Genomic DNA, 42,923 nt, shown 5'->3' with positions numbered 1-42,923 from the left:
TTTCACAAAAAGCTTTCCTAATTAATAGAAGAGGGCAGATTTTTTTACACCCTAAATTTATTTAGGACAGCTGTGATCTAAATTCAATTAAAGTTGGAATGTTATATTAAAACAAAATCAGGTGGATATTACGTTGGTGCTAAACATGAAACAATTGTTTCTGTTTTAACTGGCTGTACATCTCAAAAGGATCTATTTACGCAATTAAAAAAATTAGATTCAATTATGTCATTAGATGACTTTTATCAACCTGAAATAATTTCTGATTTAAGTCTTTTTACTTCAAAGTCTTATCTGTATAAAGAAATCATTAAAAGGTTTGATAATGCGGTTGTTTCAACTTTACCTATTTATCAGGTTAAGAGTGTAAACGAATCTATTGATAAAAATAGTTTATTGGACATAATAATAGAGCAATGTGAGGAAGGAGTGGGTTTTATTACTATACATCCTACACCAACTTTAAAGTTATTAGAGTTGTCAACTAAAAGATATGTTCCTATAACTTCTAGAGGTGGAGTAATGGTCGTAAAGGATTTAATAAAATCAAAGAAAAAGGAGAATGTCTATATAGAAATTTTAGATGAAATAATTAATATTTGTTATAAATATAATGTTGCAATAAGTATTGGAGCTTCGTTTAGATCATCAAATATTTTCGATAGCTTAGATGTTTGTCAAATTGAAGAGTTCAAAATCCAAAAACAAATAGCAGATTATGTTTATAGTAAAGGTGTTAATATAATAATTGAAGGACCTGGTCATAGTAACTTATCACGTTTAAAAAAAATTTCGGAATATTATAAAAATATGAATTACCCTATAATGCCATTAGGTCCAATTCCTACTGATATATCAATAGGTCAAGACCATATTTCTAGTGCTATAGGAGCTTCTGTTCTAGGTATGTTAGGATGTGTTGATATTATAACATCAGTTACAAGAGAAGAGCATACAGGTAAAATTCCTTCAATAGATTCTTCAATTGAGGCGATAATGGCTTCTAAAATAGCAGCTCATATTATTAATATCGATAAAGTAAATAAAGTGGAAGAAGATATAAAAATTGTAACAAACAGAATGATGAATAAAACCTGTATCTATAATAAGAACTCATCTGGTTGCAGTAGATGTGCTCATGTCTGTCCTTTGAAATTTTCTATATCATAGTTTATTATCTATTAAGGTGAATATTAAGTTTTATAATCAAAATAAATCAGTTTATAAAGGGTCTGTGATCGGTAAATAAAACTACACGATTTTTGGCAAATATTACTACACAATAATTGGCAAGAATGGTGCAGAATAATTGGCAAGAACAAGTGCAGGATTATTGGCAAGAATGAATACATAGTTCATCTTCCGGGGCTATACCCCGAAAGAAAAAACAACCTTTGTGATCAAGAAAAAAAACAAGGGTATTAATGAACTATTATTTAAACAAACTTATGACCTATCATGAAGTTCACAAGCTTTCTCGTGAGGGCTTTTCAGTATCAAAGATCGCAGATTACCTAGGAATGAACTGGCGTACAGCCAAACGTTTGCTCAGTCAGAGTGAGGACGAATTTGAACGCGATCTTTCAACGCCTAAAGGTAGAAAGAAAACGTTGGAAGAGTATACGGAATTTGTACGGAAGAAATTGGAGAGCCATAGCGACACCTCTGCCTCGCAGATGCACGACTGGTTGAAAGGTATTCATCCTATCAAGTACATATTTAATAGATTAACTGTAAATCATAGTTTTGCATGATGAATATGCAAGAAAAAAGAGCGTCGATGTTATCTATGATAGCAGACTGGCAAACGAGCGGAAAAAGCAAAAAAGCTTACTGCTCTGAAAACGGCATCACTGAGGCAACTTTTTATTATTGGTTATCTCGCAGTAAACAAAATGACAAAGTATGCAGTAGTTTTATAACAATCGATAAGGCGCCAGTTAAGTGTAATATCGAGATCATTTATCCCAATGGTGTGCGTGTAAATGTCGAAAATGATCTTGCTCTGCTTTCACAACTGATCCGTCTATACTAGTGTTTGCTCTGAGTTCATCGCATCGTTTTTATCTATACGATGGTTTTTGTGACATGAGAAAATCATTTGATGGGCTTTGCGGATTGATTAGTTCAGTTATGCATCGCCAGGCCACCAATGGTGAAGTTTTCGTATTCCTAAACTACAGAGGTTTACGCGAGGGCAGATTCAAAAGCGAAGCGCATGGCGATTGAGAAAGCTTATACCTCGGTTGTACCTGAAACGGAACCTATCTGGTTGTCAAATGATAATCTAATGGATTGGCTGAAGCACTTTTAATAGATTTATTATGTGAAGTGATGCGACAATGAATACACCTGACAACAGTTGAGAATGCAATTAATTGTCGCGCACTTTACATAATCACCAGCTATGCATAACCCAGCTTATGAAAAGTTTTACATAAGCTGGGACGAAAAAATTACCTCTTCGCAGGAAGCCATGAAGCAGCACAGCGTGCAGCAATGATATACTCTTTTTTTGCGATCTGCAAAAAGCATGAGGTAAACCCATTTCAGTGGTTAAAACATACGCTGGAAAATATTATGTCCATAAACCACAAAAATCTTAAAGAGCTATATCCTCAGAACTTCAAAAAATCAGCGGACCTGTAGTTCATAGGCCGGATACGTCTTAACTATTAAGGTGAGATTATAGGTGAAATTACTACCGATGTAAATTTTGGACAATAGTTGAATATATATTATCCGAACATTTTTCTATTGTACACCTAATGTACATCTTTTGTTTTCTTAACTTATTGAAAATTATAGTTTTAATGTTTAATTTTACTTTTTGTATCGGAAAATAGTTCTCAACATAGAAAATCTCAATGTTTCTTTTCAAAGCAAATTAATTTTGTGTCTCTGAACCAGAATTTATAGTTTTTTTATCATTTAGCAATATAGATAAATTTTAAAAGTGACTACAGCAACCGAAGTAATTCGTCCAGTCATTGTTAGTAATAATCGTGGCATAATCGAAACTAAGAGATTGAATTTACTAAGCTAATATTAAATTCAATTCATCAGCCCATCACTTTAGACATCTCTTTTGTGTAATCATTCATTTAAAGATTTATCAAATTCTTGGAATAATTCAGGTACAGAAATATTTTCAAATGTGCAAAGTTTGTAGATTGTTGACAGTGGGATGTCATATGGGGAGCCATCATTGATTCTCGTCAGTGTTCCTCTTGAAATACCGCTTTTATTAGCATAGTCGTTTCTAGAAACTTCATTACCACTAATTTTATAAGGAGAACAGAATTTTTTCTTAAGAAATTCAATAAAGCTTCTTTGGTATGCTTCTATTTGAACTTTACTAACCATATTATTATCATTTTTAATTATTTAAAAATTAATGGACGAGATGTTGTCCATTTGAATTTTTATTGTTATATTTGTTCTAGTTAATTATTATAGCGACACATATAGCAGTGATGATTCGCTGCTAACAACGGTGTTACTCATGAACGAAACCGTCAAATTCCACATGAGTAAATCGTGAGCTCGCTTTCTATTGAATTTTTTTATCTTTACAGATATAAGTTCAATAGGGCGAAGCTCATGTAAGTCTTCTGTGGAAACATAATCTTGATTATGGGGCTCTTGACGGTGCCTGTTCGGAAGCATTGAGCCTCGCTCTATTGGTATTTACCTACCTATACAGCCTTTCTCTTTTGCTTTTAGAGTTGCAGCGTATTCATAACCATTACATAAAAAAACTATTATGAAAACGAAACCAACTACCATCAAGTCCATGATGTTGATCCATGATCAACAACGGATTTCATTAAATCTTATCTATAAGAACATCAAACGATCACCAGAATAGTTGATGATTTAAAATATACAGCGCATAAAGAAAAAGGGTGCCTATTCTGATTTATGGAATAGGCCTATTTACCTTATGTCTACTGTAGCCGACTTCTGTACTAGATAAAGATATACATAGTAAGATTTAATAATCAATATCGTATTTTATTGTTCGCACTCTAAATATACTACTCCTTATGCAATCTTACAAGTGGTTTGAAGCACATATTGTCTTTCAAATATACTTTTGTGAAGTCGGCATTTTACAATTCCATTTTAATTTTTGTTAGTAAAGGCTGGAGTTATGTATGATATTTATATTGATTTGACTTTAATCATTTAAAAATCCTACACCAGCTTTTTACGATTAACCAAATATATTACACTTGAAAATGAAGAATTTTTATCAAGAGGGAAGAGGTATGCCTTTATTAGAGTACATATCTTCCGCTAAATCACCCGCGATTTTTAAAATATTTAAGGCAAAGAGGCAACATATGGATGAAGAAATTTGTGCAGAAGATTTAGAAGGGTATACTTCATATCTGGCTTCACAAATTTATGAGTATCAATTACGATTGAAGTATTCAAAAGACGCGGAAGGAAAAATGTATTCACAGAAAGAGGGGGCTTCTGATGAAGTTAAAGACTTAGATTTCGTTAAAAATGTTATAAAATATTTTAATAATATTATCCCTACGCACAACATGAATATGTTGACCATCATTTTTCTATTGATCTTTAGTAGTAATGCAGTTTTTGCTGCCGTACGACAGGACACTACATCATTTAAAATTCCATTTACATATTTCCTTTCAGAAAGAATTGACACTGGATTAGAAAATAAGCTTCGTCAGCAGCATTCAGACATTGATTTCAATAAATATCCTGTAAAATCGTATAAGGCGAAAGCAAACTTAATTCAAAGTCTCCCAGTAGAGTCTAAAATTGATGATTATGTTTTAGATATGCGTATTAGGGTTTTTAATGATTCACTGGATCGTGAATTTGTAACACTTCGTGAGTTAAGTGAGAATCGCATAGTTGTATTAGATTTTTGGGCTTATTGGTGTAAACCTTGCTTAGCTTCTGTAGTGCATTGGGAAACAAATCACAAATCACTAAAAGATAATATCAGCGTATTAGCTGTAAATGTGGAATTTGATTTTTGGGCCATACGATATGCTAAAGATCGGAATTGGAAAAATACACAGGTCATCGGTCCGGCATCTTATTTTCTAGCAAATTATTTTCTAAAACAAACACTTGTTGGTCCTAATGTGTGGATTAAAGACGGATATTATTTGGGAGCTTCAAACCCGATACAGGAATCATATGAATTTATTAATCAATTAAAAGATGGTCACATCAACTACATACCAAAAGAAAATCGTTATGAACCAATATATACTTCACCTTTTCAAGACTAACCTAATAATATGATGAAATTAAAATGTTATTTTTTTTTATTGTTCCTAAGCATATTAGCAACAGGAATTAAGGGGCAATCAATAAGAGATGTATCTGGAATTATTCGCTCAGAAGGCACCAATGAGCCTATTGCTGGAGTAACGCTTCAAATACACGGGCGTACAATTTTTTACGTTACTGGTGAACAAGGAAGATTTACGATTCCACAGGTAAGGGACTCAATGATGCTCCATATAAGTCATGTTCAATACAAATCCAAAACTATTATAATCAATAATAAATTGGACGAATTAATTATTCATTTGGAAAGGAATGATGGAGAAATCCAAGAGGTAGCTGTATACGCTACGGGATATACTTTGATACCTAAGGAACGTGCGGCAGGATCTTTTGAGATTTTTGATAAAAAAAAGTTAAATCAATCACTCTCATCGAATATTCTAGATAGATTGGATGGACTTTCTGGATCACTTGCTTTGGATCGGAGAGCAGCAATGCAAACAGAAGGAGGGAAAACGGATGTTTCACTGCGGTTAAGAGGTATGAGTACGTTAATGAGTGATGCTCGACCATTAATTATTGTTAACAATTTTCCCTTTGAAGGCAAATTATCTGACATTAATCCCAATGACATTGAATCGATATCTTTTTTAAAAGATGCTTCCGCATCTGCAATTTGGGGGGCTAAGTCCGCAAATGGTGTTATCGTAATTCAGCTCAAACAATCTAAAATAGGAGAAAGTAAATCAATAAATGCATTATTTACAACTCGTATCAGTAATAAACCTAATTTATATGCTAACAATAGATTTATATCTGCTCCTGAATATATGGGTTTCGAGGAAATTATGTTTAATCGAAATTATTATCGTGATGAAAAAACAATATTGTTATCTCCATATGCACATCTATTGTCCAAAAAGCATAAGGGCCTAATTGATGAAAACGAATTTCAATTTGAAAAATCAAAATTTATGGAACAGGATATAAGAAAGCAAGCAGATCAATACTTATATCAAAATGCCATAGATAAAATAATGAATATTAATATGAGTGGAGGCTCATCCTTACATAGCTACCTGTTCTCTATTGGTTATGATGATGTTAAACCTGTTTTGGTAGGGAATTCTAATTCAAGACTATCACTAAGGGTAGATAATAAGATAAGGATCACATCTAAATTTGAAGCACAGTTTTCGATAGATTATATCCATAGAATGGAACGAAATAATAGTGTATCGTTATTTGATCAGTCAGGAATAGTTCCAGCAGATAAGAATATGATATACCCTTATGCATCTCTGATTGATATTAATGGAGAACCAACTAGAAGCGCAATTGCATTTAACCCATTCTTTTTAGATTCATTTAATCAATCTCATAATAGAGATTGGTTATTTAGTCCCTTGGAAGAACTAGATATTAGAGATAATACTTATAAAAATAATTCCATTCGAATGTTTAGCAATTTAAATTATAAGTTATCAAAAGATTTAACGATCTCAGCTAATTATATATTTAATAGCACAAATGGGGACAGAATTAATCATTTTACTGCAGATTCGTATTATACAAGAAACTTAGTCAACAGGTTTATGCAAGGTCCTGGTTCATTCATTATTCCAAATGGTGCTATAAGACATAAAACTGTTGATGCTTCGCGTAAGTATGGTGGGCGTATGCAACTGGATTTTAATAAAAATATATTTAATAAACTTTCGATAAATTCTTTAGTTGGAGGTGAAATTAGCTCATATATTTCCATATTTGATCCTTTACAGATATTGTATAATTTCAGTGAGGATAATTATATAGGGCAAAATATATTTGATTATAGCAAATACTATACAGTGAATCCTGATGGAGCTCAACGAATCCCTTCATCAAATAGTCAAATCTATGAGCTTACAGATAGGTTTATTTCTTATTATGGCTTAGGAACGCTGATGTGGGATAACAGATATTTATTAACAACTAGTTTGCGCTGGGATGGCTCTAATTTATTTGGCGTAAAAACCAATCAGAAAGGAGTTCCATTATGGTCTTTAGCTTCTGGCTGGCTTTTACACAATGAAAAATTCATGAATAATTCAAAGTTGTCAGAATTAAAATTAAGAGCTACAATAGGGGAGAATGGTAATATCAACAAGAATGCGACAGCTTATCCAACAGCAGTATTTACAACTAATAGTAGTACTGGATTAAGAGAGGCACTTTTAAAAACCGCAGGAAATCCACAACTTAAATGGGAACGTGTACTTTCCTGGAATATTGGTGTAGATTGGGCACTACTTAAACGTTCATTAGGTGGAAGTATAGATTTTTTCAAGAAGGATGCATACGATCTTATGGGCTTAAAAGAAGCAGATCCTACTACAGGAATCAATCCAGTTTTATCGGGAGTTAAACAAATGATCAATTATGGCAAATTTGAAAGTTCAGGTTTTGATGTAAGATTGTTTAGCAAAAATAACATAGGGAATAAGCTCATAATTGATACTGATTTTAGTATTAGTAAAAATTGGAATAAAGTAGTCGATTATAACGTTGTACCATTGGGTATACAAGACTATTTTCAATATATCGTTCCTGCCGTTGCAGGCAAGTCACGTGATATATTTTATGCATTTCCTTGGTATGGGCTTGATAGCCAAACTGGAGCCCCATTAATTATGGAAGAAGGTAATCTGACTACTAATTATACTAATGTTCCCAAGTTTCTTCCTGAAAACCTTATGAATATAGGAAGCAGTTTTCCAATATGGAATGGTTCATTTCGAGCTGGATTGAGTTACAAACAGCTATCCTTAAGTGCATTGATTCTTTGGAAAGGTAAGTACAATTTTAGGAGAAGCTCTATAAATTACCAAGAACTTTTAGATAGTTGGAATATGCATAACGATTATTATTTACGTTGGCAGCAACCAGGGGATGAAGATAAAACATATATACCTGCAATTCCTACTACAGTTGATCGTAATAGAGAACTATATTATATGAATTCTGATGTATTAGTTGAGAGAGGAGATTATATTAGGTTACAAAGTATTCAGATAAATTATAGTTTGCCCTTAAAGAATAACTTATTTAAGTTAGATGTAATAGGGGTAATGGAAAATCTTGGTTTGATTTGGACAAAAAATAAACAAGGTTTAGATCCAGAATATCATCTTTACTACTATAATCCTCCCAAACAGTTTTCATTAGGATTAAGAGCTAACTTTTAAATTATATGATTATGATTAAGAAAATATTATATATGTTCATAACTAGTATTTTGACCCTAAGTTGCTCACAAGGTTTCTTAGATGTAAAACCTGCTAAAAATCTGGTTATATTATCAACTATAGAAGATTTTGAAGCTTTACTTGATCGTGTAGCGATATTTAATGAGAAGGGTTCACAGTCTCTCGCACTAATTTCAAGTGATGATTATTTTTTAACCAAAAGCTCGTGGGAAACGATTGTTACACCCTTTCAACGTAATGTATATATATGGGATAAGGAGATTTTCGAAGGAACTCAATCAGCAGATTGGGATAATGGGTATGAGCGGATATTTTATTCTAACATTGCGATTGAAGGTTTGAATAAGATTGTGCCATCAGAAAATGATCAAAAGAAATGGAACGATGTGATGGCAAGAGCGTTATTTCATCGTGCATGGAACCACTTTAATATTTTAGTTTTGTTTGGTGAGTATGGTTCCGAATCACAGGATTTAAGTAACAAAATTGGAATACCTCTAAGAAAAGAATCAGATATTACTATACCAGTAACACGTGAAAACGTAAAAGCAGCTTATGATTTTATAATTGAAGATTTAAATAATGCTCAAACTTTATTTGATGACTCTAAATATAATATTGAAAGACCATCAAAACAAAGTGTATTGGCACTTTTGGCAAGAGTATATTTGTATTTTCAAGATTATGAGAAAGCTTTTCATAATGCAGATCTTTGCTTAAAAATGAATGCTGAATTAATTGATTATAATGAATTAGATGCATCTAGATCTTATCCATTTCCTGCATATGGTTTAAATAATAAAGAAATTCTATTAAATTCATGGCAACCATCTATCTCAGCATTAGCTCAAAGTAGATTATGTATTGATACAAATTTATTAGTAACATACTCTAATGATGATCTTAGATTGGGAATGTTTTTTAGAGATAATGGACTCGGAAATAAGACTTTCAAAGGTAGTTATGTAGGTAATTTGTTTATGTTCTCTGGAATATCACTTAATGAAGTTTATGTAATTGGAATGGAAGCAGCCGCAAGAATTGATAAATTAGATGTAGCATTATCATTGTATAATAATCTGAAAATTAAACGAATAAATAAATTAAGTTATGTTCCTCAATATGAAGTTTCTAAAGATCAATTGATGGAATTGATATTGAAAGAAAAGCGTAAAGAAATGGTCTTGCGATCAAATAGATGGGAAGACTTGAAAAGATTTAATAACACCTCTGGTGCAAAAATGATATTAACAAGGAAATTAGATAATCAAATTTATACACTTCCTCCATTTGATAATAGGTATACTATGCCAATTCCTGAATATGTCATTAAATTTTCTGGAGTGCAACAAAATATAAGATAATTAAAGGAAGAGCTCCAAATTTTATTGGAGCTCTCTTTTAATTTTTACTCAACTAATCGGCTATATGCTTCATCGGTTACATTATGATCGGTTTGAGCTTGAGTAACAGATGTTGGGAAGGGATTTGCTGGGTTCAATTCAATTTCTATCGCGCACATATCGGTGTTTTTAGCAGTACTACATGGATCATCAGGGCTATTACTTGGCGGGGAAGATAGTGGAGTTGATGAAATGATACCAGAAGTATTCACAGGATACCAGTTCGAAGATTGTTCCTTTTTAACAAATGACATAAGCGTCAGACTTGTAGCAGCAATGACTAAGGCTACCAAAGCCATTGCATAGTTTTTAATGTTTTTCATAGTGTTTGATTTACATTGTTAGTAAAATTTTATTTGCTTATTTGGGCTATCTAATAGGATAGTCCATTTTTGTTATCCAACAACTCTCATTTTTTGTTCGATGCCTGAAAGTTCACATTTGGATATTCTGAAAACCATTTGGCTGGCGATGCCCTTTACCTAAATTAACCTAGAATCTAGATTCCGAAGTTTTATTATCATTGAATATTTTATAATTTATTAGAGGAATCTTTTGAAGTGAGAACTGTATAGACCAAGCAGTGGCACTGAGAATTAAAAAGATTGAGTTGAACCATAAATGTTCATGCCAATTCATACTAGAAATTATAAGACCACAGCCACATGGTAATTTATCCCAAAAATTTAGGAGTGCTGCAGCAATATATAATGTAAACACGCTCAATAGTAAAGTCGATAAAATAAATCCCCATAATCTATATTTTGGTATTACAATAAATACTACTGTCGTAATTTCTAATAATGGAATACTGTAGATAATAACTTTAGCTATGTATGTGTTAAATGGCTGATTATAAATATTGTGCTTGAAAGATTCAAAATCAGTAATCTTGTTTAAACTAGCTGGAACCCATAGTGTAAGTAGAAGGATCGTAATAGCTACAAGTATATATGTCTGTATTTTCATAATTTCTAATTTTATAATAGGATGTAGGACCTATAATTCAAATTTGGAAACTGTACCATATGAAAAGACTACTCACTAATGGGATTTATTTAGAGTACTTTATCTATTTCTCCATTTATTTAATGCCCGGTAAATTGAGTTTATTGATATTCCTAATAATTGTGCGGCTTCTTTATGGGTTAAAGAAGCTTTTAGATTTTTCATGTTTTCAGCAAAATATAAGTATCTGTCGATTGTGCTGCTGATGCTACTCAAAATACGTAGTTGAGCCAGTTGTTTTTTCTTTTTGTTATTCAGTATGCTAACTAATGTATTGACTTCTGGAATATCCTGCTGTACATGTTTTAGTGCTTTATATGGAATTTTAATAATTCTAGTATTTGCATGTAGTGCAATGATATTACCTACGGAAGGAGTGGAACTAAATAAATGTACAGTACTCATTAAAGCCATTTCAGGCAGTGCTATACTTAGTATGTGTATTCTGTAATTCGAATCATAAATAATTCTTGCAATTGCGCCATGGGATACGAAATAGACATATTTTTGCTTTTGACCCTGTAAGTAGATAATATCTCCCTTAGAAAGTGGTTTTATTATTTCTATATTTTCCTTTATCCACTCTATGTGATGCATTTCAATAGTACTATGCTTTTTCCAAAAAGCTAAAAGTGCTCGAAATGTAGGATTGTTATTTCTTATAACTACCATTTTTGATGGTTTTTATTTGGTTCTATTTTTTAGTTTTTATCTTTTAAGTATTAAAGATTGAAGCTCGATCTGATAGCTCAGCGCTTAATTAAGAAATGCTTAAAAAAAGAATGTTGTGAATTTTATTTATTTAATTTCGAAAAATTAAGTTCTTCTTTCCCTAAAGAAAATCACTGCTTTAAATGATGACTCCTTTTCATTGACATGATTATTGAAAAATCTATAGATAATTAATAAGTATTATTTCTAGTAATTATTTTACAGCACTTTTAAGTAAATATAATTTACCCTTAATCACCTATTAAAAAATGACATTGTCACAGATCTTCACCAAATCATAGCTGCAACTTTTTAATAAAACCAAGATATTTTAGGTTCTAGATTACAGTATAAAAAGTAATTTATAAGAAATTATTAATACTATTGTGGCCTTCTATTAAGTGTTCCTCAGTAAGAATTTAGCAAGGAGATATTAAATCAATCTCCCAGCTAAAATTTGTTGTTTACTTGGCATCCTCTTCTTTAGAGTAACTAATATCAATTTCAAGTATGTCTTGATTTACTAATCCAATAACACTATTATAATTATTAGCTGTAGTACTTTTAAGTCCAATTAGCTTTCCCCTTCCTTCTTTAGGAGGTTCTGGATCAGATGGATTCGACATTGGAACAGCCTTGGTAAAAATAATAGGTGAGCGTAGAGTCATACTATTAGCTACTTGTACCTGAATGCAAGTTTTTACTTCAACAGGAAGCTGCGAGAGATAATTTTGCTGATGAATATTTAGCTCAATATGATTTAATATCCAGCTGTCAAAATCTAATAGAATTGAATCAATTTCTACTTGCAATTGAGCGTCATTTAAAGCGTAAAGTTCAGCTATTAGCTGAGCAATTCCGAGATTTGTTAATGGGTGTTTTTCCATAATGTAGTTGTTTTGAAATGAAATTATTAGTATAAAATTAGCACTCATGGCCCCCAATAATATATTCTGCATCTCGGATTATAGCCTCAAATGCATTATTTTATCCCCAACTGCATGTTATCCCTGATAGGATGAAAATTTCAAAATATTTTTGGAAATAGAATATTACTCAAATACAATTTTGGAACTTACTTTAGTTAATACTGATTAGGTTTTGTTGGGAAAAATTTGTTAAAAGTATATTATTTAATTATATTTTAATACTTGTAACCTATGGCAGCATATTTTATGTGTAGAAAAATTCATATTAACATTATACTTTTACTACTATCTACAATTTTGTCGTTTTATATCCTAGTTGCGCGTCAATCAATTCCTATATTAAAAGCAATGAAGAGTTTTCAATTCTGGTATATGTTCATAATTGGTGTTGGCTTATTGTATTACTACTTTAAACTCTCCTTAAGGTTTCACCATAATATTCATCATTCTGAAAATCAACACATATTACTATTTATTGTATCAAGGTTAGCTGTAGGGATATTATTTCCGATTTTTGTCTTTACAACATTGATGGAAATTATTTTTTCCTTATTAAATCTAGATTTTAATAGTAGTGGCTACATGCAAACTGAATACTACATGGTAATTAATATTTTATGTATTACCACACTAGGGCTCTTGGTATACTATTTTTACGATCAAAATAGAATCTTAAAAACTAGTAAAACAAGTTCAAAAATAGGTATCCATGATCAGATCGAGTTAAATAATACTAATGAAGAAACTCTAAAGTCTCAAAATAATGAAAAAATAGAGATCAAAAATGATTTGTGGTCTTCAAATGATTTTAAAAGAGAATTTGCTGAGCTTGAATTAAATCTAGCGGTTTTAAAGGTAAATAAAGAATCCACAATAATATTTAAACATGATGGCACCTGGGAGTCTTATGAAAATAGGGATATTATTAATGAGTTGAAAAACAGTGATTTTATGCTGCAATGCAACAGGTGGATTTGGATAAATAAATTTTTTATTAAAGGAATAGTAAAGAAAGGTAACCAAGAGTATATAACACTTAAAGATGACCTGGAAGAAAAGTATAAGCATATAAAATCTTTTAATGAGGGATATACTTCTAATAGGAACAAAAGACAGTCATATCTTTTTATAAGCCGAAATTTTAAAGATAGCGTACATCAAGAATTGAAAAATTATAAATAAGTAAATTCTTAAATTGGAAAATTTTTTTATAAAAATTTAAGGTGATTTAGATCCTTTCTAATTCAAATTAGAGAACCATCTTTTTTGAATTTTAAAAATGTAAGTATTTATGTCTTAAGATCAGTCTTAGGCATTTTTAGGTTATATTATTAAAGTTGGGTTAGATGAGGAATCCTGAGTTATGGTATTGGATGACAATAAGGGTATACGAAGTTTTTATATAGTTCTTTATATTTCCAGTAAGTATATTTTGTTGGGAAGAATAATAATTATTAGTGTGCTATTGTTTTATTAGTAATTACTATTATACGTACAGAGTTCAACCGCCATAAAATTTGATTGTTCTATAGTAAAATTCTATATTATGGCAATAATTGGTGAGATTATAAAACGAGCAATTGGCGTTTCTGGTATAATTAGTTCAGATCCTAATCCAATAAAAGCGCAACAAGAAGTTTTGCTTTCTTTGCTCAACAGAGCAAAAGAAACAGCATTTGGAAGAAAATACAATTTTTCAAATATTCTTTTGGAAACAGACCCAATCAAAGCCTTTCAATCAGAAGTTCCCATTTATGATTACGACAAAATTCATGAGCAGTGGTGGCATTATCTTCATCAGGGTCATGAAAATATTACTTGGCCAGGAGGGCAGAGGTATTTTGCTTTGAGTAGTGGCACAACTAGTAATAGTAAGGCTATTCCCGTTACCGATGACATGATTGATGCAATTAAAAAATCAGGCATTCAACAAATTCTTAGTCTTAAAAACTTTGATTTACCCGCTGATTTCTTCGAAAAGGATATTATGATGCTTGGTAGTAGTACACAATTGAAGCATAACAATGGATTTTTAGAAGGTGAAATTAGCGGTATATCAGCGGCCAATATTCCTTTATGGTTTCGAAAATTTTATAAGCCTGGGCGTCACATTGCAGCTAGTAAAGAATGGGATGAACGTCTTGGTAAAATAATTAGAGCAGCTAAAAATTGGGATATTGGCAGTATGACAGGTATTCCATCGTGGTCTGAAATTTTATTAAAGGAGATAATTCGTTACAATAACGTTGAAACAATTCATGACATTTGGCCAAATTTGCGTGTCTATACGACTGGGGGGGTAGCGTTTGGTCCTTATCGCAAAAGTTTTGAAAAACTATTCGCGCATCCCATGATTTATATTGATACTTATCTGGCATCTGAAGGATACCTAGCAACTCAAAAAAGGCCAGATACTAACGGGATGGCACTTATAGTTGATAATGGCGTATTTTTTGAATTTGTACCGTTTGTTGATGAAAATATGGATGAAGACGGCTCTGTTAAATCATCCGCGCAAGTGCTGACCATAGATCAAGTAGAAGAAGATGTGGAATACGTTCTTTTAATCTCTACTGTATCGGGGGCTTGGCGATATATGATTGGTGATACAGTAATGTTTACAGACAAAGAACGTGCTGAAATTATTATCAGTGGACGCACCAAGCATTTTTTAAATGTAGTAGGTGAACAACTTTCAGTTCATCAAATGAATAATGCCATTCTGAAGTTGGAAGAAAAATTTAATCTTCACATTAGTGAATTTACGGTTGCTTCGATAAAAGATGGGGAGAAAAACATTAATCGTTGGTATTTGGGATCAGATAAGATTGAAGTATCTTCGGAAATTAAAGAATCTTTAGATCAAGAATTGAAGGATACCAATAAAAATTACAAAGTAGCAAGAAATCAAGCTTTAGATGAAATTCAGGTAAATGTAATACCAGTCACGCATTTCTACGCTTGGAGTGAGAAATTTAAAAAGTTAGGAGGACAAACAAAAATTCCTCGTGTCATGAAAGAAGAAGATTTCGAGGAATTTGAAAATTATATAAACACTTTATAATTAGTATTAAACTGATATTGTATAAGAAATTTTATGATTTAATCTCTTCCACAATATCGGTTTCTTCTTTTATTAGCTCTTCTCGAATTGCATTTGATTTTTTCTTTTCCATTTTAGCTACCAATTCTACAATATCATCGGGTGATAAATATAACTTTGCTATTTTATCTTTGTATTTCTGAGGTAATTCACTGTTGCTCAAAATATAATCTTTTGTTGCCAGAATATAGGATCCCATTCCTCGATTAACAGCAAAAGTATCAGCCACACGTTCGGCTTTACGGATATAACGTTTAGAAATCAAATATAATAAACCAAATTTTGCTACACTGAATGTAGAACGCTGTTCATAATCCATAATATGTCCTAGCTCATGGCCTATCCATCCAATCAAGACTTCATCTGATATACGGTGAATCGGTTGTATGGTATGCGTTAATTTAAATACGGGTTTAATCAGGATTTCATATGCTCTTTTACCTCGAGGGCCAAGTAAGGTATGAACAACAGGCCTAGCTGCCATAATAGATGACTTCAATTTTCGGGTAAAAACAAATCGTATATTGGTACGCTTTAACTCTGGATAATGAGATAAAGCCTTTAGAATTTGATTTTCAAGAATTTTTGGAATTCGCTTATTTCTTGATAGGTTTTTTTTTGTTGAGTTTAAAGTAGTATTTGTATTTCCATTTATTCCCATTCTCAATCCTTTCTGTTTATTTATGTCGAACAACCTTAGCCTTAAAAAGTTCTCTTAAAAAAAACCAGATTACTGGACTTAGCCTGTAACCTGGTTAACATTTCAACCGATGAAAATGTTTTTGGACACTATTACTTGACGAGATCTGCTAATACTTTATGCAGATTTTCTTCTTTTAGATTTATAGCAACGATCTTACCAGATGGGTCTATTAAGTAATTTTGTGGTACGCCTCGAACTCCATATAATACCGCAGCCTCATTTCTCCAACCCTTTAAGTCTGCAGCATGTACCCACGGCAAATCATCATCTTTTATAGCTTTCAGCCAAGCTTCTCGACCGTTGTTTTCATCTATTGATACGGCAAAAACCTCTAATCCCTTTGGTTTAAAATTGATGTAAGCTTTCTTTAAATTTGGGTTTTCTGCTCTACAAGGCGCACACCAACTCGCCCAAAAGTCAAGGAGTACAAATTTACCTTTGAAGTCTGCCAACTGAATCATTTTTCCATCTTTGTCTGGCTGCGAAAAATTTGGAGCCATACTACCCACAACAATATTTTTGTCTGCTAGGATGCGCGATTCTAATTCTTTTCCTTTTATAGAAGTTCTGACTGCACGATTCAGTTCAAGGAAAGTAGGCTCTATAGCTTGAGTACCTTTTTTATTTGCTACTTCTGTTAATGCTTCTGCAGCAAAAAATGAATCGGTATTTAGTTTCGCAAACTCCAATTGTTTATCTGTTCTATCATCAAATATTTTATCAAATTTTGATTTGATGGCTGCATACTGTTCATTTTTATCGGCTGCATCTTGTGGTACAGCATTAAACGTAGCATTTGCTTTATCGATAATATGCATAAAATCGCCGCCAATAAAATCCAAGTATTCTTGGAATGCTTGATGTAAGGCAGAACCTGTAATTGCTGCAGTTTTTATCGAATCAGCTACCGAAAATTTATACTTTTCATTTCCTATATAAAAGTAAAGACGATCACCGTTGTATTGCGTTTTCATTTTGCCAAGACCTTCCTTGTCTAGTATCATACGGGCATAATTAGGTTCTTCTACTTGACCCCTGAAAGCGAATTTACCATTTTTGATTATGGCTGAGTCTGCTACAGAATAGCCGTTGTTGACATAGTCTAAGTATATTTTTTTACCATCCAAACTTTTAGGTGCTTTTCCGTCGATTTGGAAATTGTTGTCTTGTGCCAGCGACAGATTACTAACCAAAAGTGCTGCAAGTAATGTATATAATGATTTCATAGTATGTATTTTTTAAATGTGTTTATCGCCAAGTTATATCAACTGCTGTACCTGGAATTCCTTCAATTTTTTCGAGTAGTATTCCATTATTACCTGTCGAAATGTTGGTGTAGAAAAGTGTAGAACCTGATCCCACGATTAATGTTTGTTCATCATCCGAAAGTTTAAGCATCGTTACGTTGTCTTGAAATTTAGTTTCTATCTCAAGTATATTACCATTAAGCGGTGTGTAGCGAAATACTTTATTACCGCTGGCAATAAAAATATATCCAATACGCGTCGCTATGATTTTAGTGTTAGGGGTAATGATCTGCTGATTGGAAAAGATTTTCTTATGTACCGGAGTAAATGTAAAAGGTCCATTAAAATTCACATTAAACTTCAATTCATATACCACACCTGCTTGGTCTTTTGCATAGGCATAGGTGTCCGTATTATTTATTTGAACCATATGTAATAATTCTAGCCCTAGATTCATTGGATCAAAAATATCAGTTACCATTACCGAATATTGTGTTCCAAAATACATAGGCGAGCCATAATTGTTTAATCGAAGAAACTGCTTTTTGTTCTTCTCAAAAGCAATCATACTGAGGTTGTCATTGACATTGGTCAAAATAAAATTGTTGTGAAGTTCATAGTCACCATCCGCATACCCACCAAACATACCATATGTATTTGCTTGATCCCATGTATTTGTGGTACCGCCATAGAATTTGCCATTTATCACACCCATAAGTACGCCGTTGGGTGTCATTTGCAAACTACCCACTTCTAATGGATTAGGAGCCAGGAAGAAGTTATCTTCCAACGTTCCAGGCTTTAATTCTTCTTGTACAAGGTTATTCACATTTAATCGTACGCCTCCATTTTTGCTGATGATCCAATAGCCTAATGGGGTATTTCCTGTAAATTTATTTGTCATGTAATGAATTGACAAAGGATTATCAGGAAGTGGCTTTAGGTTAATGGACTCGTAAATGCGCGCCTGAACGTCTCCATTTGGTTTGATAAATGAAAGTTGAGACCTTCCATTTTCTAAACTCAAAACCAATGTTCCTTTAGAAAATTCGGTATTTCCTTGAATTTTGAAGTCGTAGAAATATTTAATTCCATTTGATTTATTGGTCAGTGTAAGTCGCGCATTGTATAGTTTAGCTTGCAAACCAAATATCGTGCGCAGCGAGCTTCCAGTATACTTGTATTGATCGTAGTTTACAGCTTCAGGTACGGCTATTTCCCAATTTGCTTCAATGTCTTCGGGTGCTATATCTTTATAGATAGGGGTAATTATAAGGCTGTCACCTACATTTGCATTATACAAGGTGTCGAGTCCCTCTACTTTGGGAATCACAGGCATATTGTATTCGTAATTACCTTTGTCTTTATAGCATGCCGTAAGCGTGATAAATACGCTAACACATACCGCAGCAATTAGTTTTAATTTAATGTTTACATGTATTATCATTATCTAACCTCCCTTCCTAATTCGTCAATAAATTGATATTGTCCAGATCCAACATTTTTCTTCAAGGTAATCGTACGACTTGGGTTATCCTTATGGTAGAAGTCATAGGTAGCACCATTATCTTTCGTAGATAATTCATATCCTTTTTGCGGATTTCTATCTACCCATTGAAAAGGATTGTTCAGCATCGCACGCAACATGTCTGCAAAATATAGGTTCTTCGGTGCGTCAAGACCTTCTGTGGTCAAGGTAGTTTGATCAGTAGCAATTATAAATAACTGATGTTTGGTTCTAGAATAATCTTGCAGCCACATGCTCCACCAAATAGGTTGTTCCAAGCGGGCTGAAAAAACAATTTTAGCTTTAATGATTTTAGGATTCTTAATATTAAAATCAGCTGATTCCTTTAATTTGATGATTAACGAAACGGAATTTTCTTCCAAATCAGGAACATTGTAAATTACCAAAGGTAAGAATGTTTTACCAGCACCAACATCTAATTTGTACTGTACAGCTAGCTTTTCAAAATGCACATCTTCCACAGCTGTCGATGAGTCCTGCTCCACATAAGCGGAATAGAAGCGCTCTTTTGGTTCACGAATTCCCGATAGGCTTACTGGTATGTAAATAGTATCAGAAGCCTTATTCATATTATATGCGAATGTGTAGACTATACTGTCTTTTTGTGCCGAAGGCAAATCAAAATAAATATTCGCATCACGGTCGTATAGTAAAGGTTCGGCTTGTTTGCAAGCGGAAAAAGTAAGTATGCTTAAAGCTATACTTATCAATATGTAGGTAGTTATAGTTTCAATTTTCATACTCTATTTTTTTTGGTTACCATATATGATCTCGTCATCAGGCAGCGGTAATACAAAGAATTTGTTGTCAGGCTGTATTAAAGTTCCTTTTAGACCATTTATTGCACGATGCAATCTTTTGTAAGCATAGAAAAGTTGACCTTCACCGTAACTGTCTTTTCGAATTTCTTTCAAAATTTCAGTAATAAACGCATCCTTTGTTGTAATGGTCGTAGGTTGTTCGATTCCGCGATTGATACGCAGTTCATCCAAATATTGACGCGCTTGGGTAGGGTTAGTATCAAAACTGCTTTCTGCCGCTATCAAATACACCTCACTCAATTTAATAGCTGGGGCCATCAAGAAATGTAAGTTGGCAGCAGCACCATCCGAAATTGAATTTCTACGGTATTTAACCACTTCAGATATATAGTCGGTTCCACTACTTACTGTCAAAAACCACTGCGTATAACGCATATCTGTAGCGCCAACAGTAGAAATTTCATAGATTGTGCGTGCATCATTCTGATCCAAGTGCATTCCACTTGTACCATTGGAAAACCAATAGGTGTTGAGGTCAGCATTCAATGTCGGAATATACCAGCCAAATAGAAGTTCTTTGTATTGAATTTTATCTTTATTTTTTTCTTCAACAGCAATAAAGTCGGTGGTATTTGTCCATGGAAATTTCTTGCTATCAATGATGATTTTCGCATTTAAAAGCGCCTTGGTATAATCTCCTTTATACAAGTATACACGAGCCAAAGAAGCACATACGGCATAATAATTCATGCGGTGTCTGCGATTTTGTAGGAACAAATCCGGATTGGTCATTTCTGAATTGGCCAATGTATCGGTTTCATTGGGATACCCGATAACATAAAGCTTCGATATTATTGGGTCTTTCTCTAGTAATACCTTAGCTTTCTCAAAGTCATTTACTACCGAATCAATAACCGTTGTTACGGTAGCGAACTGAGTAGATAGATTCGAGTATGAAGTAACATAGGGGATAGCTTCCGCAGTAGCGCTTTGCTTGAAGCTAGGTGCAAACAGACGTAACAAATCAAAATGCAGATACGCACGTAATGCATAGGCCTCACCTTTGATAAGGTTGTAATTGTCTCCTCTAAATAGGTTACGTTTTTGATCTATGTTCTCTAATATCAGATTGGAATTGACAATACCGTGGTATAAGCCTTTCCAAATGTTATCTTTTCTGCCCAAGAAATATTGATCATCGTATTTGAATTCTGCTGTCGCTTTGTAGCGATACGGATCAAATGAAGAGATGGTATAGTTTTGTGCTAGGACTTCTGGCATACCTACAGTCAATTCTTTACCGTAAAGGTCTGTTTTACTGCCTCGGATATAGACACCCAGCAGGGCTTCTTTGAACCCATCTTCTGTCGTGAATAGCGCCGATTTGTCGATCTCTGTTTCGGGTTGTATATCTAACCATTTTGCACATGAAGTGCCTAGTAAAAGCGTGAGCAGAATATATATTGGTAGTGATTTTCTCATTTTCATACAATTTAAGTGGTTAAAAAGCGGCTTGTAATGCGAAGCTAACGCTACGTGCAAATGGATAACTTATTCCGCGTTCTTGTTGAATAGAAGACCATCGCATTAAATCATTTGTAGTCGCACTGATTCTTAAGTTTGATAACCTTAGTTTCTGCGCAAACTCTGGATTCGCTTCGTAGGATATAAACAGAGACTGTAGATTGAGTAAATTATCATCCATGATGAAGCGAGAAGATACACGTGTCTGTCCGAGATCACTGATACTTTTGTAGAATGTATGATCTCCAGGTTGCTTCCATTTTTCTGCCAATACTCTATCGTCCACATTGTAGCGCGGGTCAGCATTTTCCACACGATCCACTATTGTTTGGTTGTACGATTTACCACCAACACGTAATTGAAGGTACGTCACTGCTGTAAACTGCTTGTAGCGCAATGTAGCTCCGAAGAAACCTTCTGCCTTTGGAGTAGCGACAGCTACCACAGTGATATCTTCAGCATCCCAATCGTAGGAAAGTGTCCCGTTTTTTGTTAAGAAGATTTCTTTACCATTTTCAGGATCTATACCCAATGAAGGTACAGCATAAATTGCATCTACTGATTGACCTTCGTTATAACGTAATAGGGGAACACCCATTAATGAATTGTCTCCTTGGGCATCATCAACGCGGTCATTATAACTTTTCAGTGCATTAGATATTTTTACAATCTTATTTTCATTGCGTACGAAATTGGCCATAAAACTCAACGTCCAATCTTGTTTTTTAAGAGCGAATGCATTGAAGTTTAATTCATAGCCTTTATTCTGCATATCACCTAAGTTCTCTTTGTAGGATACGAAGCCTGTAGATGGTGCGATGTTTATATCCGCTAATATATCCTTGGTAAGCTTGTAGTAATAGCGAGGTGAAATAGTAATTCTGTCTTGGAATAAAGCTAAATCGATACCCAAATCCGTAGATCTTGTTTTTTGCCAGCTAAGGTTGTCATTACCATAATTATTCACAATAGCACCAATACCTGAAGAGTACCAATTGTCTTGTTGGTAGGCGTAAGTCGTACGGGACATATACGGTGAAAACTGAACAGCCCCTGTCACACCGGTAGTTGCACGAAAGCGTAATTGAGATATCGAAGCCACATCAAACCACGATTCATTGTGAACATTCCAACCTATACCTGTAGACCAGAATGGCGCAACTCTATTGTTCGAACCAAACTTAGACGAACCATCGGCGCGAACTGTTGCATCAAATAAATACGTATTTGCAAAGGAATAGTTTGCACTCAAAAAAGCACCTAGTAGACGGGATTGGTTAAGACTACTGTAGGGCTTTGCATTTTCAAGGTACCCTTTACTAAATCCAATACTTGTGAATCTATCGTTAGCAAATCCATGTGCTGTGAATGAACGGTAATCCGAAAAATCACTGCGAATATTTGATCCAGCTACAATGTTAATATTGTTTTGTCCGATGTTTTTCACCCAGTTCAGTCTGATGTTTCCATCCCAATAGATTTCGTCGTTATTGCCACTTGTATAACTTCCTTTTTGATCTGTTTGGCTAGTAGGGTAGTGAAAGAATTCGTTTGATTTAGGCGAAAGGAAGCTGTCGTAAAGACTCATACGCTTTAATAAACTTAACTGACCACGTAGACGAAGACCTTGTGTGATTTCATAGTCTACCGCCAAATTATTCATCACCTCTGTGTATTTAGATTGATCAAAATTACTTAGCGTTGCATTATACAGTGGGTTTAAAACATTTTCACCGTAGGAAGAGCCATTGCTGTAATAGCGGTTCCACTCGTCCACCTGTTGCAGTATATTTCCATTATCATCAGTCATTCGGTAGTATGGATTCATACGTGCGTAATTGGCAAAATTGCCATAGGGTGACTCTATGCCTTGAACTGCTGCTATGGTCAATTCATTCTGAAACTTGATCTTATTATTCAGGTTGTAACTTAAGTTTACACCGCCCGAATACTGATTTCTGGCAGAACCTTTCATTACGCCAGGACGTGTTTGGTAGCGTAAATCAATACCATACCTGAATGTCGATGCGCCACCTTCTAAATAAAGCGCGTGCTTTTGTCCTACAGCGGTACGTACAGGTTGCGCAATCCAATCCGTATTGATACCTCCAACCACATTCGCTAGCTTATTGTTGTAGACTTTATCCAATTCGATTTGAGCGATGTTTTGATTTACGTTACTGTATAGTCCAGCTAATCTTTCGTATTCCAATTTGTCACTTGCATTTAACAAATTGTAGTCTGATAAATCCGGCGCATTCACATTGGTCTCGTGCGAATAGCTTACGCGTAATTTTCCTTCTTGCGGAACCTTTGTTGTAATCACTACTACGCCATTTGCTGCTCTTGAACCATAGATTGCTGTAGCAGCAGCATCTTTTAGAATCGTTACGGACTCTATACGCGTCATATCCAAGTCGAGTACTTTGCTTACTCCAACTTCATAGCCATCCAAAATAAAAGCCGGCATATTCGTGTTGGTAATTATATTATCACGACGCAAGATTTCATTGTTGCCCGTAGGAAGTGCAGAGGTACCACGTACCGTGATGTTAGGCATTGCATTGGGATTCGATCCCAAAAGATTGTTGTCCAATAATTTGAATGAAGGATCAAATACTTGCATGGCCTGCAAGACGTTTTGTGGATTTACCTGTCTAAGCTCTTCTCCCGATTTTGTGATTGCTGTTCCTGTAAAGGAGTTTTTGTTAATCGTTTGGTAGCCAGTGATGATAACCTCGCTCACTTCACTTAAATCTTCTTTTAATGCAATCTGAAATGTTTGCTGATTATCATTTAGTCTATACCTTAAACTTTCGAAACCAAGCATCTTGATGATGACAATACCATCTTGTGGGCGTTCGTTTAATTTGAATACCCCTTTATTGTCAGTCTTACCCAAGTCAGCTTTCGTGGATGCCACAGTGGCACCTGCGATAGGCGTTTTTTTTTGATCTGTCACCGTAATTGTAATTCCCTGTTGAATTTCTTCTTCTTTGTGAAGGGAGGTAGATATAGGGGAGCTATTTTTGTTTTTGGTCAATACGATTGTGCGATCAACGATTTTGTAACCTACAGGTTGCTTATCAAATATTTGTTTTAAAAAGGCATCCAAAGGCATATTTCTTGCCGCTATGGATACAGTTTTACTTCCTTCCAGCATTGCCTTCGTTCCCAGAACTTCAAATTGTGTCTGTTTTTTGATGACTTGTAGTATATTTTCCAAGGACTCCCTATTAGAGGTGTAGGTGATAGTTTGGGAGTAGGATGCATAACTAAGTTGAAGGAATGCGATAAAATACAGAAATGCGGTTAATTTGATCACTCGTAATAAGTAATTTAAATTCATTAAATTTGTTAAGGTTTAGTTTTGAGTTCTGTTACTTACACATGTAGATAGCTCAATAACTTACTGAACTAACTTTTAAACAGGGAGGTGTTGCAGCACTTCTCTGTTTTTCCATTTTTTAGATTATTCTTTTCTTATTTGTTGCTTCATATTATTTCGGTTTGACTTTGGTGATTAGTAATTTTTTATCGTTAGTTAGTTTATAGGCAATTTCATTTTGTTCCAATAGCGATAGTATAGTCGATAGGTTGTTGTCTCGGTAGATACCACCAAAAAACTCGACTTCAGGCACATCTGCATCGATGTCTACATCAATGTCATACCACAGCGATAATTCGTGCATCACTTCTCGTAAATGTTTACCATCAAAATTAAACTTTCCATGAATCCAAGCTGTTGCTTGCTCGGTGTCTATGTTTTTCACTTTGATACGATTAGGCTTCACAATACTCTGTTGTCCAGGGGTAAGTACTATTGGTTTTAGTGTTGGAGAAGCGATTTGTACTTTTCCTTCTATTAATGAAGTTTTAACTGTCTTCGCCTCAGCATACGAATTGACATTGAATTTAGTTCCTAATACGCGTAACACTTGTTGTTCTGTATGTACCACAAAAGGCTTCGCTTTATCAGGCGTAACTTCAAAATAAAGTTCACCTGTCGCCCATACCTCGCGCGTATTACCCGTAAATGTAAGAGGATAGGTAAGGGAGCTACCTGCATTTAATTGTACTTTGGTACCATCAGGCAGTACGACGCGGTAATAACCACCTCTAGGTGTAGAAATAACAGCAGAAGAGATGTCATCGGTATTGATTAGCTCTTTGCCATCGCTGTATTTGATACTGTTTCCAGCAATAGCTACTTCTTCGTGCTTCGTGTCTAATGTTAATGTCGTACCGTCAGATAATTTTAATATAGCTTTATTCTCTGCTGGGGAATAATCCACAGTTGCTAGATCTGTTTCTACCGTAAGGCTATTTTTTGTTAAGTAGGGTAGTGCTACAAAAAATCCAATAATGAGGATGCATGCCGCAGCGACATAGCGTAACAAGTTGCGCGTGAGAATAGCCTTGCTTTTAGTTTCTTTAACTTCAATAGCGGGAAGAATGTCTTTCCAAGCACTTTTTGTATCTACATGAGTTAAGTAGCGATAAGATTCTTGTTGCACAAACTTATCCAAACAACGGGTATATAGCGCTGCATGTTCTGGTTTCTCATCCAGCCACTCTATTAACTCCTGTTCTTCAGCAGCAGATAGACTGTTGTTGATTTTTTTCTGGATGAGTATACTGATACGTAATGGATCTTCGTTTAGGTGCATACGCGGTAGTTGTTTGTAGTATATTACCGCGCCAATACGAAATAGTACCTAGTCCGATGTTATTTTTTCAAAAATAAAATATGCGGATAACAATAGCTGAAAAGTATCGGGTGCTAAATGCTGCCGCAATTGCTTTAGCGCGCGCATTTTATAATTCTTTACAGTCTGCAAAGAAATATTCATTTCCTTTGCTACTTCTTGATTTGATTTGCCTTCCAAGTAGGTAGAGACGATGACAGCCTTTGCTTGCTCTGGTAGTTTATTTATCGCTTCATAGAGTTCGCCCATCACCTCCGACTGAATCATATGTTGCAGATGATGGTCCTGATAGGGTTGCTGTATGCTGTAATACTTTTCTTCACGTTGCAGCGTGCGCTGGTGCGAGACTTGGTGATTAATGCCTATTTGTTTGGTGCTCAGGTAAAGCGTGTTTTTAAGGTGCTCTATAGATTTAAAGCTTTTGTCGCTGTTCCAAATGCGTATAAAAGCTTCTTTAGCAATGTCTTCCGCCTGTTTATCTTCGGTAGCAAAAGGAGCGGCATACAGGCAAATACGGGGATAATAGGTGTTGAAAATATATTCAAAAGCAGTCTGATTGCCATTTGCTAAATGTTCGAGCAAAAGATCAACTTCTTCATAAATATTTAGACTATCGGTATTCACTTTTTCTAAAACAGAATAGGTTAGATTCGGATCATGCAGTTTTAGCTATAACTACCTTTCATCGCATGACTCGGTAAAGATATGCAAAGCTAAATTAATTCAGTGAATTAAAATTCTTAGAATTTAAATCTCTCCATTGTATTAAGTGTACAGAAATTCAGCTCCTTATCTTTAGGTATGTGCACCATTTTAGTATTCCGCGGTACACTGTGACTGGTGCTGAACAGGGAAATTGCAAGAGTTAGCGATAAAACAAAGTTTATTGGCTTTCGCATGTAGGGAATTTGCTAGCTCAATGGTAGCACTATCTTGTACAACCACTTTAGGTGCTAATATCACTTCTATAATTTTGCCCGATCCATCTGGATAAGTTTCAAGAATAGCTTGTGCGTGATCCGTATAGGATATGATTTCAATCTGATGTTGCGCGCAGACATAGAGATAAGACATCATATGACAGGATACCAAACTGCTCAATAGTAGATCTTCGGGGTTGTACATGGATGGGTCACCTTTGAAGGCTTTAGCGGCAGATACTGCCAGATCAGCTTTCCCTTGGATATGAACAGTATGGCTTTTAGTTGAAATTGTAACCGCATTAGCTGCTGTCTGCTGTATTTTCTCCCAAGTGAGTGTAGCTTCAAATGTATGCTTATTCTTCATTGGAATTAAAAGTAATAAACTTCTTAACAATAAAAGCCATTTCAATTAAGAAACAGCTTTTTGCAATATATTTAGATAAATGTATAATGTCTTTATTAGGCGTGCTGACCCTTATGAATACCTTCTGCAAATTCTTCTACGATCTTCTTGTTGAATGCAGGTAAGTCATCAGGTGTACGACTTGTAACTAAACCTTGATCTGTGACCACAGCACTGTCTTCCCAAAGTGCTTTTGCATTAATTAAATCCTTTTTGATAGCACCTACGGAAGTGATTTTACGTCCTTCTACAACTTCTGCATCTATGAGCACCTGTGGTCCATGGCAAATAGCTGCAACAGGTTTTCCTGCGCTAAAAAATGCTTTTACAAAAGATAAAGCGTCTTGATTCACACGTAGTTTGTCGGGATTAATCACACCACCTGGGATTAGTAACCCATCGTAATCGTCTACATTGGCACTTGCTAAAGGAAAATCTACATTGAAGTCCTCATCCCAATCATCGCCTTTTTTAGACCGCACTTTTTCTTCTTGCGGAGATATGATATCAACTTGAGCACCCGCATCTACTAGAGCCTCTTTTGGACTTGTCAATTCGATTTGTTCAAATCCATCTTCTGTCAAAATTGCGATTCGTCTTCCATCTAATTTTCTCATAATATACCTTTTTTTAGTTCTCTTATTTTGAACAATACAGTGCTCTTTTAGTTCGGAATCAATTGACAAAAGTTAAAATCATTATATATTTTATTCGTACTTTAGAAATTCTATATTGTAATAATTATAACACTGTACCTATGAAAATCTATATTATCGCTTTAATATCTCTTGTCTTTAGCTTTGTATCTCATACCTCTTTTATTTATGCGCAGGAGACCACGTATACCCATCAAAAAGATATTAGTTATACCCCAAATACGGACTCTTACAGTAATGCGCAATGTAAATTGGATGTATATTTCCCTACTAACAAAAAGGATTTTGTCACAGTACTGTGGTTTCATGGTGGAGGTTTGACCGGAGGCAACAAAGAGATTCCTTCTTATTTGAAAAATAACGATATAGCTGTCGTAGCGGTAGGTTATCGTTTTTCGCCTAAAGCGAAAGTAGCCGATATTATTGAGGATGCTGCCGATGCGGTGAAATGGACATTTGATAATATCGAACGATTGGGTGGTAGCAAACAAAAAATAATTATAGGCGGTTATTCGGCAGGAGCATACCTCTCTTTAATGCTGACTTTAAATCAAGACTATCTCCGCAAAAGAGGACTTGATGCCAATCAATTATTTGGAGTAGTATCATTTAGCGCACAAACTATCACACACTTCACTGCACGTAAGGAGATGGGGATGCCGGAATTACAACCGAAAATTGATGAACTCTCGCCCCTGTATTGGGTGAGAAAGGATATACCACGTACACTATTGTTGACTGGCGATAGGGAAATGGAAATGATGGGACGCTATGAGGAGAATGCTTACCTACTACGTATGCTCAAACTGCACGGCAATACCAATGTTGAACTCTATGAATTGGATGGATACGGCCACGATATGGATTATCCGGCTTACCCTTTATTGCTACGGGCTATTAAGAAATGGAATAAGTAGTTTTTTATTGCCAAAAGGCTTCAAAGTCCTGTTGTCTCGCTTAAGATGCAAGTCTAAATTTTAAATAAACACAATCCTTACAAAACCTTAAATATCGCCTTAGCGCGATAGGCTCATACTTTCTTCCTCGATGACGAAAGTATGCAAAGCAATTATGGCTTGGAAATTATAGCTAAAATCACCTCGTTAACGCTAAACAGATTTAAGCCGTTTCACTTCTAAAATCTGTTTTAAACACTTCAACTTCATTGATTTCATCACACAAAACCATCCTACGCTGTTTCTTTTGGTTAATGCTAATATATTAATTTGATGCTTCTATCTTAAAAACATGACTTAAGGTTGAGCACGTGTTAAGAATTGTAGAGTATTCTCGTTAAGAAATCAAACTTGTTATAGCCAGACTATGAATCCAAAAATGCGAATAATCCAGATGTATATACTAAGAAAACCTTATAATAAAATCTTTGAGCAAGTTGCCTTACAAATGCGTAAGGTGCAATAGGGTTTTGCAACACAGTGTCGTGATGAGCATTTCAAACAGGACTTTAAGTCTAGAAAACTACGAGCAATAGGGAGGTAGGGAGATGATTTCTTGATAAATCTATCAATTTAAGTTATTGTTATATATATATTGGAAGTATGCGTAAGTAGATAATCAACTTTAATAAAGATGCAATTACGCAATTGAATAAATAATCAAATCATGAAGCTATTCTTTTTGCTATTATTTGCAACAATAACATTTCGGTCATGTTTAAAGCTAACTGATAATACAAATTATTAGAGTAAATCAATAACAAACTTCTATACGGACTTCGATGCAAATCACAATGGGAAGAATTTATCTGATTGAACTTTCTACAAACCTTATGAATGGATGACTTAAAAAGAAAGTGATAAACTTTTGGATTCGATTGTCTTTTAAACTATTTACGATATTCTCTTATCATAAAAAATTTACACCAATGATGGAAGGTTAGATTATTTTGAAGTCTATTATTAATTTAAACTAAAAACAATGATTCTGTAGAACGTTTATTGATATTAAATGGTGCAAATTAATTTTCCTATGATGGAGTTAAATTTGTTCGGAATGATACACTCGCATTTAAACTAAAGTCTGCTTTATGTCTTTATCATAGATTTTCCAAAGATATGAGAAAGATAGTTTTTAGAGAACTTGGCATGTTCAACATTGATACTATAACATATGTACCCATTAATTCAATTTCTTTCGTTTATTTTTATAATAGAGGAAGACTTATTCGTTAATAAATTTATTCGTATTATACTGAAAAAGTGGTCCTGCTATTATAGAGTGTTATAACGTTTAATTCAATATAGCATCGCTAAAAAAAATACTCCTATCACCAAAAACTAAATTATCTTTCTTCTTGTTCTTATCCTAAAGCACATAACAATTATGACAAGAGTAGAGATTCAAGAATTAATTAACAGCGATTTTCATGTACTGAAGGAGGGAATTGCCATAAAAGTAGATGGGGAGATCGTAGATTATATCCAACAGCTCGATGAGAAGGATAGCCCTGTGTATGTATTAAAAGATTTATTGGATTGGTCAGATGATGAGCTACAACAACTACAACCAGCAGCCCTATAAGCTTCCAGATTGGATGTATAATGTAGTGGGTTTGTTGCTTACTATAGCATTGATCTGGGCAGTATCGATGGGGGTGATCGATAAATGTTAATGTTAGAGTTATATTGCTTTGATCAAGACACAAGCCTTGAATGTTCAGTTGTCTCGCTCGAGCCGCAAGCCTTAAAAGTTATTTAATCTCGCTTAAACCACGACTGGCTCGTCCTTTTGTCTTTTCAAAAGGACCGCAACTGAAGGCTATAAGCCGAGCTCAGCGAAGCTAAACCGTGTCGCTTTAAACTTTTGCAAGAGTGTTCCTTCCTTCATACATTTTTGCAAAAGTTTGTTAGGCGACATTTTCGATAAATTGTATGGATAGTACTTTTTCTTTATAGGTTTTGAGCCGCTTTACTTTTTAATCTGTTTTTTTACGCTTCAACTTCGCTGATATCTCTATGCTAAACCATCCTAGGGAGGTTCTTATGGTTAATACTAATAAGGCATTAAATGCGGAGATTCCTCCTTACGTTGGTGTGACGATGCAAATTTTAAATACAAACCCAATCCTTAAAAATCCTTAAATTTCACAATACATTATATTAATTAACCTCAATTAGATCATAAACTCGTACGTAGTCGACTTCAAATGTGGCAGGAAATGCTTTTTCATCAATACCTTTAAGCCCTCCCCAAAAACCGCCTACTGCGAGATTGATGAGCCAGTGAAACTTTTGGTCAAAAGGCCATTCGAGATAAGATTTCTTTTCGTTGTCGAAGTGAAAAATTTCTACGTCATCGACAAAGCCTTTGATGTAGTCGGGAGTCCAGTCAATGCGATACAAGTGGAATTGCTCGGAAGCGTCTTGTATTTTCTTGGTGGCTGTTTTTTGTGTTTGAATGGAATGGTGATACGCTTTGGTATGCACAGAGATGTGAACGACGTCCATATCATAACCGACATGTTCTAGGATATCAATCTCTCCAGAATTAGGCCAACCACCATATTTTGATTCTGTAGGCAGCATCCATATAGCGGGCCAAGTGCCTCTACCTTTAGGGACTTTAGCTCTTGCTTCAAACCGTCCATATAAAAAATCACCTTTAGATTTACTTACCAAACGGGTAGAGGTATAATTTAGACCACCTTTTTTTTGCTTTAGTGCTGTAATTTTTAGTTTACCATCTTTTACAAATACATTTTTAGGATTTGCTTGGGTATAGTATTGCAGTTCATTATTGCCCCAACCGTTATACAAGGAGCCTACATCATAAGACCATTTGGTGGGATCGGGTAATCCGGTATAATTAAATTCATCCGCCCAAGAAGGGGTAGTTTCAAATGTGTATTTTCCTGAAGAAGCTACTGGAATTGCATTGGTTGATGCCGTAACGTAAAACGGAATATTGGCTGTAGCTACGTGATTATTGCCGTCGGTGACATAAACAAAAATGCGATAAGCTCCAGCTTTTGTTGGTGCTATGATGATCGCCTTACCAAAGGAAACTTCTGTCAAGATGCCGTCTATACGATCAGGTCTGCTTTCACGATCACCGCCTTCTTTCAGATCTGTACTTTCGTGAAGAATTTCCCAGCGTACATTCATCTTATCATTGTCGGGATCTTCAACAAATACCTGTGTAGTATACTTTTCTCCCGATCTAAGATAGATATGGTCAGTTGCTTGCTTGCCGTCTAAACGTAAAGAATCCAATCGTGGTGCTCTGTTGCTTGGCCAATTGCCTGTCCACAAATATTGCATGACATCTACAACTTCGTTTTCTAAGCCATCTTCAGTAAACAAACCATACCAGGTAGGTGTACGCTCTTGCTTTTGTCCCCATAAAAAAACATATGAACCCAAGCAGCTTTTGTCTGACGCGATAGATGCTTGGTAACGACTCTTGTAAACCGCAGCCTTTTCTTTACTAGTTTCCTCAATGCTGGCTTTCCATGGTGTCTGTGGACCTTCCCAATGGCCTGTAGGTCCCCATTCCGTCACTATATATGCTTTATCCCAACCAACCTTGCGTATCTGCTCTGGTACACCTGCCAATCCTCCATACACTTGCACAGCTATCATATCAAGTGAAGGACATTTAGACTTTATCAGATCAATTTCTTTCTGATTTATACCAGCTAACATAGTTGTGACTAAATGATTCTTGTCTTCAGACTTTATCATCTTGGCAATATCTTCTACCGCATCCCATACTTTTGTATTGCTGTAATGTAGATTCAATTCATTGCCAATTCCCCAAGCCAGTAGCGCAGGGTGGTCTTTATATTTTATAACCTCTTCACGCAATCTTTCCAATTGGCTTTTGACTGCGTCTGCATCGTCATAATTAAAACCATGTCTTTCTGTAGCGGTACTGAGTCCAAGCGTGACGGTAAGTCCCAAGCGATGCGCTTCATCAAGGATGGCTTTGGCATTCGTGCTGCTCCACGTGCGGATTGAATTGCCACCATATTCTTTTAGTTTCTCGATGTAGCTTGTACCACCAGCACCTTTTATGAAATAAGGTTCACCATTTCGTATTAATTGAAAACCGTTCTTAGTTTTTTCAATTTTGACAGGAAAAGGTTTCTGTGCAAATGCCTGTGTGACAAATACTAAAATAGTAAAAATGAGAAGATGTATTTTGTTTACAGTCATGAGAAGCAATTTAGATACGTATGTAATTGGATTATAAATTTAAGCATTCGTGTGATACTTTACGCTGTGGAAGAAAGGGATTGCTATACTAATTATATGTATAGCAATCCCTATAAATTAATAGTATTGTTTGTGTTAGAGAATACGCTTATTTGAAATTAGAGTTAGCGTCAATTTGTGTTTGCGGAATAGGCACATATTCGCTTTTTCCTGGTGTAAATTTAGAACCAAACACTTGCTGCGCACGGCCTGTACGTACCAAGTCATTGAAACGCTCTCCCCACCATTCACATGCAAACTCTGCTCGGCGTTCGTCCAAGATTTGATCCAAGGTGACACCTGTGATAGTAGACATATTAGCTCTTGTGCGTACGAGATTAAACGGCGTGTCACCATTTTGACCTTTGCGTACACGTGCTTCAGCATTCAACAAAAGGGCATCAGCATAACGCAATATGCGTACATTGTTATTCGCTCCGTATTCTAATCTTCCTTCCGTCATTTGATTGGCGGGCATATATGCTTTACCGTTGAAGTATTTTATTCCGAAAGGATTGCCGTAGATTTTGTCGCCATCTGGAGTTTCCACAAAGGTGTCTTCTGTCGCGCCATATCTTAAGATGGTCGTTTTTAATCGCAATGCGTCACCTCTGGTCGTCAAGAAATCTACGATATTCTGTGAAGGAGGAATCCAGCCTGCGCCTGATATTGCGCTACCACGTTGATTACCCGACGGTCCTTGCCACCTGAAGAAAGTCCCCCAGTCTACACCTGGGCGCACGATATCTCCTGTACCTACACCAAAATCAGAATATTGTAACTCGAATAAGGATTCATTGCTTAATTTTCCTGGCTTCTTGAATAAGTTATATAAATCCGTATAAAGCGAAAACTTTCCACTTTGAATTATCTGATCGGTAGCCTCTAGCACTTGATCCCAATACGGACTTGCATTGTCATTTTTCGCTAAATCTGTTGCAGCCTTTGCTTTCAACAATAAAGCAGAATATTTTGTCACAGCACCGGTATGTTTGGACTGATTTGGACGTGCATCTTCTAAATCAGCAATACAATCATTCATCTCATTGATGATAAATTCACGGACTTCAGCCATTGTACTCTTGCCAATGGTCGTCAGTCGTGCAATATCTCCACTGTCGGATAGAATAGGGACATCACCAAAAATGCGCGATGCTAAAAGGTGTGCATAAGCGCGTAAGAAACGAACTTCAGCTTTGTACTGTTTGTTGAGTTTTAATTGTTCTGCATTACCTGACGGAATATTCTTTTCAAATTCATCCAATTCCATCAAAGCATTATTCGCTGCAATAGCTAAGCTGTAATAACTGATCCAGGATTGATTTAGTCCCCAATACGATTGAATGGTCACATCACTTTGAAAGTTTTTGATTCCCATCAATTCGGGGTTATCGTTTGGATTAGGCGCACCTTGTTGGTAATCATCATCACGCATAGCACGTATAGAAAGGTCAATCCAATGTACAAGATTGTCATCTGCTGCAGATCTGTACACACCAGATACAGGCGCGTACATGTATGCTAAATTGGTGTAATCAATTTCTTCGGAACGCTGTTGATTTTCCAACGGTTTATCTAAAAACTTTTCGCAACTCGTATGTAGACTTACTAGTCCTATGCAGCTGCTGAGTAGTATATATTTTAAAGCTTTCATAAATTTCTTCTTAATTATTTCTTAAAATAGCTTAGAATGTCACATTAAAACCGAAACTGTACGTGGATGCAATAGGGTATACATTCGTATCAAAGCCCATTCCTGACACTTCTGGTGTAAATCCATTATAGCGTGTGAATATCGCAGGACGATCGGCAGTAGCGAATACACGAACAGGAATAGTATTTAAATTAAAGTTGTAACCTAACTGTATATTTTGAATACGTAAATATGCGCCGCTTTCTACAAAGAAAGAACTTGCTTGTAGATTCCAAGATGCTACAGAACCTTGCGCCGATGGATATTCGTTTGTAGAACCTTCTGCCGTCCACAGGTTATCCATAAAAGCTGCATCCGCATTCATTTGTGGATATTTTCTACGCATAGCACGGTTTAGGTTGTGGATTTTATTTCCAGCAACACCTTGTAAGGCAACACTCAAATCAAATTTTTGATACGACATTCCAATATTGAAACCATACGTTAATTTAGGTAGGTAGTTTCCTAGGTTAATACGGTCTGCTTCATCCAATTCGCCATTGCTATTCTGATCTTTGTAGCGCAAATAACCGGGTTGAATTGGCGCACCAGGGTTCGCTTCATTGTATGCACTTGCGATTGGGTCTGCTGCTATTTCAGCTTGATTTTGATAAACTCCTGCAACTTCATAACCGTAGTAATAATTAATTGGTTCATTTGGCACTATACGTGTTGGAAATTCAGCACTCCATTCAGGGAATCCATTTTGAATATTAGATAATGCACCAATATCAAGTACTTTATTGTTTAATGTAGTCGCATTTGCTCCTAATTTATAGGCGAACTGTCCAACTTGATCTTTCCAATTTAACGAAACTTCCCAGCCGCTGTTTGCAACAGATCCCCAGTTTCCATAGACGCGATCCCACATAAATGGAATAGGGCGGCTAAAAGCAAGGTCATTGGTCTGGCGGTAGTAGTAATCTACAGTACCTTCAAGACGATTATTTAATAAGGCAAAGTCAAGACCTGCATCCCATTCTTCCACGACTTCCCAACGTACTTGTGTGAAGAACCTGCCTACACGATAACCCGGTTCACGGACACCGTTTGCTGATCCTGTACTACCAAATACACCGGAGAAATTATTACCTGAATTCACGATACCATAGCCAGCATTGGGTTGAATACCATCATTACCCAACAGTCCCCAGCTTCCTCTTATTTTCAATAGATCAAATAGGGATTGATCTTCCATGAACTTCTCACGGTTTATTACCCATCCTAGACCTACAGAAGGAAAATAGCCCCACTTAGTTTGGTATTTGGAACTACCATCTGCACGGAATGTCGCAGTTAATAAATATTTATTGTCGTAATCATAAGTACCTCTTGTGAAGAATGATACGCCTGCATTACGAAGTCCTCCTTCACCATAGCCAGTTGCCGATCCAATACCTTGCGCACCTTGCCCTACATACCAAAATTCTTCAGCCTGCGGAACATCATTCGCCGATACCCAGGTTTCGCGCCAACGCTCTTCACGTGTAGATTGACCTAGCAAGATTGTCCAATGATGTTTGTCCGCACCATCTTTGTAAGTCAACAAATTATCAACAATATAATTGCTATTTCTTCCTTGTCCAGAACGTAAATACGACCGTTGGTTACGCTGATCATTATCGATATAGTATACTGGACTGTATTGAATATTATGTGTGGACTGGTAGCGTTGACTTAATTGCGACCTAAAAGTTAGTTTGTTTTCTAAAAATTGAGCTTCTATGTACGCGCTTGGCAAAATTTGTATACCTTTAGTCGCATTATGGTTGTAATATGCCGTAGCCAATGGGTTATTAAACCAAAAGCCTGACGTCATTCCTAGACTAGTGCTAGAACCAAACTTTACTGGATCTGCTAATTCCAAATTTGGATCATAGGACGGGTAAAGTGGCGAAGCGAAGTATGCCTGTCTGAAAGCCGTACTATTTGGGGAGAAAGCATTGAAATTATTTAAATGTGCAGTGAATCCAAGCTTCAACCACGGTGCTACTCGTGCTTCTGTTTGGGTGCGAATATTATATTTTCTATCGTAATTCTTCGCATCCATGATTCCATCTTGATCCACATAATTCATACCGAAGGAATAAGTAATCTTATCACTACCGCCTTGGACATCGATATTGTGGTTTTGAATTAATGCGTTTGAACGTAATAACTCGTTGTACCAATCGGTATTGGTCGTTGGAACGCCATTCTGCCCGCCAAATTTTGTGATGGAGTTGTCTACTATAGCTTGATTACCCACAGCACTCGCGTATTTTGCATACTGTTCTCCATTTGCCATTTTGAGTAAGTTGGTAGCGGATTGAACGCCTGCATAGCCCGTGTAGCTAACTTTTGTTTTCATATTCAACGTACCTTTCTTAGTTGTGACGATAATCACTCCATTTGCAGCACGCACACCATAAATAGCTGCACCCGAAGCATCTTTTAATACGGATATATCAGCAATGTCATTGGGATTAAGGAAATTAATATTATCCATAAACATTCCATCAACAACATAAAGCGGGCTTTCGTTATTAAATGAGCCTACACCACGAATACGAACCGTAGGTGTAGATCCGGGAGCGCCTGCACTCACAATTTGTAAACCTGTTACACTTCCTTGCAATGCATCCATAGGAGAGGACACTGTTCTTTTCAATACTTCCTGCATATCGACGGTTGCAATAGGCGCAGTCAGATCTCCTTTACGCTGCGTACCATACCCAACGACAATGACTTCATCTAAATTTTGAGCACTGCTCACGAGTAATTGTATATCAATCACATTGCCACGGATAGCGACAGTATTGGTTGAATAGCCTATTGCAGAAACAATTAATGAATCTGCTGATTCTGAAACTTGGAGGGTGTAGGTTCCGTTATCTGTACTACTTGTTCCACTAGTGTTTGTGTTTTTAACACGTATGGTCGCTGCTGCAATGGCGGCTCCCTGTTCATTGTAAATCTTGCCCGTTATAGTCTTTGTTTGTGCTAGAATGATTCCAGGTATAAAAGACATTGTAATAACTAAGGCATAGCTCAGTAATTTGTTTTTCATGCACGCTAAAATTAAAAGTGTAGAAAATTGGTTTATAATTCAGTTACTCAAAATTAGGTGCAATGGTAAGTTAAAACCTAGTCTTATACTACATCATTTATACATCATGTACGCTTGTTTGCATTAAATTAGCTATATTTAGCCTACTTCAACAATACATCATTAGCCTATTGCTTACATTATGAATCGATTAAACCTACTTGTATTCTGTTTATTTTTTCTAGGTTTTCGTACTGTTATGGCTCAAAATCCATTAGGTGCTCCGCTTGTAAATAATTATGGAAAGTCTGTTTTTCAGGGTGGGAGTCGCACTTATGATATCCGTCAAGATAGCAAAGGCATAATGTATTTTGGTAATAATGAAGGTCTGTTGACTTTTGATGGAAAATATTGGAAACAATACAAATTACCCAATCAGACAATAGTTCGTTCGATTTACATTGCTGACAAAGATCGAATCTATGTCGGTGGTCAAGGAGAATTTGGGTATTTTGAACAAACCAAACAGACTGGACTCCAATATACATCACTATATTCGCTAATTCCTGAAGCCTATCGACAGTTTGCAGATGTTTGGTATACGGTAGAATATGAAAATGGCATTTACTTTATGTCATCCAATTATATTTTCTGTTTCCAGTCCAATAAAATAAAAGTGTATCCTGCATCAGTGGAGTGGGAATATATGGACCATGTATCAGGCAAATTGTATGCACAAGAACGAGAAAATGGTTTATTGTCTTTTGAGAATAACCAATGGATTAATGTGGCCAAAGCAACACATTTTCAAAAGGCCAAAATCGCTGGAATATTAGACATTACTAAGGATAGTACGCTAGTGTTTTTGCAGAACAACAAATCATTTTTACTACACAATAAGAATCTGACACAGCATTTGGCTTCACCAAGTCACACCTTATACACCCCTTCATTTGCGAAGATTGATGACTATACATATGTATTTGCTACTGCTACGGATGGGTGTATGATTCGAACCTTACGTGAAGGTAAATTCTTAGAACAAATCGGTGTTACTGAAGGTTTATCGAATAAAAATGTTTCGACTGTATTTGTTGACAATCAGCAAAATATTTGGGCCGCTATAGATAACGCTATCGCAGTAATAAGTTATGGAGCTGGTATACGCTACCTTCGTCCAAACATTGAATACGATGTCACTGGGTATTCAACTCGTGTATTTGATAATAGTCTTTATTTGTCTTCATCCAATGGTGTGTATAGGGCGATGTTAGATAAGAATATTGCTGATCAAAGTCAATCACCTGGAAAATTTCAATTGGTAAACGGTAGCGATGGTGGAGAGGCATGGCGCTTGAATGAATTGAATGGACATTTGTTGTTAACCCATAATACAGGCATACTAGAAATCACAGAAGATAAAATAAATCCAATAATTAACGGTGTCGGCTCTTGGCTTACATTGCCATTATCTGCCGTATATCCCATCAAATATAGTTTGGTGGGTACATATCATGGACTTGATTTGCTTGGGTATGATGGAAATAAATTCAGTTTGATTCGTAAACTGAAAGGAACATTTGACTCATTTCGTTTCTTAGAATTGGATGATAAATATATTTGGGCATCTCATCCTTACCGTGGAATATACCAGATTAAAATAAACGAGGCTCAAACCAATTACGATACTAAGCTTTTTACACAAAAGGAGGGATTACCGTCCAGCTATCAAAATTATGTATATAAAATTGGGCAAGGAATTGTATTCGCTACCCAAAATGGTCTTTATGAATATGATGATGCACAAGGTAGGTTTTATGCGTCCCCGCGTCTAGATGTCTTCAATAATATTCCAGTAAAATACCTGATGGAAGACCGTAAAGGGAATATTTGGTTTTGTAGTGAAAAAAAAGTTGGTGTAGCTAAACTGGATTATGATACAAAGAAATATGAAATAATCTATTTCCCAGAAATAGAAGGTATGCATACCTCTGGATTTGAAAATATATATGCTTACGATGATCAAAATGTGTACATCGGATCTGAAAAAGGTATTTTGCATGTGAATTTTCAAAAGTATATGAAGGAAAGATCGCGTCCTAAAGCGTTAATTTCTTCTATAGTTGCCATAGGAAATCAAGATAGCGTACTACATGGAGGGACTACAGAGAAAGACCTTATTGTATTGAATTCCATGTATAACTCATTCCATTTTGAGTTTTCGTCTCCCAATTTTGGGATTTATGAACATGTGTCCTATAGTTTTTGGTTGGAAGGTTACGACAAGACATGGTCTCCTTGGTCTAGTAATACAGAAAAGGATTATACAAATCTTCCGAGTGGGATATATAACTTCAAGATAAAAGTTAAAAATAACCTCAATCAAGAATCAGAGATTAGCTCCTTTCATTTTCGCATATTACCACCTTGGTATAAGTCCATATGGGCTTATATGTTCTATTTTTTTCTTCTTATACTAGTCATTTATTACGCGTATAACATGCAAAAAAGAGCATGGGAAAATCAGCAACTCAAGTATGAAAAAGAAATGGAACAACTTCGATATATTCATCAATTGGAAGTAGATAAAAATGAAAAAGAAATTGTAAAGCTACAGAATGAGAAATTGGAGCATGAAGTATTGGCTAAAACCAAAGAACTTGCAAGCACAAGTATGCAGCTTATGGAAAATTCTGGCGCGCTAACAAAATTACGTGTGGAGCTTTCGAAATTTGCCCATATCGATCAGGATACCGATTTAAGTCGCATTACATCCCTACTTAAGGATGTAGAAAACAATACTACCCATTGGGATCAGTTTGCATCGCATTTTGATGAACTAAATGATGGTTTCTTCAGTAGGTTAAAACAAAAGCATCCTGAACTCTCTCGTAATGACTTGAAAGTTTGTGCTTATTTAAGGCTCAATTTTTCGACTAAACAAATTGCTCAATTACAAAGTATCTCTGTAAGAGGTGTTGAAATACACCGTTATCGTCTTAGAAAAAAATTAAACATACCTACTAAGATAAGCTTAGGTGAATACCTCTCTACTTTGTAATCCTAAAGCTTAATTCCGGTTTTTAGTTATACTTCTACAATAATATAATGTTGCTCCTTATTTATTTTCCTTAATACTGGTAGCGAAACATTGTATATAGGAATTTTACTAGTTGTTTGCCCCTTGTGCGTGCCGGCATGTGCATGGCCATGAAAAGCGAGTGATACCTGCCTACGGGCTAATGGTTCAGCTAAATGTGATGATCCTAAAAATGGGAAAAGCTGTTCTGGTTCGCCGATGATGGTATCTTTTATAGGTGCATAATGCATTAACACCACTTTGGGCAAATCGGGACATTCCTGTTCTAATCGCGTAAGGGCTCGATCCAATTGCAAAGATTCATTAACTGCCTCGTGAACAAATTGTTTCATCATATCTTCTCCGAATAAAGACAACATATAATGTTCAAAGCCTCCACCAAATCCTTTTACTCCAGCAAAGGCTACATCCTGTACGACAATAGATTCACCATCTAATATTGTCATCTTATGTTCTGATAGTATTTGCTTAATTACTTTTTGCCGTCCTTTTTCGTAATCGTGATTTCCCAGAACACCAATCACAGGAATACGCAGCACTTCGAGTCCTTCGCCCAATATTTGCGCTTCTTCTTCATCCCCTGTATCGGTCAAATCACCACATATGACAAGCACATCTGCATTTTTATTTATTTCTTCGAAGGCATTTCTCAATATACCTTTATCCGTGATTTTTGTATGTATATCAGCCATGGCTGCAATTTTAGTTTTCTTTCTATTGGCCATATTAGACAGTGGTTATAGTGTAGCTTTTATAATTCCATTCTTTTACATCTACTTGATATTGTGTTTGGTCAATTAAAGGGCCTCTACATACACGCTCAATAGGGGAAGGCAAGTCATATTGTTCATTAGCTCGCCGAATCAATTCATCAAAAAGCCATTTAGGAATAATATCTCTATACTCTGAGGGATATACAAATTGAAATATGAGAAGTTGTGCGAGTAGGAGATGCCAATGCGTGTCTAGGCGCTGAAAAAGGATTTCCCAATCCACATTTGCGCCATATTTCAGCAGAATATGATTAACATCTGCATTGTCGTTTCTTTCTCGATTTTGTACATAAATTTTACACCAAATAAGCTCTTCAACTGGTATAAACTTAACAGGTACAGCGGCAAATTCTCCTACAGTTGCACGCTCGTACCAAGAATCATCCACCGTACAGATATTATTAACAGTATCAAATATTATATCTATAAAATAGTCACCATGGAAAACTTTGGCTAACCAACGGGCATCTGTTACCTCTGTACGATAACCTTTGTCCGCAAAATATTTAAGTAGCCGCGGATACTCACTGCTTTTGCAAAAAATATCTAAATCCTTGGTGTCTCGAAATATTCCCGTATACTGAAACATAGCAAATGCACCACCAAGCATAAATTGACAATCACTGGCTACCAACATTTCTAATGCTTCTTTGTAAAATGCGGTCGATTCTTGCTTTTCTTTTTCTGTCGTAAGCATGCTTTAATAAGGATTAAATTATATTTTTTGGTTCGATGTATAAATAGAACCATTAATACACATTTTAGTTTAGTCCGAAGAGAAGAGAGTATGTAATACATTAACATGTAAACAACGACGAAAGACGTTTTAGAAAGATTATTCTAATTAGCTATTTTCCTTTAGTGAACTACCCATTTGCTAAAGACAAATGGGCTTCAGGCTTCACAGACTTGTGCTTTGTTGCCAAAGTCTTATTTGAGTCTCCGCCCGTGTAATCGCCAGTTCCTGACGATAT

The 42,923-nt window shown here is 35.5% G+C and carries 32 protein-coding genes and 1 pseudogene; 13 read left to right on the top strand and 20 right to left on the bottom strand.

The window, feature by feature from the left end; translation table 11 throughout:
* Positions 1-93: 93 nt before the first annotated feature.
* From GOQ16_RS14200 to GOQ16_RS14180, 5 genes and pseudogenes are all read left to right on the top strand, one after another.
* On the top strand, positions 94-1,170 hold the full coding sequence (locus GOQ16_RS14200; protein WP_204987490.1) for a phosphomethylpyrimidine synthase ThiC: 1,077 nt from the start codon (positions 94-96) through the stop codon (positions 1,168-1,170).
* 254 nt (positions 1,171-1,424) lie between these two features.
* Positions 1,425-1,754 (top strand): helix-turn-helix domain-containing protein, encoded by a 330-nt coding sequence (locus GOQ16_RS14195; protein WP_160069889.1) that lies wholly within the window; start codon positions 1,425-1,427, stop codon positions 1,752-1,754.
* Positions 1,755-1,759: 5 nt separating this feature from the next.
* Complete coding sequence (gene tnpA / locus GOQ16_RS14190) at positions 1,760-2,035, top strand: IS66 family insertion sequence element accessory protein TnpA (protein ID WP_240141053.1); 276 nt, start codon at positions 1,760-1,762, stop codon at positions 2,033-2,035.
* Complete coding sequence (gene tnpB / locus GOQ16_RS18165) at positions 2,035-2,229, top strand: IS66 family insertion sequence element accessory protein TnpB (protein ID WP_438865733.1); 195 nt, start codon at positions 2,035-2,037, stop codon at positions 2,227-2,229. The genes tnpA and tnpB overlap by 1 nt, the downstream gene beginning before the upstream one ends.
* A gap of 213 nt (positions 2,230-2,442) precedes the next feature.
* Positions 2,443-2,649: pseudogene (locus GOQ16_RS14180) on the top strand (IS66 family transposase); the annotation flags it as partial.
* A gap of 447 nt (positions 2,650-3,096) precedes the next feature.
* On the opposite strand, the gene GOQ16_RS14175 reads toward GOQ16_RS14180, so the two are convergent.
* Positions 3,097-3,366: a helix-turn-helix domain-containing protein gene (locus GOQ16_RS14175; RefSeq protein WP_149912702.1), complete on the bottom strand. Its 270-nt coding sequence runs from the start codon at positions 3,364-3,366 to the stop codon at positions 3,097-3,099.
* An 878-nt stretch (positions 3,367-4,244) separates the two neighbouring features.
* Between GOQ16_RS14175 and GOQ16_RS14170 the strand changes: the two genes are divergently transcribed.
* Genes GOQ16_RS14170 through GOQ16_RS14160 form a run of 3 tightly spaced genes read left to right on the top strand, consistent with a single transcriptional unit; the run spans position 4,245 to position 9,895 of the window.
* On the top strand, positions 4,245-5,282 hold the full coding sequence (locus GOQ16_RS14170; RefSeq protein WP_160069887.1) for a TlpA family protein disulfide reductase: 1,038 nt from the start codon (positions 4,245-4,247) through the stop codon (positions 5,280-5,282).
* Between the two features lie 9 nt (positions 5,283-5,291).
* The gene (locus GOQ16_RS14165) at positions 5,292-8,510 is read left to right on the top strand and encodes a SusC/RagA family TonB-linked outer membrane protein (RefSeq protein ID WP_160069886.1); all 3,219 of its coding nucleotides are present in this window, start codon (positions 5,292-5,294) and stop codon (positions 8,508-8,510) included.
* A gap of 11 nt (positions 8,511-8,521) precedes the next feature.
* On the top strand, positions 8,522-9,895 hold the full coding sequence (locus GOQ16_RS14160) for a RagB/SusD family nutrient uptake outer membrane protein (protein ID WP_160069885.1): 1,374 nt from the start codon (positions 8,522-8,524) through the stop codon (positions 9,893-9,895).
* 44 nt (positions 9,896-9,939) lie between these two features.
* On the opposite strand, the gene GOQ16_RS14155 is transcribed toward GOQ16_RS14160, so the two are convergent.
* The 4 genes from GOQ16_RS14155 to GOQ16_RS14140 form a co-directional block, all read right to left on the bottom strand.
* Entirely contained in the window at positions 9,940-10,233 is a 294-nt protein-coding gene (locus tag GOQ16_RS14155; protein WP_160069884.1) for a hypothetical protein, read from the bottom strand.
* 193 nt (positions 10,234-10,426) lie between these two features.
* Positions 10,427-10,903 carry a MauE/DoxX family redox-associated membrane protein gene (locus GOQ16_RS18160; RefSeq protein ID WP_160069883.1) on the bottom strand — a complete coding sequence of 159 codons (477 nt, stop codon included), beginning with the start codon at positions 10,901-10,903 and terminating at the stop codon, positions 10,427-10,429.
* A 99-nt stretch (positions 10,904-11,002) separates the two neighbouring features.
* A complete protein-coding gene (locus GOQ16_RS14145; protein WP_160069882.1) occupies positions 11,003-11,614 on the bottom strand; it encodes a Crp/Fnr family transcriptional regulator in 612 nt (203 codons plus the stop codon).
* A 503-nt stretch (positions 11,615-12,117) separates the two neighbouring features.
* Positions 12,118-12,540, bottom strand: a complete 423-nt coding sequence (locus GOQ16_RS14140) for a hypothetical protein (protein WP_160069881.1) — start codon at positions 12,538-12,540, stop codon at positions 12,118-12,120.
* 273 nt (positions 12,541-12,813) lie between these two features.
* On the opposite strand from GOQ16_RS14140, the gene GOQ16_RS14135 reads away from it, so the two are divergent.
* Positions 12,814-13,764 carry a hypothetical protein gene (locus GOQ16_RS14135; protein WP_160069880.1) on the top strand — a complete coding sequence of 317 codons (951 nt, stop codon included), beginning with the start codon at positions 12,814-12,816 and terminating at the stop codon, positions 13,762-13,764.
* A gap of 364 nt (positions 13,765-14,128) precedes the next feature.
* A complete protein-coding gene (locus GOQ16_RS14130) occupies positions 14,129-15,646 on the top strand; it encodes a GH3 family acyl-acid amido synthetase (protein WP_160069879.1) in 1,518 nt (505 codons plus the stop codon).
* Positions 15,647-15,677: 31 nt separating this feature from the next.
* Here GOQ16_RS14130 and GOQ16_RS14125 read toward each other — a convergent pair whose 3' ends face one another.
* The 10 genes from GOQ16_RS14125 to GOQ16_RS14080 all read right to left on the bottom strand — a co-directional run bounded on the left by GOQ16_RS14125 (position 15,678) and on the right by GOQ16_RS14080 (position 28,100).
* A complete protein-coding gene (locus tag GOQ16_RS14125) occupies positions 15,678-16,346 on the bottom strand; it encodes a hypothetical protein (protein ID WP_160069878.1) in 669 nt (222 codons plus the stop codon).
* Between the two features lie 131 nt (positions 16,347-16,477).
* Positions 16,478-17,614, bottom strand: coding sequence for a TlpA disulfide reductase family protein (locus GOQ16_RS14120; protein WP_160069877.1), 1,137 nt, complete (start codon positions 17,612-17,614; stop codon positions 16,478-16,480).
* Positions 17,615-17,636: 22 nt separating this feature from the next.
* Positions 17,637-19,082 carry a PKD-like family lipoprotein gene (locus GOQ16_RS14115; RefSeq protein ID WP_160069876.1) on the bottom strand — a complete coding sequence of 482 codons (1,446 nt, stop codon included), beginning with the start codon at positions 19,080-19,082 and terminating at the stop codon, positions 17,637-17,639.
* Positions 19,082-19,903 (bottom strand): DUF4843 domain-containing protein, encoded by an 822-nt coding sequence (locus tag GOQ16_RS14110; RefSeq protein ID WP_160069875.1) that lies wholly within the window; start codon positions 19,901-19,903, stop codon positions 19,082-19,084. Before GOQ16_RS14110 ends, GOQ16_RS14115 begins: the two co-directional genes overlap by 1 nt.
* A gap of 3 nt (positions 19,904-19,906) precedes the next feature.
* Positions 19,907-21,406, bottom strand: coding sequence for a RagB/SusD family nutrient uptake outer membrane protein (locus GOQ16_RS14105; protein WP_240141052.1), 1,500 nt, complete (start codon positions 21,404-21,406; stop codon positions 19,907-19,909).
* 19 nt (positions 21,407-21,425) lie between these two features.
* Complete coding sequence (locus GOQ16_RS14100; RefSeq protein ID WP_240141051.1) at positions 21,426-24,797, bottom strand: SusC/RagA family TonB-linked outer membrane protein; 3,372 nt, start codon at positions 24,795-24,797, stop codon at positions 21,426-21,428.
* Between the two features lie 151 nt (positions 24,798-24,948).
* Positions 24,949-26,118 carry a FecR family protein gene (locus tag GOQ16_RS14095; protein ID WP_160069873.1) on the bottom strand — a complete coding sequence of 390 codons (1,170 nt, stop codon included), beginning with the start codon at positions 26,116-26,118 and terminating at the stop codon, positions 24,949-24,951.
* 48 nt (positions 26,119-26,166) lie between these two features.
* Positions 26,167-26,781 (bottom strand): RNA polymerase sigma factor, encoded by a 615-nt coding sequence (locus GOQ16_RS14090; protein ID WP_160069872.1) that lies wholly within the window; start codon positions 26,779-26,781, stop codon positions 26,167-26,169.
* Between the two features lie 189 nt (positions 26,782-26,970).
* The gene (locus GOQ16_RS14085) at positions 26,971-27,444 is read right to left on the bottom strand and encodes an OsmC family protein (protein WP_160069871.1); all 474 of its coding nucleotides are present in this window, start codon (positions 27,442-27,444) and stop codon (positions 26,971-26,973) included.
* A 95-nt stretch (positions 27,445-27,539) separates the two neighbouring features.
* Positions 27,540-28,100 carry a type 1 glutamine amidotransferase domain-containing protein gene (locus GOQ16_RS14080; protein WP_160069870.1) on the bottom strand — a complete coding sequence of 187 codons (561 nt, stop codon included), beginning with the start codon at positions 28,098-28,100 and terminating at the stop codon, positions 27,540-27,542.
* Positions 28,101-28,240: 140 nt separating this feature from the next.
* On the opposite strand from GOQ16_RS14080, the gene GOQ16_RS14075 reads away from it, so the two are divergent.
* Together GOQ16_RS14075 and GOQ16_RS14070 are read left to right on the top strand one after the other, a co-directional pair.
* Positions 28,241-29,056: an alpha/beta hydrolase gene (locus GOQ16_RS14075; RefSeq protein WP_160069869.1), complete on the top strand. Its 816-nt coding sequence runs from the start codon at positions 28,241-28,243 to the stop codon at positions 29,054-29,056.
* Between the two features lie 1,426 nt (positions 29,057-30,482).
* Positions 30,483-30,680 (top strand): hypothetical protein, encoded by a 198-nt coding sequence (locus GOQ16_RS14070; RefSeq protein WP_160069868.1) that lies wholly within the window; start codon positions 30,483-30,485, stop codon positions 30,678-30,680.
* 578 nt (positions 30,681-31,258) lie between these two features.
* Here GOQ16_RS14070 and GOQ16_RS17690 read toward each other — a convergent pair.
* The 3 genes from GOQ16_RS17690 to GOQ16_RS14050 all read right to left on the bottom strand — a co-directional run bounded on the left by GOQ16_RS17690 (position 31,259) and on the right by GOQ16_RS14050 (position 38,097).
* Positions 31,259-33,316 (bottom strand): family 16 glycosylhydrolase, encoded by a 2,058-nt coding sequence (locus tag GOQ16_RS17690; protein WP_204987489.1) that lies wholly within the window; start codon positions 33,314-33,316, stop codon positions 31,259-31,261.
* 148 nt (positions 33,317-33,464) lie between these two features.
* Positions 33,465-35,009 (bottom strand): RagB/SusD family nutrient uptake outer membrane protein, encoded by a 1,545-nt coding sequence (locus GOQ16_RS14055; RefSeq protein WP_160069867.1) that lies wholly within the window; start codon positions 35,007-35,009, stop codon positions 33,465-33,467.
* A 31-nt stretch (positions 35,010-35,040) separates the two neighbouring features.
* Positions 35,041-38,097: a SusC/RagA family TonB-linked outer membrane protein gene (locus tag GOQ16_RS14050; protein ID WP_160069866.1), complete on the bottom strand. Its 3,057-nt coding sequence runs from the start codon at positions 38,095-38,097 to the stop codon at positions 35,041-35,043.
* 181 nt (positions 38,098-38,278) lie between these two features.
* Here GOQ16_RS14050 and GOQ16_RS14045 point away from each other — a divergent pair, with 181 nt between their 5' ends.
* Positions 38,279-41,137, top strand: a complete 2,859-nt coding sequence (locus tag GOQ16_RS14045; RefSeq protein WP_160069865.1) for a triple tyrosine motif-containing protein — start codon at positions 38,279-38,281, stop codon at positions 41,135-41,137.
* 26 nt (positions 41,138-41,163) lie between these two features.
* Here the strand turns inward: GOQ16_RS14045 and GOQ16_RS14040 are convergent, their stop codons facing one another.
* Both GOQ16_RS14040 and GOQ16_RS14035 read right to left on the bottom strand, forming a co-directional pair.
* Positions 41,164-41,901, bottom strand: a complete 738-nt coding sequence (locus tag GOQ16_RS14040) for a metallophosphoesterase family protein (protein WP_160069864.1) — start codon at positions 41,899-41,901, stop codon at positions 41,164-41,166.
* 1 nt (position 41,902) lies between these two features.
* A complete protein-coding gene (locus GOQ16_RS14035; protein ID WP_160069863.1) occupies positions 41,903-42,646 on the bottom strand; it encodes a nucleotidyltransferase in 744 nt (247 codons plus the stop codon).
* Between the last annotated feature and the right edge of the window lie 277 nt (positions 42,647-42,923).

This window comes from Sphingobacterium bovisgrunnientis, assembly GCF_009829085.1.
Taxonomy (GTDB): Bacteria; Bacteroidota; Bacteroidia; order Sphingobacteriales; family Sphingobacteriaceae; genus Sphingobacterium; species Sphingobacterium bovisgrunnientis.
The sequence above is the reverse complement of the archived record's forward strand: the minus strand, read 5'-3'. Positions and strand labels throughout refer to the sequence as shown.

Excerpts from the sequence above, each read along its gene's own strand:
- GOQ16_RS14195 (WP_160069889.1), top strand. The coding sequence starts at position 1,425 with ATGAACTATTATTTAAACAAACTTATGACCTATCATGAAGTTCACAAG.
- tnpA (WP_240141053.1), top strand. The coding sequence starts at position 1,760 with ATGCAAGAAAAAAGAGCGTCGATGTTATCTATGATAGCAGACTGGCAA.
- GOQ16_RS14175 (WP_149912702.1), bottom strand. The coding sequence starts at position 3,366 with ATGGTTAGTAAAGTTCAAATAGAAGCATACCAAAGAAGCTTTATTGAA.
- GOQ16_RS14170 (WP_160069887.1), top strand. The coding sequence starts at position 4,245 with ATGAAGAATTTTTATCAAGAGGGAAGAGGTATGCCTTTATTAGAGTAC.
- GOQ16_RS14165 (WP_160069886.1), top strand. The coding sequence starts at position 5,292 with ATGATGAAATTAAAATGTTATTTTTTTTTATTGTTCCTAAGCATATTA.
- GOQ16_RS14160 (WP_160069885.1), top strand. The coding sequence starts at position 8,522 with ATGATTAAGAAAATATTATATATGTTCATAACTAGTATTTTGACCCTA.
- GOQ16_RS14155 (WP_160069884.1), bottom strand. The coding sequence starts at position 10,233 with ATGGCTTTGGTAGCCTTAGTCATTGCTGCTACAAGTCTGACGCTTATG.
- GOQ16_RS18160 (WP_160069883.1), bottom strand. The coding sequence starts at position 10,903 with ATGAAAATACAGACATATATACTTGTAGCTATTACGATCCTTCTACTT.
- GOQ16_RS14145 (WP_160069882.1), bottom strand. The coding sequence starts at position 11,614 with ATGGTAGTTATAAGAAATAACAATCCTACATTTCGAGCACTTTTAGCT.
- GOQ16_RS14140 (WP_160069881.1), bottom strand. The coding sequence starts at position 12,540 with ATGGAAAAACACCCATTAACAAATCTCGGAATTGCTCAGCTAATAGCT.
- GOQ16_RS14135 (WP_160069880.1), top strand. The coding sequence starts at position 12,814 with ATGGCAGCATATTTTATGTGTAGAAAAATTCATATTAACATTATACTT.
- GOQ16_RS14130 (WP_160069879.1), top strand. The coding sequence starts at position 14,129 with ATGGCAATAATTGGTGAGATTATAAAACGAGCAATTGGCGTTTCTGGT.
- GOQ16_RS14125 (WP_160069878.1), bottom strand. The coding sequence starts at position 16,346 with ATGGGAATAAATGGAAATACAAATACTACTTTAAACTCAACAAAAAAA.
- GOQ16_RS14120 (WP_160069877.1), bottom strand. The coding sequence starts at position 17,614 with ATGAAATCATTATATACATTACTTGCAGCACTTTTGGTTAGTAATCTG.
- GOQ16_RS14115 (WP_160069876.1), bottom strand. The coding sequence starts at position 19,082 with ATGATAATACATGTAAACATTAAATTAAAACTAATTGCTGCGGTATGT.
- GOQ16_RS14110 (WP_160069875.1), bottom strand. The coding sequence starts at position 19,903 with ATGAAAATTGAAACTATAACTACCTACATATTGATAAGTATAGCTTTA.
- GOQ16_RS14105 (WP_240141052.1), bottom strand. The coding sequence starts at position 21,406 with ATGAGAAAATCACTACCAATATATATTCTGCTCACGCTTTTACTAGGC.
- GOQ16_RS14100 (WP_240141051.1), bottom strand. The coding sequence starts at position 24,797 with ATGAATTTAAATTACTTATTACGAGTGATCAAATTAACCGCATTTCTG.
- GOQ16_RS14095 (WP_160069873.1), bottom strand. The coding sequence starts at position 26,118 with ATGCACCTAAACGAAGATCCATTACGTATCAGTATACTCATCCAGAAA.
- GOQ16_RS14085 (WP_160069871.1), bottom strand. The coding sequence starts at position 27,444 with ATGAAGAATAAGCATACATTTGAAGCTACACTCACTTGGGAGAAAATA.
- GOQ16_RS14080 (WP_160069870.1), bottom strand. The coding sequence starts at position 28,100 with ATGAGAAAATTAGATGGAAGACGAATCGCAATTTTGACAGAAGATGGA.
- GOQ16_RS14075 (WP_160069869.1), top strand. The coding sequence starts at position 28,241 with ATGAAAATCTATATTATCGCTTTAATATCTCTTGTCTTTAGCTTTGTA.
- GOQ16_RS14070 (WP_160069868.1), top strand. The coding sequence starts at position 30,483 with ATGACAAGAGTAGAGATTCAAGAATTAATTAACAGCGATTTTCATGTA.
- GOQ16_RS17690 (WP_204987489.1), bottom strand. The coding sequence starts at position 33,316 with ATGACTGTAAACAAAATACATCTTCTCATTTTTACTATTTTAGTATTT.
- GOQ16_RS14055 (WP_160069867.1), bottom strand. The coding sequence starts at position 35,009 with ATGAAAGCTTTAAAATATATACTACTCAGCAGCTGCATAGGACTAGTA.
- GOQ16_RS14050 (WP_160069866.1), bottom strand. The coding sequence starts at position 38,097 with ATGAAAAACAAATTACTGAGCTATGCCTTAGTTATTACAATGTCTTTT.
- GOQ16_RS14045 (WP_160069865.1), top strand. The coding sequence starts at position 38,279 with ATGAATCGATTAAACCTACTTGTATTCTGTTTATTTTTTCTAGGTTTT.
- GOQ16_RS14040 (WP_160069864.1), bottom strand. The coding sequence starts at position 41,901 with ATGGCCAATAGAAAGAAAACTAAAATTGCAGCCATGGCTGATATACAT.
- GOQ16_RS14035 (WP_160069863.1), bottom strand. The coding sequence starts at position 42,646 with ATGCTTACGACAGAAAAAGAAAAGCAAGAATCGACCGCATTTTACAAA.